The organism is Streptomyces sp. NRRL S-87 (genome assembly GCF_000719335.1).
GTDB lineage: Bacteria > Actinomycetota > Actinomycetes > Streptomycetales > Streptomycetaceae > Streptomyces.
Map to the genome: position 1 here is coordinate 1 of NZ_JOGB01000043.1, position 57671 is coordinate 57671.

Here is a 57671-nt window from a genome sequence, read left to right on the forward strand (position 1 = left end):
GGCCTGCCGCTGGGGGCACCTCCCAGCGGTAGCTGGGGGAGGCCTGCAGGCCATGACGGGTCAAGAGGCGAGGGGACCCACACACCACGGGACGGCCCCACGAAGCGAGGGGACCCATAAACCACCGGACGGCCCCACGAAGCGAGGGGACCCACAAACCACCGGACGGCCCAACGAAGCGAGAGCCACCCCCACCCGGCCCCGGACGGGACCACTCGGCCCGCGACGGAACCACCCCGCCCCGGAAGGCGTCATCCAGGAGGGCGTCATCCACCAGGGAAGGGCCCGGCAGACCGTACAAGATCCAGCCATCGTGCTGTGCTTGTCGGCCACTGCGGCCATACTTCCCCCGGAGGGGGAGGTCAGGTGACACACGCAACGAGCACGCTCGCGCCCCGCGGCGGGAGCGCGGCCGCGCCGCCGCCCGGCCGCGGCAGTGCGTTCGCCGAGGGCGCGGCCCGGCTGCGCGCCGCCGCCGTGACCGAGCCGGGACGGCTGCGGATCATCGGGGCGCTGCTGGCCGTGCTGATCGTGTTCTTCGGAGCGGTCACGGCCTGGCAGGTGGCCGACCGGGCGGCGGCCGCCGAGGACGTGGTAGGCCGCAGCCAGCCGCTGAGCGCCGACGCCGCCAGCATCTACCGCTCCCTCGCGGACGCCGACACGGCCTCCTCCAGCGGCTTCCTGGCCGGCAGCAAGGAGAGCCGCGAGGTCCGCGCCCGGTACGAGAAGGACATCGCCAACGCCTCCCGGCTGCTGGTGAAGGCCGCCGCGAACGCCGGCCGCTCCGCCGAGTCCGCCCGCCAGATCGGCGTGCTCGGCGAGGAGCTGCCCCGCTACACCGGCCTGATCGAGCAGGCCCGCGCCAACAACCGGCAGGGCCTCCCCCTGGGCGGCGCCTACCTCCGCTACGCCAACGAGCGCATGAGCACACGCCTGCTGCCCGCCGCCCAGCGGCTGTACGAGGTCGAGACCGGCCACCTGTACGAGGACTACGGCGCCGCGGGCTCGCACCCGCTGACCGCCCTGGCGGCCGGCCTGGCCGCGCTCGGCGCGCTCGGGTGGGCGCAGCGGCGCACGTACCGGCGCACCCACCGCGTCTTCAACCACGGCCTGCTCGCCGCCACGGCCGCCTCGACGGTGGTCCTGCTGTGGCTGACCGTGGGCCACCTCGTGGCGCACAGCGACCTCGCGGACTCGCGCGTGCACGGCCAGGAGTCGCTGAAGGTGCTCAACGACGCCCGGATCAGCTCGCTGCAGGCGCGGGCGAACGAGAACCTGACGCTGGTCGCGCGGGGGGCCGTCCTGGCCACGGACAAGAAGTCGGACAAGTACGACACGGACTTCAAGGCGAACATGGCGGCCCTCGACCAGGGCCTCGCCGAGGCCGCCCGGCGGGCCGACGACGCGGCGGGCGGGGACCCGGTCGCCCGCGCGCAGGCGGGCGTACGGGCGTGGCAGGCGCGGCACTCGGCCGCCCGGGCCACCGACGAGAAGGGCGACTACGAAGGGGCGCTGGTCCAGGTCATCGACGGGCGCGACAGCACGGGCGCGGCGTTCGACCAGGTGGACGCGTCGCTGGAGCAGGCCCTGGCGCACGAGCAGCGGCAGTTCGCCCGGTCCGCCCGGGACGCCCTCGGCGCGCTCACGGGGCTCGCCGCGGGCGCGTCGGTGCTCGCGGGGCTGGGCGCCGCGGCCGCCCTCATCGGCGTGGGACGCCGACTCTCGGAGTACAGGTGAGGACACGCGTGAACCGGATACGAAGCGGAGTGCGGGCGGTGGCAGGCACCGAGGCACGGCCCCGGGCGCACACCGAGGCGGGCACCGAGGCGGGCGCCCGGGCGCACACCGTGGCGGGCACCACGGCACGCACCGGGGCGCACGCCGAGGCGCAGACCCCGGCGCGGACCGACGGGCGGGCCCGCGGCTGGGGCGGGGTGGCCGCGATGGCCGCCGCGTGCGCGCTGACGGCCGCCCTGGTCCTCGTACCGCTCTCCCGGCACTCCGGCCACCCGGACGCGACGGCGGGCGCCGCGCGCGCGGCAGCCGCCGGGCCCGCCGTTCCCGCGGCCGTCGGCGCGGTCGACGCGGCGGGCGCGGAGACCTGCGAGGACCCCGAGGCGAGCCTGCGGCCCGCCACCGCCGACGGACCGGCGATCGCCCGCATCAAGGCGGCCGGGAAGCTCGTCGCCGGCATCGACCAGAACAGCTACCGCTGGGGTTACCGCAACCCCGTCACGGGGCGCCTGGAGGGCTTCGACATCGACCTGGTCCGGGCGATCGCGAAGGACATCCTGGGCGACCCGGACGCCGTCATCTACCGCGCCATCCCCACCAACCAGCGCATCCCCGCGCTGCAGGAGGGCCGGGTGGACGTGGTCGTGCGCACCATGACGATCAACTGCAGGCGGCTGGCGGACGTGGCGTTCTCGACGGCGTACTTCGAGACCGGGCCGCAGGTGCTGGTGCCCCGCACCGCCACCGACATCACGGGCTACGACTCCTCCCTCAAGGGGCACCGGATCTGCTCGGCGAGCGGCTCCACGGCCGAGGCGGCGCTGAAGGCGCAGTCGTTCGGGGCGGACATCTCCCTGACCGTGCCCAACCAGCTCGACTGCCTGGTGCGGCTCCAGCTGGGCGAGGTGGACGGCATGGTCACCGACAACGCGCTGGCCGCGGGCCTGGCCGCGCAGGACCCGTCGGTACGGCTGGTGGGCCGGCCGCTGGCGAAGGAGTTCTACGGCGTGGCCATGAACAAGGGTGCGAGCGATTTGGTGCGCCGGGTCAACAAGGTTCTGGAGGACTATCGCCGGGGCGGGGACGGCAGCCCGTGGATGACGGCCTACCGTAACTGGCTGGAAGCGGACCTGCCCGGCATCGACGCGCCCCCGGCGCCGAAGTACCGGGACTGAGCGGCGCATGCGCGCGGGGCCCGCGGGGCACGGCTGAGAACACGCGACGACGGACGACGGACGACGAGCAACGAGCAACGAGCAACGAGCAACGAGCAACGAACGGCGGAGAGCACCGGCAGACGGCAACAAGCGGACGAACACCGGCAATCGGCACTGGAACGGCAGAAAGGGCGGCAATGGGCGGCACGGGAACCTGGCCCGGCTCCGGCTCCGGCTCCGGCAGTGGGCCCGGCTCCGGCCACCCCGGCGGCGGCCTCCCGCCCCGCCCCATGGACCGGGACGAGGTCGACCGCGCGCTGGCCCGGCTGGCCGCGGAGCACGAGGCGGTGGAGACGTCGCTGCTGGCCCTCCAGGACCACGCCGGCCGCCGCCTGCTGGAGGGCGCCGAGCTGGCCGGCCTCACCAAGGAGCGGTGGGTCACCGCGGACGCCGCGATCACCCTCCTGTGGACGTACTTCGACGCCTACACCGCCGCGCTGCGCCAGGCCCGGGAGGTGCGGTCCCGGCGCCGCTGGCCCTCGCCCCAGGAGCTGGTCGAGCTGACCGAGCGGCTGCGCGGCCGCAGCGTGACCGTCCCCGGCGCGGGTACCGCCGGGGCCGGGTTGGCCGAACGCTTCAGCCTGGCCGAACTGGTGGCGCGGATGAACGAGCTCTATGCCGCCTCCCTCGACACCGTCGTCGCGGCGGACGCCGTGTGGTCGGCGCTGCCCGCCCGCATCGACCTGCTGGCCGCCGAGCTCCGCCGGACCCGCTCCCTCGCCCATTCGGTCGGGGTGCGCCCCGGCGAGCACCCCTCCGGCGACGACCTGGAGGGCATCACCGCCGAGCTGACCGCCCTGCGCGCCGAGGTGATCGCCGACCCGCTGGGCTTCTGGCGGCCGGCCGCCGGCAGTTCGGCGCCGGGCGGCGGCCGCCCCGACACCGAGCGGTACGACCGTGCCGCCCGCGCGCTGGAGGACGTACGCCGGGAGATCGAGGCCGTGCTGCTCGTGCGCCAGGACGCCGAGCGGCGCCTGGTCAGCCTGCGCGACCTGCTCTCGCGGGCCGACCGCACGCTCGCGGAGGCGCGGACGGCGCGCGGTGAGGTGCTCGCGAAGATCGCGGCGTCCGAGGTGCCGGCGGTGAGCGGGCCGCCGACCGCGCTGCAGGAGCAGCTGGCGGCCGCCGCGGAGTACCGGCGGCACGCGCAGTGGCACCGGCTGTCGCCGCTGCTGGAGTCGCTGGAGCAGCGGGCGGAGGACGAACTGGAACGGGCCCGCGACTCGTTGACGGCGGTCACGGCCCCCCTGGCGGTGCGTGCGGAGCTGCGCGGGCGGCTGGACGCGTACAAGGCGAAGGTGGCCCGGCACGGGCTGGCGGAGGACCCGGTGCTGGTGGAGCGGTACGACCAGGCCCGGCGGATGCTGTGGAGCGCGCCCTGCGACCTGCGGGCGGCCGAGGAGGCCGTGCTGCGCTACCAGCGGGCGGCGGCCGAGGTGCTGGTGCCGCGGCAGTACGAGCCGAGGGACGGCGAATGAGCGAGTACGGGGCGGCCTGGGCCGCGGGTCCCGACGGCTACGGCGCCGGCACCGACGGCCACGGAGCCGCCGCGGGCGCCCGCGGCTACGGGACCGCTGGCGGGTCGGGCGGGTACGCAGCCGGCGCCGACGGCTACGGGACCTCCGGCGGGCCGAGCGGGTACGCAGCCGCCGCGGGTCCCGACGGATACGGCGCCGCCGCGGAGCCCTGGCGTGCCGGGACGGCCGCGGTGGCGGGCGGCGCGTGCCGGCGGCCGGGCTGCCCGGGCGCGTACGAGGACATGGGCGGCGGCAGCCTGTACTGCGACACGTGCGGCCTCGCGCCGACGCCGGCGGCGGCACCGGCCGCTCCCCTGCCGGGGGTCGGACAGGGCCGCGCGTCGGCCTCCGGGCCCTTCGCGACGGGCACGCCGGGGGTTCCCGGGGCCGGGGCGTCAGGGGCGTCGGTCGAGGCGGCCGCGGCGGGTGCCGAGGAGGTCTCGTCCCTGCCCACCGGCGTGACCCGGGCGGGTCGGGGCGGCGGCCGCGGCTCCCGCGGATCCCAGGGCTCTCAGGGCTCTCAGGGCTCCCACGGGTCTCATGGCTCCCACGGCTCCGGCCGTTCGGCCTCCTCCCCCTCGGCCCGGTCCTCCTCGCGGTCCGCGAGCTCGCGGCGCTCGGTCTCGGGCCGGCTCTCGCGTTCGCTGGCGGCTTCCGGTACGGGTTCCACCCGGTCGGTGTCGGTGCGCAGTTCGGGCTCGGCCTCCGGGCCGTCGGCGCGCGGCCGGCTCGGGGCGGGGCTGGTGACCGTGCCGGAGGTGCCGCGTCCGGACCCCGCCACGGCGGTGCTGGAGAACCCGGAGGTTCCCGAGCGGAAGCGTTTCTGCTCGCGCTGGGACTGCGGGGCGCCGGTGGGCCGGGCCCGTGGCGGCCGTCCCGGCCGCACCGAGGGCTTCTGCACCAAGTGCGGGCACCCGTACTCGTTCGTGCCGAAGCTGGGCCCCGGCGACGTGGTGCACGGCCAGTACGAGGTGGCCGGCTGCCTCGCGCACGGCGGCCTGGGCTGGGTGTACCTCGCGGTGGACCGCGCGGTCTCCGACCGGTGGGTGGTCCTCAAGGGCCTGCTGGACACCGGGGACCAGGACGCGATGGCCGCCGCGATCTCCGAACGGCGGTTCCTCGCGGAGATCGAGCACTCCAACATCGTGCGGATCTACAACTTCGTCGAGCACCTCGACCAGCGGACCGGCTCGCTGGACGGGTACATCGTCATGGAGTACGTCGGCGGCAAGTCGCTGAAGGAGATCGCCAACGCCCGCCGGCGGCCGGACGGCCGGCGCGACCCGCTGCCGGTCGAGCAGGCCTGCGCGTACGGGATCGAGGCCCTGGAGGCGCTCGGCCACCTGCACAGCCGCAACCTGCTGTACTGCGACTTCAAGGTCGACAACGCCATCCAGCAGGAGGACCAGCTCAAGCTCATCGACATGGGCGCGGTCCGGCGGATGGACGACGACGAGTCCGCGATCTACGGGACGGTCGGCTACCAGGCGCCGGAGGTGGCGGAGGCGGGCCCGTCGGTTGCCTCGGACCTGTACACGGTGGCCCGCACGCTCGCCGTCCTGACCTTCGACTTCCAGGGGTACACGAACGTCTTCGTCGACTCGCTGCCGGACCCCGAGCACATCGAGGTCTTCCGGACCTACGAGTCCTTCTACCGGCTGCTGGTGCGGGCCACGGACCCCGACCCCGCCCGCCGGTTCGCCTCCGCGCAGGAGATGGCCGACCAGCTGACGGGCGTGCTGCGCGAGGTGGTGGCGCTGCAGACCGGCAGTCCGCGACCGCAGCTGTCGACGCTGTTCGGACCGGAGCTGCGGGTGCCGGACACGGAGCTGTTCGCGGAACGGGCCGCCGAGGTGTCGCTGTTGGGCGCCCGCGAGCCGGTCGCGCCCGGCGGCGTCCTGGAGCGGCTGCGCGCCCGGTTCGGCCGCGTGACGGCTTCCGCGGGCCGCGGGACGGGCCCGGCCGCCGCCTCGGCGGCGGGCTCCCGCCCGCCCTCCGGGCCGGGTTCCGGTCCGGCCTCCGGACCGGCTTCCGCCACGGCCTCCGCACCGGCCTCCGCACCGTCGGCGGCCCGGGCCTGGGGGGCCCACCGGGCCGCGCCGGCGGGGGCGGTCTCGACGCTGGGGTCGGTCGCCACGCACGCCGCCGGGGCGCCCGGCGCACGGGGGTCCGCCGGGGCCCCGGGCGCCTCCGGACCGTGGTCCGGCGAGGGCCGGGTACCGCGCCAGGGTGGCGACCCCCGGCCGGCACCGCCCGCGGCCGGGGGCCACGCAGAGCCACCCACCGCACCCGCACCCACGCACGCGCACGCGCACGCCGCGACTCCGCCGGTGGCCGCGCCCGTGCACCCGGGACCGGCGCTCGGCCTGACCCCCGCCGACGCGGCCCGGCACGCCCTCGCGCTGCCGGTCCCGCTCGTGGACCCGGCCGACCCCAACGCGGGCTTCCTGGCGGGCCTGATGGCCTCCGCGCCCGCCGAACTCGTCGGCGCCCTGGGCGCGGCGCCCGCCGACTCCGTCGAACTGCGGCTGCGCGAGGTGCGGGCCCGCCTGGAGCTGGGCGAACCAGGCCCGGCCGAGCGGCTGCTGGACCGGCTGGAGGACGAGCACCCGGACGACTGGCGGGTGGTCTGGGCGCGCGGGGTGAACGCGCTGGCCACCGGCGACGACGCGGCGGCCGCGCTGTCGTTCGACGCGGTCTACGACGCCTTCCCGGGCGAGCCGGCACCGAAGCTGGCGCTCGGTCTGTGCGCCGAGGTGCTCGGGCAGTTGGACAACGCCGCCGAGTACTACGGGCTGGTGTGGTGCACCGACCCGGGGTTCGTGAGCGCCGCGTTCGGGCTGGCCCGGGTGCAGTTGGCGAGCGGGGACCGGGCGGGCGCGGTGCGCACGCTGGAGTCCGTACCGGAGTCGTCCATCCACTGCACCGCGGCGCGGGTGGCGGCGGTCCGCGCGCGGCTGCGCGGGCGGTCGGCCCACGAGCCGCTGCTGGACGACCTGGACGCCGCGGCCGGGCAGGTGGCGGGGCTGGAGGGGTTCGGCCTCGACGCGGTCCGCCGTGAGCACCTGACGACCGAGGTACTGGGGTCCGCGCTGGACTGGGTACTGTCGGGTAGCCCGGGGGCGAACCCCGGGCGCACCTCGCTGTTGGGCAGTCAACTTGACGAGCGGGGGCTGCGGTTCGGCCTCGAGCGGTCGTTCCGGGTCCTGGCGCGGCTGGCGCAGCGCGGTGAGGAGAGGATCGAACTGGTGGAGCGGGCCAACCGCTTCCGTCCCCGGACGTGGGTGTGAGTATGTCGCGGATGCCATGGCTGTCGGGGTGCCCCAGCTGCGCCGAACCCCTGGAGGAGGGCGACCGCTTCTGCGGCCGCTGCGGGTACTCGCTGGTGGGCGGCCCCGACCGACCGACGATTCCCCTGCGCTCCGCGGGGGCCCACCCGGCCGGGCCGGCCCGGGCCGGCGCCGCCCCGGGCCCGTCGGGCGGCGGGTTCCCGGCGGGCGCGGCCGGTTACGCGCCTCCGGCGCCCCCGGCGGCCCCGGCGGGTCCGTCCCGCCCGGACGCCGGCGCGGCGGGCCACCCCGCCGCCCCCGTCGCCCCGCCGGACTCCTTCGGCGTGCCCCGGCCCGCCGCGCCCCCCGTCCCGCCCGTCCCGCCGGCCCCGCCGGCAGCGGGCCCGTACGACGCGGCGGCCCCCGCGCCCCACGTCCCGCCGCCGCCCGCCGCGGCTCCGCCCGGCGTGCGCTTCGACGGCCCCGACCACGCGCCGCCCGCCCCGGCCGCCGGCTCGCCGGCCGCGCCGTACCCGGCCCCCGGGAACTCCCCCGCGGACCCCGGCGGCCGCGCGCCGGACGGCCCGCCCGGCGCCCCCGGGTACGCCCGCCCCGCGGACGGCCCGTACGCGCCCCGCGCCGAGCACGGCGGCATGGCGGAGCCGGAGGGCCCGTACCCGACCGCCGGCGACGGGCACCCCGTCGGCCCCCACCCCTTCGCCGGGGCCGAGCCGGGCCCGGGCCACCCCGCCGACGGCACCAGCGCCGGCACCGGGACCGGCATGAGCCCCAGCTCCGCGACCACGACCACGACCGGCACCGGCACCGGCACCGGCACCGGCACCGGCAAGGCCAACGGCACCGTGTGCGTCGCCTGCCGCGGCGGCCACGTCGACACCGACGGCTACTGCGAGAACTGCGGCCACGCCCAGCCCCGCGAGCGGGACCACATGGAGGAGGCCCTGGAGACCGTGGCCGCCGTCAGCGACCGCGGCCTGCGCCACCACCGCAACGAGGACTCCTTCGCCGTGGCCGCCACCGCCCTCCCCGACGGCTCCACCGCGACGGTGGCCGTCGTGTGCGACGGCGTGTCCTCCGCCAGCCGTCCCGACGACGCCTCCGCGGCCGCCGCGCACACCGCGAACGAGTCGCTGCTCGCCGCCCTGCCCCGCGGCGCGCACCCCCAGCAGGCCATGCACGAGGCCATCCTCACGGCGGCGAACGCCGTCGCGTCCCTGTCCGCCACCCCCGGCCACCAGAACGCCCCGGCCTGCACCCTCGTCGGCGCCGTCGTCATCCGCGGCGTCCTGGTGATCGGCTGGGTGGGCGACTCGCGCGCGTACTGGGTGCCGGACGACCGCTCGACCCCGCCGGCCCGACTCACCGAGGACGACTCCTGGGCCGCCCAGATGGTCGCCGCGGGCCTGATGGACGAGGCCGAGGCGTACGCCGACGTGCGCGCGCACGCCATCACCGGCTGGCTCGGCGCGGACGCGTACGAGGTCGAACCGCACACCGCCGCCTTCCGGCCCGACCGGCCCGGCGTGGTCGTGGTGTGCACGGACGGCCTGTGGAACTACGCCGAGTCCGCCGAGGAGATGGCCCGGGTGCTGCCGGCCGACGCCGCCGCACGACCGCTGCACAGCGCGCAGGTGCTGGTCGGACACGCCCTGGACGGCGGCGGGCACGACAACGTGACCGTGGCCGTGGTACCCGTTCCGGTGGCGGGCCCGCCCGGACCCGACGTCCCGCTCCCCGCCCCCGCCCACCCCTGAGCGGCGGCCACCGCGGCCCTGCCCGCGGCCGCCGCCGCAGTCCGAGGAGCCCGCACGTATGGCCAACTTCGCCAAGCCCCGCGCTCCGCGCTTCGCCGTCGAGGTGTACCAGAACGAGTTCCTGCCCGACGGCGGCCGGGACGTCCACGCCATCGTCACCGTGACCGCCTCGGGCGGCGCGAGTCTGGCCCGGGCGGCCGGGCCCGACGCCGCCGTGGTCGTGATGGTGGACTGCTCGGGGTCGATGGAGTACCCGCCCACCAAGATGCGCGGGGCCCGGGAGGCCACCGCGGCCGCCGTCGACACCCTGCGCGACGGCACGTCGTTCGCGGTGGTGGCCGGGACGCACAAGGCCCGGGACGTCTACCCCGGCGGCGGCCGGCTGGCCGTGGCGGACCCCGCCACCCGCGCGGCGGCGAAGGAGGCCCTGCGCCGGCTGAGCGCGGGCGGCGGCACCGCCATCGGCACGTGGCTGCGGCTGGCCGAGCGGCTGTTCGCCGCCGACGGGCCGGGCACCGGGGCCGCCATCCGGCACGCGATCCTGCTCACCGACGGCCGCAACGAGCACGAGAGCCCCGAGGAGCTGGCCGCGGCCCTGGCCGCCTGCGCGGGCCGGTTCACCTGCGACGCGCGCGGGGTGGGCACGGACTGGGAGGTCAAGGAGGTCACCGCGATCGCGGAGGCGCTGCTCGGCCGCGCCGACATCGTGGCCGATCCGGCGGGCCTGGCCGCGGACTTCACCGGGATGATGGCGGCGGCCATGGGCAAGGGGGTCGGAGACGTCGCGCTCCGCCTGTGGACGCCGCTGAACGCCGAGGTCCGCTTCGTGAAGCAGGTCTCCCCCACGGTGGTGGACCTCACCGACCGGCGCACCGGGGCCGGCCCGCGCGCCGGGGACTACCCGACCGGTTCGTGGGGCGACGAGTCCCGGGACTACCACGTGTGCGTACGGGTCCCGGCCGCCGGACTCGGCCAGGAGATGCTGGCCGCGCGGGTCTCCCTCGTGGTCCCCGGCGGCCCGGCGACGGTTCCCGGCCAGGGTGCAACCGAGGGGGGCGTCCCCGCCGTCCTGTCCCAGGGGTTGGTACGGGCGGTGTGGACGGACGATCTGGTCGCTTCGACCGCGATCAGCCCCCAAGTGGCGCATTACACAGGTCAGGCGGAGCTGGCCCAGGCCATCCGGCAGGGGCTGGAAGCCCGTAAATCGGGAGATTTCGACTCCGCCACGGCCAAGTTGGGACGGGCCGTGCAACTGGCGAGTGCGTCGGGGAACGAGGACACTGCGAAACTGCTTGCGAAGGTGGTCGACGTCGTCGATGCCGCGACCGGTACTGTGCGGCTGAAAGCGAAGGTGGCGGATGCGGACGAGATGACTCTCGAGACGCGTTCGACGCAGACCGTGCGAGTGAAGAAGTCCTGAATTGCGGCCCCTGGGGGCCTGACGGGGAGAGGGGGAAGGGCCGACATGCCGACCTGTCCGAACGGACACCATTCGGTCTCCGAAGACTGGTGCGAGGTCTGCGGTCACCGCATGGCCGGAGCGGGCGCGCCCGCCGGGGCGGTGCCTCCCCCGCCCGGGCCCTCGTACGGCGGCTACGGCTACCCGGGCCCCGACGGCGGTGCCACGATGCAGGCCGAGCTCTGCCCGCAGTGCCGTACCCCGCGCGAGGCCATGGCGCCGTTCTGCGAGGAGTGCCGCTACAACTTCCAGACCCGGACCCCGAGCCCGTTCCCGCCCGGCCGGCCCGGCCCCGGAGCGCCCGTACCGCCGCACGGCACCGGGCCCGGCGCTCCGGTGCCCCCGCACGGCACCGGCCCCGGCGGGCCGCGCCCCGGCGCGGGCATGAACGCGGGCATGAACATGCAGCCCGGCTACCCGCAGACCCAGGGCCCTCGCCCGCAGGACCCGTTCGACTACCAGGGCTCCCGGCCCTCGCAGATGAACCGGCCGGCGGAGCCCCTGCACGGCGACCCCGCCGGCGGCTACCCGCCGCCCGGGCAGCCCGGCGGACCGCAGGGCGGCTACGGGGGCGGCCACCCCGGCGCCCCGGCACCCGGCCCGCAGCAGCCCGGCGCGGACGACTGGATGCTGCCGCCGCCCGGCGGCCGCGCGCCGCACCCGCAGCAGGCCTACCAGCCCGCCGCGCCGCCGCAGCCGCATGCCCCGCAGCACCAGCAGCCGCACCCGGGCCAGGGCATGCCGGGCCAGGGCATGCCCGGCCAGCCCGTACCGGGCCAGCCGATGCCGGGCCGGCCGATGCCCGGTCAGCCCATGCAGGGCGGGCACCCCGGCAACCCCGGTCACCCGGGCGCCGGCCACCCCGGGCAGCCGCAGCAGGGCCAGGGCATGTACCCCGGTCAGCAGCAGCCCTACCCCGGCCAGGGCGGCTCCTGGAGCGCCACCATCGGTCCGGACCGCGCGTACTTCATGGCGATGATGCAGCGCAGCGGCCCGGAGGCCGCGGGCCTCAACCTGCCCGCGTACTCGCCCGAGCAGCACCTGCCGCTCACCGGCGGCCAGATCACCATCGGCCGGCGCCGCCAGTCCACCGGGGAGTCCCCCGACATCGACCTGTCGGTGCCGCCGGAGGACCCGGGCGTGTCGCACCAGCACGCCGTGCTGGTCCAGCAGCCGGACGGCAGCTGGGCGGTCGTGGACCAGAACTCCACCAACGGAACCACGGTCAACGGCGGCGACGAGCCCATCCAGCCGTTCGTGCCGATTCCGCTCGGCGACGGCGACCAGGTGCACGTCGGCGCCTGGACCACCATCACCATCCGCCGCGGCTGATCCGACCCCCCGCCCGGCCTCTCCCCGGCCCGACCTCCCGGTCGGGCCGCCGGTGCGGTCGGGCCCCGGTGCGGTCGGGCCGGTGCGGTCGGGCCACCGACGCCGTCAGGCCGCCGGCACGGTCGGGCCGCCGGTGCGGTCGGGCCCGGCGCGGTCAGTCCGCCGGTCTCCCCAGGGGCCACACGTAGGGTCCTCGGGGATCGTCCAACCAGGCCCACTCCCCCTCCGCGTTCACGGTCACCCCGAAGCGCTCCCGCCCGGGCCGCCCCTCACCGCGCCACAGGTCCAGGGCCTCGCGCGGGTGCAGCGCCTCGCCGGCCAGCGCCAGCAGGAAGTGGAAGCGGTCGTTCTCCAGCACCTCGTACGGCAGGTGGGCCGGCGGCCCCCCGGCCACACCCTGCCCGTCACCCGCCCCCGCCGCACCCACGCCCACGCCCACGCCCGCGGCCGCGGCCGGCGCGCGCTCCCCGCCCCGGAGCGGCACGAAGTACGCCGGCGTGTGCAGGAAGCGCCCCTCGGCGAAGGCCGCGTCCCGCACCGTCAGGGCGAGCAGGCCGGTGGCCATCGGGGCCAGGATCCGCGCCCCCGGCACGCACTGACCGAGCCACGCGTAGGGGATCCGGGGCAGCTCGCAGGTGGCCAGGATCCGGTCGTACGGCGCCCGGGCCGGGCAGCCGCGCGCCCCGTCACCGGTGACCACGGCCGGGTGGTGGCCGAGCCTCGCCAGGTGGGAGCGGGCCGACTCGGTGATCTCCTCGTCCAGGTCCACCGTGGTGACGTGCTCGTCCCCGAGCCGGTGGCAGAGCAGCGCCGCGTTGTAGCCCGTGCCGGCGCCGATCTCCAGGACGTCGTCCCCGTCGCGCACGTCGAGGGCGTGCAGCATCCGCGCCATCAGGGACGGCTGGGTGCTGGACGAGAGCAGCTCGGTGCCGCGCACCCGCGTGGCCAGCGGGGTGTCCGTGTAGACCCCGCGCAGCCAGCGGGCCCGGTGGCCGGGGTCGGGGTCCTCGCCCCAGAGCCGCTCGTACCCGGCCCCGCGGGCGACGTAGAAGTACGGGACGAACACGTGCCGCGGCACGGCCGCGAAGGCCGCCCGCCAGGCGGGGTCCGGCAGGTCGCCGGCCGCGGTCAGTTCCCGCACCTGCGCGGCGTGCGCCACCGCGCGCTCCACCTCGTGCGCGGCGCTGTCCGGTCCGTGCGCGCTCCGTGCGCCCATGGGTCCACTGTCCTGCCCCGGGCCGCGCACGGCGAACCGGCCGCGCCCGCGCCCCGTCGCGCGCCTGCGGGCGCCCCGGAGGCCCGCAGGCCGGGGAGAAGTCCTAGGTCCGGGGTCCTCCGTCCGGGTGTCTGAGACGATGGTCCGGTGACTGACATTCCCAAGGGCACGCTGCAGGAGCAGACCTTCTTCGAACAGGTGGGCGGCGAGGAGACCTTCCGGCGCCTGGTCCACCGTTTCTACGAGGGCGTGGCCGAGGACCCGCTGCTGCGGCCGATGTACCCGGAGGAGGACCTGGGGCCGGCCGAGGAGCGGTTCGCCCTGTTCCTCATGCAGTACTGGGGCGGTCCCACCACCTACAGCGAGCACCGCGGGCACCCCCGGCTGCGGATGCGGCACGCACCGTTCGTGGTGGACCGGGCCGCGCACGACGCGTGGCTGCGGCACATGCGGGTCGCGCTGGACGAGCTGGGCCTGGCACCCGAGCACGAGGAGCAGCTGTGGCGCTACCTGACGTACGCCGCGGCCTCGATGATCAACACGGCTGACTAGGAGGCCGCCGGCGGGCCGCCGGGCCGCCGCCGGGGCGCCGTACCAGGCCCTCACCCGGCTCACCCGGCCTCAACGGCCGCCCGGGCCGTACCCGCCGGGGTACGGGGCCTCAGACCGGCCGGACCTGGAGCGCGCCCAGCCCGCCGCCGGGCCGGCGCAGCGCCACGGACCCGTACGGGGTGCGCAGCCGCAGCCAGCCGCCGGCGGCCAGCAGCGCCACCGGCTCGGGGGCTCCCGCGGGGCCGGAACCGGGGGCTGCGGCGGGCCCGGCGCCGCCCGCGAGGGCGCGTACCGGGCGCAGGAAGCCCAGGGACTGCGCGGCGTGCACGGCACGCAGCGGGAGTTCGGTGCCGGCGACCGTACGGGACCAGATCTCGCGGCCGATGCGGTCGCGTTCGGCGCGCGTGCGCCGATCGGCGGGCAGGGCCTCGTCGCGGGCCCGGAACTCGGCGACGGCCGCGCCGACGGCGGCCCGCATGGCCTCCGCGCCCGGCAGCCCGGCGACCTGCTGCCAGCCGCCGCGCGGCGGCAGCACCCCGGCCCACGGCGGGCCCGTCACGGCCGCGGGGACGGCCGCCGTGCCGGCTGCCTCGTCCACGGACTCCAGCAGCTCGCCCGCGGAGACGGTGACGTCGAGGGGCGCGCCCGGTCCCGGCTCGGCGAGCCGGGCGGTGCGGATCGCCAGGACCTCGAACGACGGCGGCCGCCCGAAGACGGCCAGCGCCGCCCCGCCTGCCTGCGCCTGCAGACGGACGGCGGCGGCCCGGTCGTAGTGCACCAGGCGGCCCAGGAAGGCGGCGAGGTCCGCCGCCTCCCCGGAGTCGGCCAGGTGCAGCGGGAGCGTCATGCGGCGGCGCGCCCGTCGGAGCTCGCGCTGTCGTCGACGTACTCCTGGAGGAACGTGCGCTCCTCCTCGGTGATGCGGCGCGGCCGCTGCGCTTCGAGGTCGAAGGGCACGACCACCGTCTCGGCGCGTACGTAGACCTGCTCGGGGTCCTTGATCTCGTAGGCGATGACCAGCGAGGCCGCGCCTATCTTCTTCACCCAGGACTCGACGGTCACCGGCTCGTGCCGGTGGACCAGCGGACGGACGTAGTCGATCTCGTGGCGGGCCACCACGGAGCCGCCCTGGAACGACGTGGAGCCGTTCCCCGGTGCCAGCCGGAACATGAAGTCGATCCGGGCCTCCTCCAGGTAGCGGAGGAACACCACGTTGTTGACGTGCCCGAAGGCGTCCATGTCCGACCAGCGCAGGGGGCAGCTGTAGATGTGACGTGCCACGAGTCGATCTGCCTCGGTTTCCTTCTCGGCGAAGGCGGTGGCGACGGCGGCGGCTGCGGTCCGGGCCGGGGCCCGGGCCGCGCCGCCGCCGACGGCCTCAGCCTCGGGTGAGCTTCTTGTAGGTGGCGCGGTGCGGACGGGTGGCGTCCGGGCCGAGCCGCTCGACCTTGTTCTTCTCGTACGACTCGAAGTTGCCCTCGAACCAGAACCACTTCGACTCGCCCTCGTACGCCAGGATGTGCGTGGCGACCCGGTCGAGGAACCAGCGGTCGTGGGAGACGACCACGGCGCAGCCGGGGAAGTCCAGCAGCGCGTTCTCGAGGGAGGACAGGGTCTCGACGTCGAGGTCGTTCGTCGGCTCGTCGAGGAGCAGCAGGTTGCCGCCCTGCTTGAGGGTGAGCGCCAGGTTCAGGCGGTTGCGCTCACCGCCGGAGAGCACGCCGGCCGGCTTCTGCTGGTCCGGGCCCTTGAAGCCGAAGGCGGAGACGTAGGCGCGGGACGGCATCTCGACCTGGCCGACGTTGATGTAGTCCAGCTCGTCCGAGACGACGGCCCAGAGGGTCTTCTTCGGGTCGATGTTGGCGCGGGTCTGGTCGACGTACGAGATCTTGACGGTCTCGCCGACCTTGATCTCGCCGGAGTCCGGGGTCTCCAGGCCCTGGATCATCTTGAAGAGCGTGGTCTTGCCGGCGCCGTTCGGGCCGATCACGCCGACGATGCCGTTGCGCGGGAGGGTGAAGGACAGGTCGTCGATGAGGACCTTGTCACCGAAGGCCTTGTTGAGGTTGTTGACCTCGACGACGATCGAGCCCAGACGCGGGCCCGGCGGGATCTGGATCTCCTCGAAGTCCAGCTTCCGCATCTTCTCGGCCTCGGCGGCCATCTCCTCGTAGCGGGCCAGACGCGCCTTGGACTTGGCCTGGCGGCCCTTGGCGTTGGAGCGGACCCACTCCAGCTCCTCCTTGAGGCGCTTCTGGCGCTTCTCGTCCTTCTTGCCCTCGACCTTGAGGCGCTCGGACTTCTTCTGGAGGTAGGTGGAGTAGTTGCCCTCGTACGGGATCGCGCGGCCGCGGTCGAGCTCGAGGATCCACTCGGCGACGTTGTCGAGGAAGTACCGGTCGTGGGTGATCGCCACGACGGTGCCCTTGTACTGGGCCAGGTGCTGCTCCAGCCAGTTCACCGACTCGGCGTCGAGGTGGTTGGTGGGCTCGTCGAGGAGCAGCAGGTCGGGGGCCTCGAGCAGCAGGCGGCACAGGGCCACGCGGCGCTTCTCACCACCGGAGAGGGTCGTGACCGGCCAGTCGGCGGGCGGGCAGCCGAGGGCGTCCATGGCCTGCTCGAGCTGGGCGTCGAGGTCCCAGGCGTTGGCGTGGTCCAGGTCCTCCTGGAGCTTGCCCATCTCCTCCATGAGCTCGTCCGTGTAGTTCGTGGCCATCTCCTCGGCGATGGCGTTGAACCGGTCGAGCTTGCCCTTGATCTCCGCGACGCCGTCCTGGACGTTCTCCAGGACCGTCTTGGACTCGTCCAGCTTCGGCTCCTGCATGAGGATGCCGACGGAGTAGCCGGGCGACAGGAAGGCGTCACCGTTGGAGGGCTGCTCGATGCCCGCCATGATCTTCAGGACGGTGGACTTACCGGCACCGTTCGGGCCGACCACGCCGATCTTGGCTCCGGGCAGGAAGTTCAGGGTGACGTCATCGAGGATCACCTTGTCGCCGTGCGCCTTGCGCGTCTTGCGCATGGTGTAGATGAACTCAGCCAAGAGAAACCGTCCGGCAGATCGATGGATGGGCAGATACACCCCATCTTGCCAGGGGTCCACCCTGGGGGTGAAACCCATATGGTCAGCGCCCCTGAGCAGCGGCGGAAGCCGGGGCTACCGTGGCGATCACGTCGCTGTCGGTCGCTGCCGGTCACCTCTCCGCCCCGCTCGAGAGCGTCACGGCGGGTCCCCGACCGGCCCAGCCGGCCGAGCCGGGCTCAGCAGACCCCCTTGACCCTCCGTCAGACGGACGATCAGACTGGACGGTCCGTGTAGCGCCCGAGTGCGGAGCCGCCCGTGCTGGTCAACGTGGTGTCCCTGATCGTCTCCATCGTGGCCCTGACGGTGTCCGGCCTCCTGGCCCTGCGCCAGTTGCGGTCGGCGCAGAGCGCCAACGTCCTTGCGATGATCCTCAACGGCTTCAGCGAAACGCGGGACCCCGGGTACACGCAGGCCATCGAGTACGTGCTGTACCGGCTTCGGGACGACTACCCCCAGCCGATCTCCTACCTCGCCTTCGCCGAACCCCACAAGGCACACGTGCGCCGGGTCGGCCTCTTCTTCGATGATCTCGGCAAGCTCGTCGCGCACGGCGTGGTCGACGAGAAGCTCATCATCGGCGCCTACGGTCGTAGCGTCCTGCGGGCCTGGACCGTCCTCGCACCGTTCATCTACCAGGAGCGCAGCGAGCACCAGCGCACACCGTTCCGCTATTTCGAGGACCTGGCCCACCGCGTTCACCGCACCTCTCCGGACCAGGTCTACGCGCGCCTCCAGCTCGGACAGCTGCCTCCTCCGCCCGCAGGTCACGCCTCCGGGGCTCGGCACTAGGTGTATTGATCACGAGCGTTGTTGACGCTGGTCAGGGACCCCTCACCGGATCCGTTCTCACGCCCGGCGAACGCGGCGCTTGCGAGGCTGCTCCGATGAACGCACTGAGTCCCCTACCGCCGGTGGTGCCGGCCGGCACGATGAGCAGGGCCGACCAACCCGTCTTCCGCCTCCCGAACGGCTTCCGGCTGCGTCCGTGGCGGGAGCCGGACGCCGACGTGCTCGTCAGGTCCTGCCTGGACCCGGAGATACAGCGGTGGAACCGCCCCGCCCCGCTGTCACGGGACGGGGCCCGCGCCAAGATCGAGCACTGGCGCGGGCGCTGGCGGGACGAGCAGGCCGCCATCTGGGCCGTCGTGCCGCCCGGGGGCACCGCACCCGTGGGGCTCGTCGGACTCGCGGACGTCGACCTCGGTGGCGGCACCGCCGAGTTCCTGTACTGGCTACTGCCCGAGGGACGCGGGCGCGGCGCGGTGGCGGGGGCGACGAGGCGCATCAGCCGGTGGGCGCTCGACGGCCTCGGCCTGCACCGGCTGCGGATCACCCACTCCGTGGCGAACCCGGCGTCCTGCCACGTGGCCGCGAGGGCGGGCTTCGCCCTCGAAGGCACCATGCGCAGCGCACTCCTCCACGCGGACGGCTGGCACGACGAACACCTCCACGCCCGCGTCCAGGGCGACCCCGGCGCCCCCTGACCCCGGGGTCCCTTCCGCGCGTTCAGTCGTGCGGGTCGCTGTCCGTGGGGCGCTGGCGCAGGAGGAAGACGACGCCGGCGCCGAGGACCACCAGGCCGACGGCCAGGGCGGCGATGACGGGGGTGGCGTTCGAGCTGCCGCTGGCTGCGAGCCGGGTCTCAGCGCTTTCGGGGCCCTCCCCCTCCCCTCCCGCCGCCTTCGGGGCCGCGGCTCCCGCCGTGGTTTCGGGCAGCATCAGCGCATCGGCGTACGTGCGTGCCGCCAGGCGCGTGGGCGCCCACACGCCGGTGGCCGTGGCGGTGGCCGCGGACTCGCTGGAGCCGGCCACGATCTGGGGCTGGCCCGCGCCCTCGCTGGTCAGCACCCGGCCCACGGGCACGCGGGTGGCACCCTGCACCGTCACCGCGCCCACCCCGTCGGGCGTGCCCTCGGGCACGTCGAAGTACAGGCGCGTGCCGTTGGCGGCCTGGGTCACCGGGGTGCCGTCGGCCCCCGTGATCCGCACACCGGCGGCCTGCGCCGCCTGGTCCGGGGCCACCGACACGCTCTGGGCACCGGTGTGCACGGTGACCGGACCGATGCGCCCGCCCGCCGGACCCGTGACCGTGCCGGGCGTCAGGGTCAGCGAGGCCGGCGGCTCGGGCAGCCGCTTGGCCGCCTTCTGCAGGTAGTCGGCGAGCTTCTCGGCCGCCGGGTCCGCCGCCGTCACGGCGACGTGGTCCGAGAACCGCCAGATCGCCACCTGTGTGCCGGCCGCCGCCGTGTCGGCCGTCAGCGCCCCCGCCCCGGCCCGGCGGGCGAGGCCGGCCAGGTCGTTCAGCTGCGGATAGGAGTGCTGCAGGACCCACCGGATGCGGCCGGCGTCCTTGTTGCCCGCCAGCGCGCTCCCGCTCCACGCCGTTTCCGTGAACCGCGCCTCGCGGGAGGACAGGCCCGCGATGCCCACCCCGTACGTCTGCAGCGTCCCACCGCCGTCCACCTGCAGCTCGTACAGGCCGGCGGGGATCCGCCGCACCCCGGTGGGGGTGTGCAGCACGGCCTCGCCGCCGGTACTCAGCCCGGCCAGGACCGCCGTCGTGCCGCCCGTGGGTCTGAGTACCGGCGCACCGGCCGATCCCGTGTCCGCCCAGGCCACGCCCGCGGAAGCGGAACCCGTGAGCGCGGCGGCGAGGAGGCTCGCGGCCATGGCCGACGGGCGCAGCGCCACGCCCGCCGGTGTGCGGACCGTACGGACCGTACGGACCGTGAGAGATGAGAAACGTGCGAGAGGTGAAGCGGAAACGACGCCAGACACAGTCTTCCCCTTCGGGCCAGTGGCCCTCGTGCCCACGAGTACCGGGGAATCCTAGCGGTCTCGAACACTCAGACCACCGCCGCCTTCTGAGGTCCCATCAGTCCCAGCTCCCCCCTGGGTAGCCTTCGGAAGGCCGAGGTGCCGCGGCTCAGGTCGTGTCCGACGGCCCACGCGTCCACGTCTGCGGAGAACCAGCGCTTCCCTTCCTCGTCCCCCTCCTTCTCGCGCACCCGCAACCGCCCGTACACCACGAGCGGTTCGCCGACCGACACGGATCCGGCCAGGTTCGCGGCGAGCGCCCGGCGCGCCCAGACCGTGTAGAAGCTGGTCGGCCCGTCGGTCCAGGCCTGTTTCTGGCGGTCCCAGTAACGTGCCTGGACCGCCAAGCGGAATCTCGCGACGGCCCCTGCGGCGGCCTCCCGGTAGTCGATCGCGGTCGCCGCGTTGCCCATCAGTGTCACCAGCGTGTCGTGCATCCCCGCCCCCCTCCGCGGTCCGGCCTGACGGGCCGGCGCCCCCCGGTGCGGCCGCCCGCGGGGGCGGCTGCCGGACCGGGCTGTCCGGTCCGGTCTTCATGCTGCGGCCGGGGCCGGGTGGGGGTGTTCGCCCTGTGGACGACCACGCGACTGTGGACGAGTTTTGGCCAATGATTGACGGAGCGGGATGTCGGAGTCGTTATCCCGTCGCCGTCGGGAGCTTCGCGACCGTCGCGTACTGCTCCCGCACCTCCCGGTAGCGCAGCAGTTCCGCCGCCACCGGCTCCAGGACACGGGCCCGGCCGCAGCCGGCCGCGGCCTGGCGCAGCCGGTCCTCGGCCTCCTGCCCGTAGCGGCGGGCCGGGCCGCGGGCGGCGACCGTGCACATCCACTCGACCAGGGGACCTCCGACGATCCCGGCGATCATCAGCAGGACGGGGGGCAGCAACCTCGGTTCGAGGACGCCGACGATCTGGCCGACCAGCCACAGCCCGCCGTAGATCTGCAGCAGCGTCATCGAGGCCTGGGCCAGGACGGCCACCGGCCACCACGCCGGCCGCGGCGGCTTCCCGCCGGGCGCCCCCACCCCGGCACCGGCCTTCGGCGCACCGCCACCCGCGGTCGCCACGACCGCCCCCGACCCGGCTCCGGCGCCGTGCCCCGGTGCGGACCCGGACCCGGAACCCGACCCCGACCCCGACCCCGGCCCGGACGCCGACCCCGGCCCGGACGCCGACCCCGACCCCGAGGCGGACGCCGACCCCGACCCCGCCCCAGCGCCGACGACGGCGCCGAACCGGATGCCGACCGCGAGCTCGTCCAGTTCCTCCGGCAGCCGCTCCGCCCCGCGCACCGCCGCCTCGCGCACCGCCTGCGCCCACGGCTCGGGCAGCCCGGCCGCCGCGTCGTCCGCGATGATGCGGACCGCCTGCTCGACCCGCTGCCGCGCGGTGACCTCCTCCTCGGCGGGCTGTTCGGGTGCCACCGGGCCCCGCCGCAGCAGCTGCGGCGTGCGCTTGTCGTCGTACCAGCGCCACAGCCGCAGCCAGGGCGTGCCGCAGGCCTTGCCGGCGTTGCGCCGCCAGGCGCGTTCGGCGGCGAGTCCGGCCGCGTGGGCGCCCACGGCCTCGGCGATGCGGTCCTCGAACTCCGCCCGGGCCCGCTCGCCGATCTCGGGCCGGCCGTCGGCCACGTACAGCGGGCGCAGGCGCAGCGCGGCCCGGTCGACGTCGGCGGAGATCCGGCGGGTGGCGGCGCCGCGCTCCTGGGTGAACTGGCCGAGGAGTTCGCGCAGCTCGGACACGCCCTCCCCGGTGAGCGCGGAGAGGCCGAGGACGGTGGCTCCGGGGTCGCCGTGCTCGCCGAGGGCCATGCCGTCCTCGTCGAGCAGCCGGCGCAGGTCGTCGAGGACGAGGTCGGCGGCCTCCCCGGGGAGGCGGTCGATCTGGTTGAGGACGACGAAGGTGATCTCGGCGTGGCCGGCGAGGGGGCGCAGGTAGCGCTCGTGGAGGACGGCGTCGGCGTACTTCTCGGGGTCGACGACCCAGATGACGGCGTCGACGAGGCCGAGGACGCGGTCGACGTGGGCCCGGTGGCTGGTGACGGCCGAGTCGTGGTCGGGCAGGTCGATGAGGACCAGGCCGGCGAGGCTCTCGTCGCGGTCGCCGTCGCGCGGGCGGCGGCGGAGCCGGCCGGGGATCTCCAGGCGGTCGAGGAGTCCGGCGGCGCCGTCGGTCCAGCTGCAGGCGATGGGGGCGGAGGTGGTGGGGCGGCGCAGTCCGGTCTCGGAGATCTGCACGCCGGCGAGGGCGTTGAAGAGGGTGGACTTGCCGCTGCCGGTGGCGCCGGCGATGGCGACGACGGTGTGGCGGGGGGACAGTCCGCGGCGGGCGGCGGCCTCGTCGAGGACGCGGCCGGCCTCGGCGAGGGTGAGGCCGTCGAGGCGCGTGCGGGAGAGGCCGACGAGCTGGCGCAGGGCGTCGAGGCGGACGCGCAGGGCGTGCGCTTCCGTGGCGCCTGCCAGGCCGGTGCCGTCGGCGACGGCCCGTACGAGGGCGCCGGTCTCGTCGACGGCGCGGGAGCCGGTGCCGTGGGGGTCGTCGCCGTCGAAGTCCTCGTCGGCGGCGGGCTCGGCGAGGAGGCCGCGGATGCGGGTGCCGGTGGGGCGCTCGCCCTTGGCGGCGCGGCGGGCGATCAGCCCGTCGTCCCAGCCGGTGCGGCCGGTGGCTCCCTGGTTCTCACGGCCCTCGCGGTCCTCGCGGCCGGGGTCTCCGTACGGGCCCGCGTCGCCGGGGTGGCCGGGGGCGCCGTCGCGAGCCGAGGCGCTTTCCCGGTCCCTGTCCCGGTCCCTGTCCCGGCCCTGGTTACGGTTCCGGCGCCGGTCGCCGTCGCGGCCCCGGTCGTCGGCGCGGTCGGTCATGGTGGTCACCGCGCTCACCTCTCCTTCTGCAGCACGGACAGCGCGGCGATCAGTTCGGCCTGTGGTTCCGGGGTGACTTCGAGGGCGTCGAGGGGGGCCAGGCGGCGGTCGCGCTCGGTCCGCAGCACCTTGTCGAGGTGGCTGGTGACCAGCTCGTTCCCGCGGTCGCGCAGGCGTACGGCCGCGTGCACCCCGATGCGCTGCGCGAGCCGGTCCCCCGCCTGGCGGGCCCGTTTGCCGCCGAGCAGCGCCGCGACGAGCAGCGCGGCCACGGCGTCGGCGGCGGGGGCGGACTGCTTCTCCATGTGGCCGACCTCCTCCTCGGCCAGCTCTTCGACGACGCGCCGCCAGCGGCGTACGGCGATGCCGATGCGCTCCCCCGCCTCGGGGTCGGGGGTCGGCAGCGGCACGGCCCCGGCGGCCGGCTCGCGGCGCCAGGCCTCGGCGATGCGTTCGTCGGCGGCGGCGACGGCGCACTGCAGCAGCGCGGTCAGGCTCTCGGCGAGGGAGTCGAGGAGTTCGTCGGCGGTGGTGTCGAGGGGGTAGCCGCGCCAGCGGGTCAGGGCGTCCCCGGCGAGGACGGCGCCGGCCTGGAGGCGGGCGCGCACCCGCTTGCCCTCGCGCAGGTACGCCTCCTCGACCGCGGTGGTGAGCCGGACGGCGGCGGCGTGCTGGGCGGCGACGGCGGAGGCGAGCTCCGGCATGCGGCGGCTGAGGGACTCCAGGACGCCGACGGCGGTGCGGCCGACGGCCTGCTGGCGGGCGGCGGGGTCCTGGGCGCGGTGGGCGAGCCAGGCGTACAGGGGGGCGACGGCGCTGGCCGGCAGCAGTCCCCCGCCGCCGGCGGACTCGGGGAGCTCGGGGACGGTGAAGCGCGGTACGTCGCCGAGTCCGGCGCGGGTGAGGAGGGCCGCGTACTGGCGGGAGACCTCGGCGAGGAGCTGGTGGGGCACCCGGTCGAGGACGGTGACGAGGGTGGCGTCGTACTCCTTCGCGGTACGCAGCAGGTGCCAGGGGATGGCGTCGGCGTAGCGCGAGGCGGTGGTGACCATGACCCAGATGTCGGCGGCGCAGATCAGTTCGGCGGCGAGGGTGCGGTTCTCCACGACGAGGGAGTCGATGTCGGGGGCGTCCAGGAGGGCGAGGCCGCGGGGCAGGGTACTGACGGTCTCGATGCGCAGCTCGCGGGTGGGGTCCGGGGCGCCCGTGGCGCCGTGGCCGCGGTCGCGGTCGCGGGCGGTTCCGGAGAGGAGTTCCTCCTCTCCGTGGGGGAGCCAGACGCGCATCAGGTCGGGCAGGACGCGCATGCCGGCGTACCAGTGGTGGTCGTCCGGGTGGCAGACGAGGACCGGGGTACGGGTGGTGGGGCGCAGGACGCCGGCCTCGCTGACCTGACGGCCCACCAGGGAGTTGACCAGGGTGGACTTTCCGGCGCCGGTGGAACCGCCGATCACGGCGAGGACGGGTGCTTCGGGGGCGCGCAGGCGCGGTACGAGGTAGTCGTCGAGCTGGGCGAGCAGCTCGGACCGGGTCTGGCGGGCCCGTGGCGCGCCGGGCAGGGGCAGCGGCAGACGCACGGCGGCGACCCGGTCGCGCAGGGCGGAGAGGGCATCGAGCAGCTGAGGCCGAACATCCAAGGTCACCACATGCGAAGAATGCCCTTTTTTGTGTCCGTTTTGAAGCTTATACGCCCTGCGCGCGCCGACCGCGACCCGACGAGGACACGGCGGACAGATGGGATGACTGGGGCGCAGGCATAACGAGTGCACAACACGTGAGGCGTGGCTGAGCAAAAGCGGTGCGAGAATCGCACCTGCCTGCGATTATCGGGACCGCTTCACCGAACCTCCACAACGTGGCACGCGAGTGAAGCAACCGGGACAAGGCAAACGGAGCCCTATCCTTGACCCGGCACGGACGCATTCACATCCCCACCCCGGGGCTCCAGGCCGGAAACGGCCGCCTTCCGGCCCCCGTAGCTCAGTGGATAGAGCAGGCGCCTTCTAAGCGCTTGGCCGCAGGTTCGAGTCCTGCCGGGGGCGCTTCGTTCGTCCGATTGTCAGCCCTCCCTCGCGGAGGGCTTTTTCGCAGGTCAGCGCACCTTAGCGCGTGTGCTGTAGCAGCCACGTAAGGGCTGATCGGCCGCCGGGCCGGGCGCGGGCGGTCCGCGCGCCCACACCGATCCGATCTCTGCGAATCCCCACGCGGTCCGGGGTCGATGGATTAGTCATGTCTCATGGCCCGGGCGCCCGACCGATACGACCCGGTGGATCAGGGAGGCAGCGATTGTCCGGTTCCAGCGGCACCGGCATCAGCCCGGGCGGCAGCGGCGGCCCTCCGACGCCGTCCGACACGGCGGACTCCGGCACGACGACCACCTCGCAGCCACCTGCACAACCGCCGCCGGCACCGGCACCCGTCTCACCCTGGACCGTGGTCGGACCCAAGCTCCAGCACTGGTTCTTCTTCGGCGTGCTGTTCGGCGTGCTGCCCATCGCGCTCTGCTTCGCGATGAACTCCCTGTCCCGCAACGGCATGACGTTGACGCAGCTCCTGGGTCGGGGAGAACTGCTGATCGTCACCACCAGCCTGGCTGCGGCAGCCGCAGGCCAGATCATCACCAGGAAGGGCTCACCCGCCGGGATCACCAACGTGCTCGGCTTCCTGGTCTGTCTCAACATCCTGCTCGCGGTGGCCACGGCCGGACTCTTCGCCTTCGTCTCCTATGCGTCCCAGACGCCGCAGAGCATCGACGCGACCTCGGTCGCCCAGTACTCGGTCGTACTCTTCGCGAGCAGCGTCGTGACGGCGGGGTCCAGCGCCCTGATCGTGGAATGGGAGCAGGCGCAGTGAGCAACGTCTTCGGGAGCATCAGCATCGCCGTCGCGATGACTTCGGCCCTGCCGGCCGTATGGCTGGCGATCCGCCAGTTCCTGCACACAGCAGCCCACGACGCACCGGCTGTCATCAAGATCGAGAAGAACGGCGTGGAGATCCGCATCACCGGCCCGAAGGACAGCGAGGACGTCCAACGGATCGTCGACCTGCTGATGGACACCCGCGCGCCGTCCTCGACGAGCGCTCCTCCTCCGCCGGCCTCCTGACCGCCGGACGGCCGCTGCGGGGTGCGGGGGGGCCGGCCGGCGTCCGGTTCGGGTTCGCGCCGCTGCTTCCGGTCGGGGTGACCCGTTCGGGTTGGCCCGGGTGCGGCGGCGGTCGGTCAGTGGTTGACGTCGATCACCAGGCGGTTCGGGGACGTGAGGGTGTAGACGCGGTAGCTGCTGTACGTGCCGAGGGCCAGGCCGAAGCCTTCGTAGCCCTCGTAACCGCCGGTCAGGGCGTAACCCTTCACGGACGGGAGGGTCAGGGTCTGGAGGGTCGGGCCGGTGAAGGAGGACTGGCCGGTCGTGGTGGTGTTCGTGACGCCGTGCGTGTCGATGCGCAGGAACGACGTGCCGCTGAGCGGGACCGGTCGGCTCTCGCCGCTGGCGCTGTCGTAGGTCAGCGAGGTGAGTCCGGCCGTGGCCTGCCAGGTGGGCAGGGTCGGGCCGCCGAGGTCGATCACGACGCGGTCGAAGTCCGGGTGCGCGCCGGTGCGGACGTCCAGGAAGCAGGCCGAGGCGCAGGTCGGGGTCACGGCGGCCACGGGCGAGGCCGAGGTGGCTCTGAGGGTGGCCGTCGTGGTCGTGGACGCAGTGGTCGTGGTCGCGGTGGCCGCCGAGACCGTCGGGGCGGTGGCGCCGAGGAGGGCGGCGGCGGACAGGAGCGCTCCGGCGGCGGCTGTTGCGGCGCGGGCGGGGATCTTCATGGGCATGGACTGGACCCTTCGTCGGGTGGGGTGCTGGGTGGGTGGGTGGGTGCGTGGGTGGGTGGGTGCGTGGGTGGCGCATGGGTGTGCGTGGGGGTGGGTCGGCGCCGGCACGCTGGAGAGGGGCCCGATCGCGCTCGTGGTACCGAGTGGCCACGGGTCGCGGGCGGTGCGTGGTGGCGTCGCGGTGCCTGTAACTCCGTACGGACCGGGCCGAATGTAGGGGGCAGGAGCGCCCGTCCCGGTGCCGAGCGCGTCCCGTACCCAGTCCGGCCCCGGTCCCGAGACGTCCCGCAGCCTCCCCGGCGTCGTCCCAGGGCTGTCCCCGAGGGCGTCTCGGGTCGGCCCGGGACACCTCCCCGCGCCGATGCCCGGCCGGGGAGGGCGACCTGACGGTGTCCCCGGCAGATGAGGAGCCGGCAGAGGCCGCGAGCGGGCTGGGCGGGCCAACGCCCCCGTGCTGCTGGCCACTTCCCTCGACGGGACACCGCTGGATGCGGCGGGCAGCCAGCTGGCTGGATCACCGCGGTCCGGCTGGAGGCCCGTACGCTCGTCGGGTGATCGACGAGTACGGACCGCGCATCGACGCGTACGAGCTGGGCGGGGACGCCGTCCCCGCAGTCCGGTGGCCCGCGGCCGCCGAGGTGGCGCTGTGGCGGCTGGACACCACCCGCACGCGGGTCGGCGGCCGGCCGGTGGGGGACGCGCTGCTCGACGCCGCGGAGCGGGACCGGGCCGCCCGCTTCGTCCGGCCGGCGGACCGGGAACGCTACCGGGCGGCGCACGTGGGGCTGCGGGTGCTGCTGGGCGCGTACCTGGGGCTGGCGCCGGAGGCCGTACCACTCGTACGGGAGGCGTGCCCGGTCTGCGGCGGCCCGCACGGGCGCCCGGCGATCGGCTCGGTCGTCGGGGGTGACGCGTCTGCCGGAGGCGGCGGGGTCGCCGGAGCCGGGTCGGCCGGCGACGTGGCCGGCGGGTCGGCCGGGGACGCGGGCCTGCACTTCTCCCTCTCGCACAGCGGGGACACCGCGCTGGTGGCCGTCGCCCGGGTGCCGGTCGGCGTGGACGTGGAGGAACTGCCCGACGCGGCAGTGCTGGCCGACCTGCTGCTGGCGCTGCACCCGCTGGAGGCGGCGGAGCTCGGCGCGCTGCCCGAGGCGGACCGGCCCGCGGCGGTGGCGCGGCTGTGGTGCCGCAAGGAGGCGTACCTGAAGGGCACCGGAACGGGCCTGTCGGAAGGACTCGCCGATCCGTACATCGGCACGGGGCCGGGCCCGGTCCGGCTCCCGGGCTGGACGGTCCGCACCACGACCGCCCCGCCCGGGTACGCCGCCGCGGTCGCACTGGCCGACCCCACCGGACCCTGACGGGCACACGGAGCAGGCCTGACCAGGGCCCTGTTCCGGGCCCCGTTCAGAAGCAGGTCACGCGCGCGGTCGCGGACTCCGGCAGGGAGCCCCGCGCCGGCCCTGCCCCCACCCCGCCGCGGCCGCCTCTGATCGGGTGGCGCGGGCCGGGCCGCGGCGGCGCCTCGGGCGCGGCCGGGCCCGGTTCGCCGAGCATTCAGCCCATGATCGGACACCGTCTCAGGGCCATCGCCCTGCTCGGCGCCGCCCTCCTGGGCGCCGCCGCGCTCCCCGCCACCGCACAGGCCCTGCCGCCCGCCGCACCCGAGGAGACCGGCAGCTGGATCGTCGTCCTCAAGGACGGCGCCACGCCGGCCGCCACCCGCTCGCTTGCCGCCGGCTCCGGCACCGAGGTCGCGCACGTCTACGAGAGCGCGGTCCGCGGCTTCGCCGCCCGGATGACCAGCGCGCGGGCCGCCGAACTGGCCGGCGACCCCGACGTGGCCTTCGTCGAGCCGGACCCGCAACTGCACGTCCTCGGCGCCCCCGCCGGCTCGGTGCGCGACACCGACCCCGTCCTCGACGCCCAGGCCGGCGCGACCTGGGGGCTGGACCGGGTCGACCAGCGCGACCTGCCCCTGGACGGCACGTACGGCTACGAGACCGGGGCCGCGAACGTGACGGCGTACGTCATCGACACCGGCATCGCCGCCGAGCACGAGGAGTTCGGCGGCCGCGCGCGCACCGGCTACGTGGCCTCCGACCGCCTCACCCCCGGGGACTGCAACGGCCACGGCACGCACGTCGCCGGCACCATCGGCGGGGCCACGTACGGCGTCGCCAAGGAGATCGAGCTGGTCGCCGTGCAGGTGGCCGACTGCCAGGGATCGGCCTCGGGTTCGGACGTGCTCGCCGGCATCGACTGGGTCAGCCGCAACGCCACCGCTCCCGCCGTGGTCAACATCAGCATGGGCGGCGGCCTGAGCCCGTCCCTGAACACCGCGGTGCGCAACTCGGTCGCCAAGGGCATCACGTACGCCGTCGCGGCCGGCAACGAGGGCACGAGCGCGTGCATGACCTCCCCCGCCTCGGCGCCGGAGGCGCTCACCGTCGGCGCGAGCGACCGGGACGACCGGGTGGCGGACTTCTCCAACTACGGCTCCTGTCTGGATCTGTACGCTCCGGGCGTGTCGATCACGTCCGCATGGCGGACCGGCGGCACCGCGACGGCCACCGGCACCTCGATGGCCACCCCGCACGTGACGGGCGCGGCAGCCCTGTACCTGGCCGGGCACCCGGCCGCCGCGCCGGCCGACGTGGCGGCGGCGCTGACCGGCCGCGCCACCCCGGACCGGCTCACCGACGTGTCCTCCACCTCGCCGAACCTGCTGCTGTACACGGGGCCCTGAGCCGGTCCGGCCGACGGCCCGTACGGGCGCCCGCGCCTCCCGTACGGGCCGCCGCCGCGCCGGAACCGCCACCGGAGCGCCACCGGACGGCCCCAGGGTCCTGCCTGACCCTGATGGGACATCAATTTCTGTGTGCTTCCGGCGAATCCGGGCCATTGACTTCTCATCACCGTGACGCGTCAATGTCGGCCACCGCACCGGCTCGGCCTCCTCCTCACAGCGGGTGGGTGGAGGGACTCGTCATGACGAAGGAGTCGCGACCGAAGTGAGTACGAGCTACCGACGAAGAATCCTTGCCGGGGCGGGTGCCCTGACCCTGGCTCTGGCGGGTGGCGTGGTGGGGCTGGCGGGTCCGGCCCAGGCGGCCACCAAGACGACCACGATCTTCATGAACTGCGACGCGCCCGCTCCGCAGGCCGACGGCTCCGGGAACCAGAACTTCACCGTCACCCTCCCGGACACCGCGAAGGCCGGGGACACCGTGCCGGTCACGATCGACCCCGGCCCCAGCCCGCTCCTGCCGGCGTTCAGCGTCACCACCGACAACACCACCAAGGTCCACCTGCTCGTCGGGACCAAGGCCGTCACGGTGACCAGCCCCGTCGAGACCGTCACCGTCGTCGCGGGCGTCCCCCTGGACGCGAAGCCCTTCACCGCCAACCTGACGATCCCGGACGGGACCGAGGGCACCACGCTCGACGTCAAGATCGACCAGGCGGTCACGGACGCCGTCCTGGGCGGCATGACGTACACCACCACCTGCACCCCGCAGCCGCGCCCGAGCGCGTCGGTGGGGTCCGTCGCGGTCGAGGCCCTCCCGAAGGACCCGGTCACGACCAAGCTGACGCCCAACAGCGGCGGCCCGGGGACGGCCGTCGTGGCCACCGGCGCCAACTTCCCCGCGGGCGCGGTGACCTGTGCCGCGTCGCTGTCGGGCACGGACACCGGTGACACCGGCTCCGGCACGGCGGACGCGAGCGGCGTCGCCACCTGCAACATCACCATCACGAAGAAGGCCGACTCGGTCCGCATCGGCACGGCCCCCGGGAAGGCGTTCAGCTACGTCGCACCGGTCGAGGGCGTCCCGCACCCGGTCGACATCGAGGTGCTGCCCGGCCCGCTGGCCCTCGGGCCCACGGCCGGACTGCCGGCGCTGGACTTCGGCTCGATCACCATCAACGGCAAGAAGCAGTCCGTGGTGGGCGCGTTCAACGCGGCGACCGTCCAGGACTTCCGCGGCGGCAGCCTCGGCTGGGACCTCACGGTCACCCGCACGCCCTTCCTGAACACGGCCACCGGCCACGCGTTGGCCACGGCCGGCCTCGGCATCCAGCCGGCCTGCACCGTGACCAACCCGGACAGCCCGAGCGCGTGCTCCGCGGGCGCGCCCGGCGCGATCACCGACGTGCCCCTGAAGGTGGCCTCCCAGGCGCCGGGCGGGGACGAGCTCACCGGTGGTGAGTTCGCCGTCGGCGGCGGCGCGATGATCCAGCTGCCCGCCTTCATGTTCGCGGACACCTACCAGTCGGTCGTGACCTTCTCGATCGCCTGATCCGTCCGGCCTCCCTCGGGGGTGGTGCGGGGCCCCGGCCCCGCACCACCCCCACGCCCGTCCGCACGGCGCGCCGTCCCGTTCTCGCCCCGCCCCGCCCCGCGCACCACCCGCGCACCGTCCCGCTCCTGCCGCGCCCCGCCCCGCGCACCACCCCGCCCCTGCCCCCCGCCCCCGCACCGCCACCGGAGAGCCCATGCGCCCGCACCGCCCGCTGGTCCACCTCCTCGGCGTCCTGCCGGCCGTCGCCGGAGCCCTGCTCGCCGTCCTGCTCGGCGCCCCCGCCGCGCAGGCCGCCGACAACGGCACCTGGGCCGTCTTCCCGACCCCCGCGCCGGGCCAGAAGACCACCAGCCGCGCGTACTTCTTCCACCAGGGCGCGGCCGGCACCACCCTCGCCGACAGCGTGACGATCACCAACGCCACCGACGCGCCGATCACCTTCCGGGTGTACGCCACCGACGCGATGAACACCCCCTCGGGCGGGGCCTTCGCGCTGCTGCCCGTGGAGACCCGGCCCACGGGGACCGGGACCTGGATACGGCTGCCGGAGCGGACCGCGGACCGTCCGGTCACCGTGCCCGCCAAGGGCCGCCTGGACATCCCGTTCACCGTCCGGATCCCCGAGGACGCGAACCCCGGGGACCACGTCGGCGGGATCGTGGCCCTCAACACCAAGGTCGAGGGCATCAAGAAGGACGGCAAGGTGCAGGTCGGGGTCCGCCGCTCGGTGGGGGCCCGGTTCTACCTGCGCGTGCCCGGTCCGCTGACTCCCGCGCTGAGCATCGAGCACCTGCGCGTCGACCGGCGCGCCCCGCTGCTGCCGTGGACGAAGGACGCGCGGGCGGTGGTCTCGTACTCCCTGGTCAACCGGGGCAACGTCGTCCTCGACCCGCGGATCGCGCTGCACGCCGAAGGGCTGTTCGGCCGCACGGTGCTCGACCGGCGCCCCAAGGACCTCGGCCTGGTCCTGCTGCCGGGCCAGCGGGTCGACCTGACCGAGACCTGGGCCGACGCCCCGCAGCTCGACCGGGTCACCCTCACCGCGAAGGCCACCGCCGCGGGGCGGCCCGACCTCGCCGAGAGCGCGGGGACCCAGTTCCTGGCGGTGCCGTGGCCGGCTGTGGGCGTGGTGCTGGTGCTGACCGGGGCGGGCCTCGCCGCCTGGGTCGTACGCCGCCGCCGGAACCGGGGCGACGAGCCGGCCGAGGAGGCCCCGGACCTGGAGCCGGTGGCCTGACGCACAGGGCGTACGGAGCGTACGGGGCGTACGACACAGCAGGAACCCCCGGCCGGTGAGGGTGGGCCGGGGGTTCTGCTGTGGGGGGGGCGGAGGGCGTGAGGGCGTCAGTGGTTGCGCGGGAAGCCCAGGTCGACGCCGGCGTGCGGCTCCGACGGGTCGGGCCAGCGAGTGGTGACGACCTTGCCTCGGGTGTAGAAGTGGATGCCGTCGTTGCCGTAGACGTGGTGGTCTCCGAAGAGCGAGTCCTTCCAGCCGCCGAAGGAGTGGTAGCCCACCGGCACCGGGATCGGCACGTTCACGCCGACCATGCCCGCCTCGACCTCCATCTGGAAGCGGCGGGCCGCGCCGCCGTCCCGCGTGAAGATCGCGGTGCCGTTGCCGAACGGCGAGGCGTTGATGAGCGCCACGCCCTCCTCGTAGGTGTCGGCGCGCAGCACGCACAGCACCGGGCCGAAGATCTCGTCGCGGTAGGCGTCGGAGTCGGTCTTGACGTTGTCGAGGAGGGACAGGCCGATCCAGTGGCCGTTCTCGAAGCCCTCGACCGTGTAGCCGGTGCCGTCGAGGACGACGTCCGCGCCCTGGTCGGCGGCACCGTGGACGTACGAGGCGACCTTGTCGCGGTGCGCCTTGGTGATCAGCGGGCCCATCTCGGAGTCCGGGTCGTTGCCCGGACCGATCTTGATCTTCTCGGCACGCTCGCGGATCTTCTCGACCAGCGCGTCGCCGACGGCGCCGACGGCGACGACGGCGGAGATGGCCATGCAGCGCTCGCCGGCGGAGCCGTAGGCGGCGGAGACGGCCGCGTCGGCGGCGGCGTCGAGGTCGGCGTCCGGCAGCACCAGCATGTGGTTCTTCGCGCCGCCCAGGGCCTGCACGCGCTTGCCGTTGGCGGCGGCGGTGGTGTGGATGTAGCGGGCGATCGGGGTGGAGCCGACGAAGGAGACGGCGGCCACGTCCGGGTGGTGCAGCAGCGCGTCGACGGCGACCTTGTCGCCGTGCACGACGTTCAGCACGCCGTCGGGCAGGCCGGCCTCCTTGGCCAGCTCGGCCAGCTTGTTGGCGGCCGACGGGTCCTTCTCGGACGGCTTGAGGATGAAGGTGTTGCCGCAGGCGACGGCCAACGGGAACATCCACATCGGCACCATGGCCGGGAAGTTGAAGGGCGTGATGCCCGCGACGACGCCCAGCGGCTGGCGGATGGCGGCCACGTCCACGCGGGTCGACACGGACGTGGACAGCTCGCCCTTGAGCTGGGTGGTGATGCCGCAGGCCAGCTCGACGATCTCCAGACCGCGGGCGACCTCGCCCAGCGCGTCCGAGTGGACCTTGCCGTGCTCGGCGGTGATCAGCTCCGCGATCGCGTCGCGGTTGGCGTCCAGCAGCGCGCGGTAGGCGAAGAGGACCTTGGTGCGGGCGGCGAGGGAGGCCTGGCCCCAGGTCTCGAACGCGGTCTTGGCGGTCTGCACCGCCGCGTCGACCTCGGCGACGGAGGCGAGCGCGACCTGGGTGGTGACCTCGCCGGTGGCGGGGTCGGTGACCGGGCCGAAGTTGCCCGACGCGCCCTCGACGGTCCTGCCACCGATCCAGTGGTGCACGGTCTTCATTGCTGACAACTCCTTCACAGATGGCATCACAGATGGCGACGTCGCGCTGCGGCCTGCCGGTCGTACTCTTCGCGTGCTCTGACGGCCGACGTGCGGGTCGCGGTCTCGGCCACGGGAACATCCCACCACGCCTGTGCGGGGGGCGGGCCCGACACAGTGTCGGGCGTTTCGGTCTCCGCGTAGACACATGTGGGACGGTCCGCGCGGCGCGCCTCGGCAAGGGCTTCCCGCAGGTCACGGACGGTGCGGGCGCGGATGACGGCCATCCCGAGGGAGGCTGCGTTGGCCGCCAGGTCCACGGGGAGCACCGCGCCGGTGTACGAAGTGTCCAGTGCCCGCCGGCGGTAGTCGGTGCCGTACCGCTCGCCGCCCACGGCCTCGGAGAGGCCCCCGATGGAGGCGTACCCGTGGTTGTCCAGTATGACCACTTTGACCGGGAGCCCCTCCTGGACGGCGGTGACCAGCTCCGTCGGGTTCATCAGGTACGAGCCGTCGCCGACCAGCGCCCACACCGGCCGCCCCGGCTCGGCCAGGGCGACGCCGATGGCGGCCGGGATCTCGTAGCCCATGCAGGAGTAGCCGTACTCGACGTGGTACTGGCCCGGCGACCGGGTGCGCCACAGCTTGTGCAGGTCGCCGGGGAGCGAACCGGCCGCGTTGACGATCACGTCGGTGTCGTCGACGAGGGCGTCGAGGAGGCCGAGGACCTGCGCCTGGGTGGGGCGGGCGGACTCGTCGGGGGTGTGGAAGGCCCGGTCGACGAGCCCCTCCCAGTACGCCTTTGCCTTGCGGTACGTCTGCTCGTACACGGCGTCGACCCGGTGGCCGGCCAGCTCCGCGCGCAGCGCGTCGAGGGTCTCGCGGGCGTCGCCGACGAGCGGGAGGGCGGCCTGCTTGTGGGCGTCGTACGGGTCCGGGTTGAGGCCGAGGAAGCGGACCCCGGGGTCCTGGAAGAGGGTGGCGGACGCGGTGGTGAAGTCGGTCAGCCGGGTGCCGGCGGCGATGACGAGGTCGGCGGACCGGGCCAGGTCGTCGGCGGTGGCGGTGCCGGTGTGGCCGACGGCCCCCACGTCGGCGGGGTGGTCGTGGCGCAGGGAGCCCTTGCCGGCCTGGGTGCTCGCGACGGGGATGCCGGTGGCCTCGGCGAAGGCCGCCAGCGCGGCCTCGGCGCCGCTGTGGTGGACGCCGCCGCCGGCGATGAGCAGGGGGCGCTGGGCGGCCCGGATCGCCGCGGCGGCCGCGGTGATCCCGTCCCGGTCGGCCCGTGGCCGGCGTACCGTCCACACCCGCTCGGCGAAGAAGTCCTCGGGCCAGTCGTAGGCCTCGGCCTGCACGTCCTGCGGCAGGGCGAGGGTGACGGCGCCGGTGGCCACCGGGTCGGTGAGCACCCGCATCGCCTGGAGGGCGGCCGGGACCAGGGCTTCGGGACGGGTGATCCGGTCGAAGTAGCGGGAGACGGGGCGCAGGGTGTCGTTCACGGACACGTCCCCCGCGTACGGGACCTCCAGCTGCTGGAGCACCGGGTCGGCGGGCCGGGTGGCGAAGACGTCGCCGGGGAGCAGCAGGACCGGGATCCGGTTGATCGTGGCGAGCGCGGCGCCGGTGACGAGGTTGGTGGCGCCGGGCCCGATCGAGGTGGTCACGGCGTGGGTGGAGAGCCGGCCGCGGGCGCGCGCGTACCCGACGGCGGCGTGCACCATGGCCTGCTCGTTGCGGCCCTGGAGGAACGGCATGGCCGCGGGGCCGGTCTCCAGGAGGGCCTGCCCGATCCCGGCGACGTTGCCGTGCCCGAAGATCCCCCAGGTGGCGGCGACCAGCCGCTGCCGGTGGCCGTCGCGCTCGGTGTACTGGTGCGCGAGGAAGCGGACGAGGGCCTGCGCGGTGGTGAGCCGGACGGTGCGCGGCGTGCTCAACGGTCCTCCTCGGGAGCGGGGGCGGGAGCGGGGGCGGGGGCGGGGGCGGGTGCCGGGCGCCGGGGCTGCGGCCCGGGCCGGCCCCGGTGCCGGAACGGCAGCCTGGGATCGACTTCCTGCCCCGCCCACGCCTCCCGAACCCACGCGTGCTCGGGATGATCCCGAATGAGCCACTCCCGCTCGGGGTCCGGTCCGGCCATGACGTTGAGGTAGTACATGTCGTGCCCGGGCGCGGCGATGGAGGGCCCGTGCCAGCCGTCCGGGATGAGCACCGCGTCGCCGGTGCGCACCTCCGCGAGCACGTCGGTCCTCCCGGCCGGGGAGGGGCTGACGCGCTGGTAGCCGAGGCCGGGGCTGCCGTCGTGCGGGGCGATCTCGTAGTAGTAGATCTCCTCCAGCCGGGACTCGTGGCCGGGGTGGCGCTCGTCGTGCTTGTGGGGCGGGTACGAGGACCAGTTCCCGCCGGGGGTGAGGACCTCGACGGCGATGAGCCGGTCGCAGTCGAACACCCCGGCGGCGGCGAAGTTGTTGACCTGCCGCGAGCACACCCCGGCCCCCCGCAGCTCGACCGGCACCCCGCCGACCGGCCCGTACCGGGCGGGCAGCACCCGCTCGCACACGGCCCCGGCCAACGCGAACCGCCCCCCGCGCGCGCTCACGATCTCCGCCCGACCGCCCCGCGGCAGGTAGGCGAAGTCACTGGGCCCGTCGAACACGGAGTCCCGCCCACGCAACGCGAACACGACCTCGCCACCACGGGCCTGGCCGCCCCGGGCCCGGCCACCCCGGGCCCCGCCACCCCCGGCCCCGCCGGCGTTCGAGGCGCGGGGGTCCGGGCGCGGAGCCCCCGAGGAGGGCGGCGGGGGGGCCGCCCCGGTTTCGGGAAGGGGCGGGGAGGGGACCGGTTCCGCGCAGCGGACCTCGCAGCCCCCGGCCAGTGGCACCACCACCCACTCGCACTCCCCGGCCTCGTGCACGTACACCTCGCCGGCCCCCAGCGTCAGCACCCGCAACCGCGCATGCGGCAGCGCATGGTCGACCACGCTCACCCCAGCACCTCCTCGATCTCGGAGAGCACCGGCATCGCCGACGAACACGCCAGCCGGCCCGCCACGATCGCCCCCGCCGCGTTCCCGTACCGCAGCACCCGCTCCACCGGCCACCCGGCCAGCAACCCGTGGCACAGCGCGCCCCCGAAGGCGTCCCCGGCCCCGAGCCCGTTCACCACGTCGACCGCGACCGGCGGCACCTCCGTGACCGTGCCGTCGCGGTGGAGCGCGAGGACGCCCTCGGGCCCCCGCTTGACCACTGCCAGCTCGACGCCCGCCGCCAGCAGGGCGCGGCCCGCGGCCCACGGATCACGTTCGCCCGTGGCCACCGCGCACTCCTCCACGTTGCCGACGGCCACCGTCGCCAGTCCGAGCGCCCGGGCGTAGAGCTCCGGTACCCGGCTCCGCTCGCCGTCGGCCCAGAGCATCGGCCGCCAGTCCAGGTCGAACACCGTGACCCCGCCCCGGTCACGGGCCTCCAGCGCCGTGAACGTCGCCCCTCGGCTCGGCTCGGCGCTCAGCCCCGTCCCCGTCATCCAGAACACCCGCGCCGCCCCGATCGCCTCGAGGTCCAGCTCCTCGGCGCGGATCTCCAGGTCGGGCGCCTTCGGCTCGCGGTAGAAGTAGAGCGGGAACCGGTCCGGCGGGAAGATCTCGCAGAAGGTGACCGGCGTCGGGTACGCCGCGACCTCCGCCGCCCACCGGTCGTCCACCCCGAACCCCCGCAGCTCGGACCGCAGGTACGCCCCGAAGGGGTCCGCCCCGGTCCGGGTGACGACCGCGGTCCGGCGGCCCAGTCGGGCGGCGGCCACGGCCACGTTCGCGGGCGAGCCGCCCAGGAACTTCCCGAACGTCTCCGCCTCGGCGAGCGGCACCCCCGTCACCAGCGGGTACAGGTCGACCCCGATCCGCCCCATGGTGATGACGTCGTACGGCTCGTCGCTCAAGCCCGTCACCGCCGTTCCTCCGTCGTCCCTCATGCAATCCCCCTAAGCTGGCCGCATGACCTCCTCCCCGCCCGCGCCCGCCCGCATTCGGATCGGTTCGGCCCCGGACTCGTGGGGGGTGTGGTTTCCCGACGACCCCCGGCAGACCGGCTGGGAGCGGTTCCTGGACGAGGTCGCCGAGGCGGGCTACGAGTGGATCGAACTCGGCCCGTACGGCTACCTGCCGACCGATCCCGAACGGCTGGCGGACGAGACGGGCAAGCGAGGCCTGCGGGTCTCGGCCGGCACCGTCTTCACCGGACTCCATCACGGACCCGCCGTATGGGACGGCACCTGGGAGCACGTGTCGCGGATCGCGGCCCTCACCCGGGCCACGGGTGCCCGGCACCTCGTGGTCATCCCGTCGTTCTGGCGGGACGACAAGAGCGGCGCGGTCCTGGAGGACTCCGTCCTGACCGCGGACCAGTGGCGCGAACTGGCCCGGCAGACCGAGCGGTTGGGGCGCGAGGTGGGTGACCGGTACGGGCTGCGCATCGTGGTCCACCCGCATGCCGACACGCACATCGACACGCCCGAGAACGTGGCCCGTTTCCTCGACGCCACCGACCCGGACCTGGTGTCGCTGTGCCTGGACACCGGGCACTACGCGTACTGCGGCGGGGACAGCGTCGAGCTGATCGAGACGTACGGGGAACGGATCGGCTACCTGCACCTCAAGCAGGTCGACCCGGCCGTACTGGCCGAAGTGCGCGAGCAGCGGGTGCCGTTCGGGCCGGCCGTGGCGCGCGGGGTGATGTGCGAGCCGCCGCGCGGGGTGCCGGCGCTGGAGCCCGTCCTGGAGGCGGCGGGGCGGCTCGGCACGGAGCTGTTCGCGATCGTCGAGCAGGACATGTACCCGTGCCCGCCCGAGCAGCCGCTGCCGATCGCCCGCCGCACCCGCGCCTACCTGCGCTCGTGCGGACTGCGCTGACCGCAGCGCGGCGGCCCGCCGGGACGGGACGACCGCACGCCGCCGGGGCGGTCCCCGGCACCACGACCGCGCGTCACGAGGAGGGGGACCGATGACCCGACCGCTCGGCATCGCCGTGCTCGGCACCGGCCGGATGGGCGCCGACCACGTACGCCGCATCGACCGGGTGGTCAGCGGCGCCCGCGTGGCGGCCGTGGCCGACCCGGACGGCGAACGGGTCAAGGAGGTCGCCGCCGGTATCGACGGCTGCGCCGCCTTCACCGACCCCGGGGCCGCCCTCGCGGCGCCGGGGGTCGAGGCCGTGCTGATCGCCTCGCCCGGACCGGCGCACGAGGAGGCGCTGCTGGCGGCCTTCGCGCGGGGATTGCCGGTGCTGTGCGAGAAGCCCCTCACCCCGGACGCGGCGGGCGCCCTGCGGGTCATGGAGGCGGAGCAGCGGGTGGGCCGGCGGCTGGCCCAGGTGGGCTTCATGCGCCGTTACGACGCCGAGTACGAGCAGCTCAAGGCGCTGCTCGACGCCGGTGGGCTGGGACGGCCGCTGTTCCTGCACTGCCGGCACCGCAACGCCGCGTCACCGTCGTTCTTCACCACCGAGATGCTGATCAACGACTCGGTGGTGCACGAGGTCGACGCGGCCCGCTGGCTGCTGGGACAGGAGGTCACCGCCGTCACGGTGCTCTCGCCCGCCTCGTCCTCGCGGGCGCCCGCGGGGTTGCGCGATCCGCAGCTGGTGCTGCTGGAGACCGCCGGCGGGGTGGTCGTCGACGTGGAGATCTTCGTCAACTGCGGCTTCGGCTACCAGGTGGTGTGCGAGGCCGTGGGCGAGTCGGGCAGCGCCCGGATCGGGGACGGGCAGTCGATGCTGGTCCAGTCGGGCGGCCGGTGGGGCGGGGAGATCGTGCAGGACTACACGGTCCGGTTCGCCGATGCGTACGACCGCCAGGTCCGGCGCTGGGTCGAGGCGACCCGCCGGGGCGAGGTGACCGGCCCCAGCGCCTGGGACGGGTACGCGGCGGCCGCGGTGAGCGAGGCCGGGGTCAGCGCCCAGCGCACCGGCTCCCGTACGCCCGTCGAGCTGGCGCCCCGCCCGGCCTTCTACGCCTGACGCCCCGCCCCCGCGTCCCCGCCGGCCGCCCGGCCGGGCGGGGGACGGCCACCTCCCCGCCGGTCGGGGCACCCCTCGCGCCGCCCTGCGTGCCGCTTGCGTCACGGCCGTCCCCCGCCCGTGACGGATGTCCGCATTACGCGGCTCTTCCGTCACAGGGGGCCCACAACGCCTCCCCCGCTTCGATCGGGCTCGTTTCTCCGGGCACAGGCTGAGTGATCGTCAGCGCCCACGCCCGGCTTCCCCGACGGCCTCCCGGCCGACCCGCGGCGTGGCCAAGGAGGTGCCCTGCATGACCGACCGGAAGCTGTGGTCGTACAAGGAGATCGCCGCGCACATCCGGGTCCAGCCCGACACCGTGCGCTCGTACCGCAAGCACGGGCTCCTCCCCGCCCCCGACCACGTCGAGTCGGGCAAGCCGTACTGGTACGCGGACACGATCCGTGCCTGGGTCGCCCGCCGGCCCGGGAACCGGGGGCGGCGCGAGGAGTGACCTCCTCGGCCGCCGACCCCGGCCGCCGGACCCGGGCACCCCGGGCACGGGCCCCCGGACCGGGGCACCCCGGCCACGGGCCGGGTCCTAGCCCACCCGCTCCGGCACCGGGTCGGGTTCGCCCGCGGAGGCACCGGGGCCCCCGCCCCCTCGGGCTTCCGCCGAGGCTCCGCCACCGGCCGCACCGGCGGCCACGTCCCCGTCGCCGCCGTCACCGCCGTCAGCCCTGTCGGCCCCGTCGGCCCCCTCGGCCCCACCGGCGTCCGCCGGGGCGGCGGCGGGGGCGGCGGATCCGCCCTCGCTGAGGCCGAACCGGTCGTGCAGGGCGCGCAGCGGGCGGGGGGCCCACCAGGTGGCCCGGCCGGTCAGCTTCATCACGGCCGGGACCAGCAGGCTCCGCACCACCATGGCGTCCATGAGCACCGCCAGCGCGATCCCCAGGCCCAGCATCTTGGTGTTGGTCACGCGCGAGGTGCCGATGGCCACCATCACCACGGCCAGGATCACGGCTGCGGCGGTGATGAGGCCGCCCGTCTTGGCCAGCCCCGTGCGGACGGCCCGCTCGTGGTCGCCGGTGTGCTCGTACTCCTCCTTGATGCGGGATATGAGGAACACCCCGTAGTCCATCGAGAGTCCGAAGGCGATGCAGAACATCAGCACCGGCAGGGTGGTCTCGATGTCACCGGTGGAGGTGAACCCGAGCGCCCCGGACAGGTGGCCCTCCTGGAAGACCCAGACCAGCGCCCCGAACATCGCCGTCAGGCTGAGGGCGTTGAGGAGCACCGCCTGGAGCGGGATGAGCACGCTGCCGGTGAGCAGGAACACCAGCAGCAGGGTGGCCACCACGATGAGGGCCGCCGCCTTCGGCAGCTCCCGGGCTATCGCGTGCTTGCCGTCCTCCAGCCGGGCCGCCTGGCCGGCGACGGAGGTCTTGAAGGGCGCGTCGACCTTGCGGACCTCGCCGACCAGGTGCTGCGCCTCGGGGCCGACGCCCTCGCCCTCGGGCAGCACGCTGAAGTAGGCGTACTGGCCGGCCCGCACCGGTCCGTCGGTGCGCACCACGCCCGGCAGGCCGGCGAGGCGGCCGCGGTAGGCCTCGTACTGGGCGGGGGTCGCGGGTCCCTCGGCGAGGACCACGAGTCCGCCGCCTGGGCTGCCGGGGAAGTCCTCGCGGATGTGCTGCTGCACCACGTGCGACTCGGCGGTGGCGGGGAGCTGCCGGTCGTCGACCGTGCCGAACTTGACGCCGAGGAACGGCGCTCCGAGGAGCAGCAGGCCGGCGGTGGTGAGCACTGCGAACACGGGTGCCCGGCGCATCACCAGGGCGGCGGCCCGCAGCCAGCCCCGGCTGCCGTCCCGGGTGTCGGCCGCGGTGTCGGCCGTCCGGCCACGGCGCCACAGCCGGCGCAGGTCCCAGGAGTTGACCCGGTGGCCCAGCAGGACCAGCGCCGCCGGGAGCAGGGTGAGCGCGGCGGCCGCGGCGAGCAGGACCACCGCGACACCCGCGTAGGCGAAGGAGCGCAGGAAGTACATGGGGAAGAACGCCATGGCCGACAGGGAGACCGCGACGGTCAGCGCCGAGAAGAGCACCGTGCGCCCGGCGGTGCGCAGGGTGGTGCCGACGGCCGCGAGCGGCTCGTGTCCGGCGGCCAGCTCCTCGCGGAAGCGGCGCACGATGAACAGGGCGTAGTCGATGGCGAGTCCGAGGCCGAGCGCGGTGGTCAGGTTCTGGGCGAAGACCGACACGTCGGTGATCTCGGTGAGTCCGCGGAGCACCGCGTTGGTGCCGAGGATGGCGACCAGGCCGATGCCGAGCGGCAGGACGGCGGCGACGGCGCTGCCGAAGACCAGGACGAGCAGCACGAGGGTGATCGGGAGGGCGATCAGCTCGGCGGTGAACAGGTCTTCCTGGATGGTGGTGGTCACCTCGCGCTGGACCGCCACGGGTCCGCCGAGCGAGACCGTGACCGGCCCGTGCGCCCCCCGGTAGTGGGGGGCTATCCGGTCGAGGGTCTTGATGTGCTCCTTCTCCTCGCCCTGGACGCGGGCGGCGATGAGCGCCTGGTGCCCGTCCGTCGCGCGCAGCGCGGGCGACTTGGTGCGCCAGTACGAGCCGACGCCGGTGATCCCTGGTTCGGCGGCCAGGCGCGCGGTCAGCCGCTCGGCCTCGGCCGCCACGGCCGGGTCGTCCACCCCGGCCGCGCCCGCGTCGACGAGCAGGAGGAGGTTGGGCTGGCTGGCCGGGAACTCCCGCTCCAGGGCCTTGGTGGCGTACGTGGAGCTCGCGTCGGGGTCCTCCCAGCCGCCGCTGCCCATGCGCTCGGCGACCCCGCCCCCCGCGAAGACGGCGAGGACGGTGACCACGAGCGCGGCCAGCAGCGTGAACCGCGGCCGGGCGGTGACGAACCGCGTCCAGCGGCCCGGACCGGTCCCCCCGGCACCGGTGCCGCCGTGCCGACCGGCCGTACCGCCCGGCCGCGCGGCCTTGCCCCCGGGTACCCCGGGGCCGCCGGGCCCGCGGGCTCCGTCCACCCCCGACAGCGGATTCTTGACTTCGGACATGCCTCGGTGTCCCCTTCACCTGACCCGCTGCCACGGGTCGACCGTTGCCGTCGTCCACCACCGTCGAGAACCACGAGAGCCGTAGACTGGCAAACACGAGAGATCGCTCGCGTTCCCCAAGAATGCGAGCGACCACTCGCGTTTGTCAATCGCCCCCGGGAAGGAGAGGGACCGAGTGCCGAAGTCGCCGGAAGCCGCGAGCGCCGGACCGACCGAAGCGTCGGCCGCACCGCGCCGCCGCCAGGCCCGCGGAGAGCGCCGCGTCGCGCAGCTGCTGGAGGCCGCCGCGGGCGTGTTCTGCCGCAACGGCTACGCCGCCGCGAGCACGAACGCCATCGCCCGCGAGGCGGGCGTGTCACCGGGCACGCTCTACCAGTTCTTCCCGAACAAGGAAGCCATCGCCGTCCAGCTGGGCGACACGCTGCTCCACAAGGCGTACGAGACGCACGGCCAGGCGTTCCAGCCCGAGAACCTCCAGCTCCCCCTCCCCCGGATGCTGGACGCCGTCATCGACCCCGTGATCGCCTTCCAGTGCGAGAACCCGGCCCTGTGGGCCCTCATGCACGGCTCCGGCATCCCCGGCCACATCGACGCGGAGCACAAGGCCTTCCACGAGACGCTCCAGCTGCGCGTCGAGGGCGCCCTGAGCACCTTCGCCCCCGACCTGACCCCGGCCGAGCGGGCACGGACGGCCAACATGGTCCTGTCGATCTTCAAGTCGGCCCTGGACCTGATCCTCACGACCGAGGGTGACGAGCGGGCCGCCTACATCGCCGAGCTGAAGACCGTCCTGCTGCGCTACCTGGAGCCCCTGGTCACCGTCCACCCCGCGACCTCCTGACCACCCCGGCCGGCCCCGGCGGCCCCGACGGGCAGCCGGGGCCGACGCACGCCCCCGCACGAACCACCCGGGCGGAGACGGGTCGCCTTCATACCCCCTAGGGGTATAGTGTGCGTACGTGGCGGGGGACCGTGGAGGAATCCACGGGCTTCCGGCGCCCGATCGCGCACGCCCGGCAGGCGCGCCTTCAGAACCCTCGAAGAGGAGAACGACATGACCGCCGAGACGGAAACCCAGCCCACCGCCGGCTCCTGCTGCTCCAGCACCGGCTCCTGCCACGGCGGCGCGGCCGACGCCGTCGAGGTCGGCGTGACCACCGTCTACAAGGTGTCCGGCATGACCTGCGGCCACTGCGAGGGCGCCGTGACCGCCGAGGTCTCCGCCCTCCCCGGCGTCACCTCCGTCAAGGCCGTCGCCGCCACCGGCGAGGTCACCGTGGTCTCCACCACCGCCCTCGACGCCGAGGCCGTCCGCGCCGCCGTGGACGAGGCCGGCTACGAGCTCGTCGGCCGCGCCTGACACCGGGCGGTACGCAGGACCCGCGGGCCCCGGCCCGTACGCAGGACCACTGCCGGGCCGTGCCGGCCAGCTGATACTGGACCCGCACGGGCCGGCCCTCCCCTTGGAGCCGGACATGAGCAGCACCCTGCACGACGACCCGATAGCGCCCGCCGCGCCGACCCGCGAGGTCGAACTCGCCATCGGCGGGATGACCTGCGCCTCCTGCGCGGCCCGCATCGAGAAGAAGCTCAACCGCATGGACGGGGTCACGGCCTCGGTGAACTACGCCACCGAGAAGGCGAAGGTCGCCTACGCCGACGGGGTCGAGGTCGCCGACCTGATCGCGACCGTCGTGAAGACCGGCTACACCGCCGAGGAGCCGCCCCCGCCTGCCCAGCCGGAGCCCGCGGCCGGCCCCGAGGGCACGGCCGGAACCGGGGCCGGGGCCGGGGCCGGCGCGGAAGCCGGGGACGGAGCCGAGGGGGCGCGGACCGACCCCGAGCTCTCCGCGCTCCGCCACCGCCTGATCGTCTCGGCGCTGCTCGCCGCCCCCGTCGTCCTGCTGGCCATGGTCCCCGCCCTCCAGTTCGACAACTGGCAGTGGCTGTCGCTGACCCTGGCGGCCCCGGTGGTGGTCTGGGGCGGCCACCCCTTCCACAAGGCCGCCTGGACCAACGCCCGGCACGGCGCCGCCACGATGGACACCCTGGTCTCCCTCGGCACGCTGGCCGCCTTCGGCTGGTCCCTCTGGGCCCTGTTCTTCGGCCACGCCGGCATGACCGGCATGCGCCACGGCTTCGACCTCACCGTCTCCCCCGGGGAGGGCGGTTCCACGCTCTACCTGGAGGTCGCCGCCGGGGTCATCGCCTTCATCCTGCTCGGCCGCTACCTGGAGGCCCGCTCCAAGCGGAAGGCCGGCGCCGCCCTGCGCGCCCTGCTGGAGCTCGGCGCCAAGGACGTCGCCGTGCTGCGCGGCGGCACCGAGGTGCGCATCCCCGTCGCACAGCTGGCCGTCGGCGACCGGTTCGTCGTCCGGCCCGGCGAGAAGATCGCCACGGACGGGCTGGTCGTCGAGGGCGCCTCGGCCGTGGACGCCGCCCTGCTCACCGGCGAGTCCGTCCCCGTCGACGTCACCGTCGGCGACTCCGTCACCGGCGCCACCGTGAACACCTCGGGGCGGCTGGTCGTCGAGGCGACCCGCGTCGGCGCGGACACCCAGCTCGCCCGGATGGCCAAGCTGGTCGAGGACGCCCAGAGCGGCAAGGCCGAGGTGCAGCGGCTGGCCGACCGGATCGCCGCCGTCTTCGTCCCGATCGTCCTGCTGATCGCCCTGGGAACCCTGCTGACCTGGCTGTTCGTCGGCGGCGACACCACCGCCGCGTTCACCGCCGCCGTAGCCGTACTGATCATCGCGTGCCCCTGCGCCCTGGGCCTGGCCACGCCGACCGCACTGCTGGTGGGCACGGGGCGGGGCGCCCAGCTGGGCATCCTGATCAAGGGGCCCGAGGTGCTGGAGTCCACCCGCCGCGTGGACACCGTCGTCCTCGACAAGACGGGCACGGTCACCACCGGGCGCATGGCCCTGTACGACGCGGTCGCCGCCGACGGCACCGATCCCGCCGACCTGCTGCGGCTGGCCGGCTCGCTCGAGCACGCCTCCGAGCACCCGGTCGCCCGGGCGGTCGCGGCCGGCGCCGCCGAGCGCGTCGGGGCCCTGCCGGTCCCGGAGGGCTTCCGGAACGTCGCCGGACTCGGAGTCGAGGGCGTGGTCGACGGCCACGCGGTCCTGGTCGGCCGCGAGAAGCTGCTCGCCGACCGGTCCGTCACGCTCCCGGTCGAGCTGGCGCGGGCGAAGGCCGGGGCCGAGGCGGCGGGGCGCACTGCGGTCCTGGTGGCCTGGGACGGGGCGGCCCGCGGCGTCCTGACCGTCGCCGACGCCGTCAAGGACACCAGTGCCGAGGCGGTCGCCCGGCTGCGCGGCCTGGGGCTCACCCCGGTCCTGCTGACCGGTGACAACCGGGCCGTGGCGGAGTCGGTGGCCCGCGAGGTGGGCATCGACGAGGTGATCGCCGAGGTGCTGCCGCAGGACAAGGTCGACGTCGTCAAGCGCCTCCAGGCGGAGGGCCGTACGGTCGCCATGGTCGGGGACGGGGTCAACGACGCGGCCGCCCTCGCCCAAGCCGACCTGGGCCTGGCGATGGGGACGGGCACGGACGCGGCCATCGAGGCCGGGGACCTCACGCTGGTCCGGGGGGACCTGCGCGTGGCGGCGGACGCGATCCGGCTCTCGCGGCGGACGCTGGCCACGATCAAGGGCAACCTGTTCTGGGCCTTCGGCTACAACGTGGCGGCGCTGCCGCTGGCCGCGGCGGGCCTGCTCAACCCGATGATCGCAGGGGCCGCGATGGCCTTCTCCTCGGTCTTCGTGGTGTCGAACAGCCTGCGCCTGAGGTCTTTCCGCTGATCCTCCGATGATCCTCCACTACCGCCCCGTAACCCTTCCCGTGGGGGGTCGCGGGGCGGTAGCGTTCGCAGCTCCCGCACAGATCCTTCACACGAGACACAGATCACAGGGACACGAACGTAACCATCCGGGGGTGACGCGAGTCTAATGAGCTGATGCCATGAACGTCTTGGGGGACGTTCGGGGACGTCTTGGGGGACGTCCGGGCGTCGGCCGGCCGGGGCACCGTGCCGTCGGGGAGCTTGAGCGGCCCTCCCGACGCCGTGCGGGTCCCGGCAGACAGCGCAACCCATTAGGGGTCGCGGCCCGTGAGGGCACGCGGCCCCTTCGCCGACACCCGGCCCGGGTCCCGTGGGGGGAATCCGCTCCGGGGATGGGAAAGCGCCCCGTCTTCGACCCGTGGGGGGATCGACGGCGGGGCGCTTTTCGCGTGCCTCGGGGCCTTGCCGCGGTCAGCGGGCCTCGACCGGGACGAAGTCGCGCTCGACGACGCCCGTGTAGATCTGGCGCGGGCGGCCGATGCGGGAACCCGGCTCCTTGATCATCTCGTGCCACTGGGCGATCCAGCCGGGGAGCCGGCCGAGCGCGAAGAGCACGGTGAACATCTCGGTCGGGAAGCCCATGGCGCGGTAGATCAGACCCGTGTAGAAGTCCACGTTCGGGTACAGGTTGCGCTCGACGAAGTAGGAGTCCGCCAGGGCGTGCTCCTCCAGCTTGAGGGCGATGTCCAGCAGCTCGTCGCTCTTGCCGAGCGCCGAGAGGACGTCGTGCGCCGCCGCCTTGATGATCTTCGCGCGGGGGTCGAAGCTCTTGTAGACGCGGTGGCCGAAGCCCATCAGGCGGACGCCGTCCTCCTTGTTCTTCACCTTGCGGATGAAGGAGTCCACGTCGCCGCCGGCGGCCTGGATGCCCTCGAGCATCTCCAGCACCGACTGGTTGGCGCCACCGTGCAGCGGGCCCCACAGGGCGCTGATGCCGGCGGAGATCGAGGCGAACATGTTCGCCTGCGAGGAGCCGACCAGGCGGACGGTGGAGGTGGAGCAGTTCTGCTCGTGGTCCGCGTGCAGGATGAGGAGCTTGTCGAGCGCGGAGACCACGACCGGGTCGAGCTCGTACTCCTGAGCCGGCACGGAGAAGGTCATGCGCAGGAAGTTCTCGACGTAGCCGAGGTCGTTGCGCGGGTAGACCACCGGGTGGCCGACCGACTTCTTGTACGCGTACGCGGCGATCGTGGGCAGCTTGGCCAGCAGCCGGATCGTCGAGATGTGGCGCTGCTTGTCGTCGAACGGGTTGTGGCTGTCCTGGTAGAACGTCGACAGCGCGCTGACCACGGAGGACAGCATGGCCATCGGGTGCGCGTCGCGCGGGAAGCCGTCGTAGAAGCGCTTGACGTCCTCGTGCAGCAGCGTGTGCTGGGTGATCTCGTTGCGGAACGACGCGAGCTGGTCGACGGTCGGCAGCTCGCCGTTGATCAGCAGGTAGGCGACCTCGAGGAACGTCGAGCGCTCGGCGAGCTGCTCGATCGGGTAGCCGCGGTAGCGCAGGATGCCCTGCTCACCGTCCAGGTAGGTGATCGCGGATTTGTAGGCAGCGGTGTTGCCGTAGCCGCTGTCCAGGGTGACCAGACCGGTCTGGGCGCGGAGCTTCGAGATGTCGAAGCCCTTGTCGCCGACGGTGCTGTCGACCACCGGGTAGGTGTACTCACCGTCCGCGTACCGCAGTACTACAGAGTTGTCGCTCACGTCATCCCTCACCGACGTAGTGCCTCTTCTTCGAGGTGCCCTGACTGCCTCTACCTTCCCCCATTTGGCGCAGGAGAGTGCACTCGGGGTCGGCCTTTGGGCCCTATGGCGGCACTGAGTGCCGTCAACCTGCTCATACTGCCCCCTCCGTGCCAGAGGTGGAAACCCCAATGATCGATCATTTCTTGGTGATGTTTCCCACCGGTATCCGGCCGGACAGCCTCGGGGCCACCGCCGTGTACCTCCTGCCTGCGGAAACGGTACGCACCGCCTGGCCGAGGGCCTTGCGGGAACCGACCAGCACGACCAGTTTCTTCGCCCGGGTGACCGCCGTATAGAGAAGGTTCCGCTGGAGCATCATCCAGGCGCCGGTGGTGACGGGGATCACCACAGCGGGATATTCACTCCCCTGGGAACGGTGGATGGTGACGGCGTACGCGTGCGCCAGCTCGTCGAGCTCGTCGAAGTCGTACCCGACCTCCTCGTCCTCGTCGGTACGGACCGTCAACCGCTGATCATCGAGGTTGAGGGCGGTCACCACGCCCACTGTGCCATTGAATACCCCGTTCGCGCCTTTCTCATAGTTGTTGCGGATCTGGGTGACTTTGTCCCCCACGCGGAAGACCCGGCCGCCGAACCGCTTCTCGGGCAGTTCCGGCCGCGCCGGGGTGATGGCCTGCTGGAGGAGGCCGTTGAGGTGACCCGCGCCCGCCGGGCCGCGGTGCATGGGCGCCAGCACCTGTACGTCGCGCCGCGGATCGAGCCCGAACCTGGCCGGAATCCGACGGGCCGCCACGTCCACCGCCAGTCGCCCGGCCTCCTCGGTGTCCTCCTCGGCGAAGAGGAAGAAGTCCGGCAACCCCTGGGTGAGCGGCGGCTGGCCGGTGTTGATCCGGTGCGCGTTGGTCACCACCCCGGACTGCTGGGCCTGCCGGAAGATCCTGGTCAGCCGGACCGCCGGGACCGGCCCGCCCTCGGCCAGCAGGTCCCGCAGCACCTCGCCGGCGCCGACCGAGGGGAGCTGGTCGACGTCCCCGACCAGCAGCAGGTGGGCCCCCGGGGCCACCGCCTTGACGAGCTTGTTCGCCAGCAGCAGGTCGAGCATCGAGGCCTCGTCGACCACCACCAGGTCGGCGTCCAGCGGCCGGTCCCGGTCGTACGCCGCGTCGCCGCCGGGCTTCAGCTCCAGCAGCCGGTGCACCGTGGAGGCCTCGGCCCCGGTCAGCTCGGCCAGCCGCTTGGCGGCCCGGCCCGTGGGTGCGGCCAGCACCACCTTGGCCCGCTTGGCCCGGGCCAGTTCGACGATCGATCGGACGGTGAAGGACTTCCCGCAACCGGGCCCGCCGGTGAGAACGGCCACCTTGCGCGTGAGCGCCAGCTTCACCGCGTCGCGCTGCTCGGGGGCGAGCTCGGCCCCGGTGCGGGCGGCCAGCCAGGACAGGGCCTTGTCCCAGTCGACGTCCCGGAAGCCCGGCATCCGGTCCTCCTCCGCCGACAGCAGCCGCCGCACCTGCCCCGTCAGCGACAGCTCGGCCCGGTGGAACGGCACCAGGTAGATGGCCCTGAGGGGGTCCCCGCCCAGGGGATCCGGCACGGACTCCCGTACGACGCCGCCCTCGCCGGCCGCCCCTTCCGCGGCCAGCTCGGCAAGGCACTCGATCACCAGGCCGGTGTCGACCTGCAGGAGCTTGACCGCGTCGGCGATCAGGATTTCCTCGGGCAGGAAGCAGTGGCCCTGGTCGGCCGACTGGGACAGCGCGTACTGCAGGCCCGCCTTGACCCGCTCGGGACTGTCGTGCGGAATGCCCACGGCCTGGGCGATCCGGTCGGCGGTCAGGAAGCCGATGCCCCACACGTCGGCGGCCAGCCGGTAGGGCTGGTTCCGCACCACCGAGATGGAGGCGTCCCCGTACTTCTTGTAGATGCGCACCGCGATGGAGGTGGAGACCCCCACGCCCTGGAGGAAGACCATCACCTCCTTGATGGCCTTCTGCTCCTCCCACGCCGCGCCGATGAGCTTCGTCCGCTTCGGGCCGAGTCCGGGCACCTCGATCAGGCGCTTCGGCTCGGCCTCGATGACGTCGAGCGTGTCGGTGCCGAAGTGCTCGACGATCCGGTCGGCGATGCGCGGGCCGATGCCCTTGATCAGGCCCGAGCCGAGGTAGCGGCGGATGCCCTGCACGGTCGCGGGCAGCACGGTGGTGTAGTTCTCCACGCTGAACTGCCGCCCGTACTGCGGGTGCGAGCCCCAGCGGCCCTCCATCCGCAGGGACTCACCGGGCTGCGCGCCGAGCAGCGATCCGACGACCGTGAGGAGGTCGGCACCGCCGCGGCCGGTGTCCACCCGGGCCACCGTGTAGCCGTTCTCCTCGTTGGCGTACGTGATCCGCTCGAGCACCCCTTCCACCACCGCCAGATTCGACATGCCCCGACGCTACCGCCGCCCGCCGACAGCGCGTTGGGCCTGTGGACGACCGCTCTGCCGGAAACGGCGGAAAGGGGGCCCGGCCACGGAAGCGGCGAGGAGGGGCGGGCCGCGGAAAACAGCGAAGGGGGTCCGGCCGCAAGCGACCGGAACCCCCTCGCGTGGGTCCCCACCCTGTCGGAGACTTCCCGATCCCCCCAGATCCCCTCCCGGAAGTTCCGACGCCATGTACGACCCACGACCCCCGCGGACGGTTGCACGCACGGACGAGATTTATTTTTCCGTTACCTGAACGGCCCCAAGGCGCTCACGATCTGCCGCCAAATGGCCACACACATAACGTTTCCGACATGGCAGGGGTGCTCGCGCAGCCCGGCAAGCCGGTGGCCGCCCCTCACCCGTGCGGACCCGGCCCGGCTATTTTGGGCCCATGGACACGGCCCGGCCCCGCCCCTCCCGCGACGACGTACGGCTGCGCGACCCCGAACCCGGCGACCTCGGCTGGATCGTGCAGCGGCACGGCGCGCTCTACGCCGCCGAGTACGGCTGGAACGCCGACTTCGAGGGCCTCGTCGCCCGGATCGTCGCGGACTTCGCCGAGGACCACGACCCGCACCTGGAGCGGGTGTGGATCGCGGAGCTCGACGGCCGCCCGGTGGGCTCCGTGATGTGCGTGCGCGACGAGGCCCCGGGCACCGCCCGGCTCCGACTGCTGCTGGTCGACCCCGAAGGGCGGGGCCTGGGCATCGGCACGCGCCTGGTCGACGCCGTCATCGCGTTCGCGCGCGAGGCGGGCTACCGCGAACTGGTGCTGTGGACCAACGACGTGCTGGACGCCGCCCGCGGGGTCTACCAGCGGGCCGGGTTCACGCTGACGGCGGAGCGCCCGCACCGCTCGTTCGGAGCGGACCTGAAGGGGCAGGACTGGCGGCTTCCCCTGCAGGAGGGCCACCCGCGCTGACCGGGCCGCCGGCACGGACCCCGACCGGCCCGAACGACGTCACCGCCACGCCCCCCACCAGCAGCACCGCCGCCACCCACCGCAGCGGGCTCACCGGCTCGCCCAGCACCACCGCCGCCGAACTCATCCCGAACACCGGCACGAGCAGCGAGAAGGGCGCCACGGACGACGCCGGGTAGCGCCGCAGCAGGTACCCCCAGGCGCCGAAGCCGCACACCGTCGACACCCAGGCCACGTACGCCAGGACGCCGACCCCCGACCAGTCCAGCGACCGCAGTGCGGCCGCGTCGCGCCCGGGCCCCTCCAGCAGGAGCGAGAGCCCGAACAGCGGCAGCACCGGGACCGTGCAGACCCAGACCATGAAGTTGAGGGCGTCCGGCGGGGCCGCCCTGCGGGTCAGCACGTTGGACACCCCCCAGCAGGCCGCGGCCGCCACCACCAGCGCGAACCCCAGCACCGGACCCGAGGTGCCCTCGTCCACCGCGGCCACTGCGATCCCCGCGAAGGCCACCGCCATGCCGGCCAGCCGCACCCGCCCGGGCCGCTCCCCCAGCGCGGCGGTGGCGAACAGGGCGGTGAAGACGGCCTGGATCTGCAGCACCAGCGAGGACAGACCGGCCGGCATCCCCTCCGCCATGCCCGTGAACAGCAGCCCGAACTTGGCCACCCCGAGGGCCAGGCCCACGCCCACGATCCACTTCCACGCGACGGTCGGCCGCCCCACCAGGAACACCGCGGGCAGGGCGGCCACCAGAAACCGCAACGCGGACAGCAGGAGCGGCGGGAAGTGGCCGAGCCCGATCTCGATGACGACGAAGTTGACGCCCCAGACGGCCGCGACGAGCACGGCGAGGGCGGTGTGTACGGGACGCATGCACCGAGCATCGATCCCCTGACCGTGAAGCACCAGCGCGCATTTCTACCGGGTCGGATTCACCTTTGCTGAATCGAGGACCGGGGACCACACTGGACCCCATGCTCGACCTGGCCCGCCTCCGCGCCCTGCACGCCGTCTCCGTCCACGGCTCGGTCGCCGCCGCGGCCGCCGCCCTGGGCTACACGCCCTCCGCGGTCTCCCAGCAGATCACCAAGCTGGAACGGGAGACCCGCACCACCCTCCTGGAACGCCGCGGCCGGGGCGTGGCCCTGACCGAGGAGGCCCGGCACCTCGCGGCCACGGCCCAGGAGCTGCTGGCCATCGTCGAACGCGCCGAGACCACGCTCGAGGAGCGCCGGGGACGGCCCAGCGGCCGCCTCACGGTCGCCGCCTTCGCCTCCGCCGCACGTGGCCTGCTGCCGGCCGTCCTGGCGGACCTGGCGCGCCGTCACCCGGCCCTGGACGTCCGCCTGTCCGAGGTGGACCCGCACCTGTCCGTCGACCTGGTCGCCCGCGGCGTCACGGACCTGGCCGTGGCCCACGACTGGGACATCGCCCCGCTGCCCGCCCCCGAGGGCGTCGAGCAGGCCCTGATCGGCGAGGACCGCTGCGACCTGCTGGTGCCCGAGGACCACCCGTTCGCGCGGTGGGACCTGGTGCGGCGCGAGGACCTGGGCGGCCAGCGCTGGATCTGCCAGCCGCCGGGCCGGGTCTGCCACGACTGGCTGATGCGCACCCTGCGCACGGCCGGGTACGAGCCCGAGGTCGTGCACACCGCCGAGGAGAACCACACCATCGTGGCCCTCGTCGCGGCCGGCCTCGGCGTCTCCGTGATCCCCCGCCTGGGCACGGGGGGCCTGCCGCCGGGCGTGGTCGCCGTGCCCGTCGAACCGGCCCCCGTCCGCCGCCTCTACGCCCTCTGGCGCACCGGCGCCGCCCGCCGCCCCGCCATCACCGAGACCGTCTGCACCCTCCGGTCCCACTGGCCCCCGGCGCCGGACGGAACGCCGGGGTGACGGGCCGCGTGTGCCGCGCGCGCCGCGCGCGCCGCGTGTGCCGCGTGTCCGACGGGGGGCGGCCGGCGGCAGGGGTAGTTTGCGGGGGATGGTGTGGACTTCGCGACGGGGCTTGTTGGGGGCGGCCGCCGTGGCCGTGGTGACGGCGACGGGGGCGTCCGCGGCGGAACCGCGGGGCGGCGTGCCGCGGGGTGGCGTGCCGCAGGAGAGCGTGCCGCAGGAGAGCGTGCCGAGGCCCTGGGTGCGGCGGGTCGTCGGGCGGATGAGCCTGGCCGAGAAGGTCGGGCAGCTCTTCGTCAGCCGGGTGTACGGGCATGCGGCGACCGAGCCGGACGAGGCGGACGCGGCGGAGAACCTCAGGGCGTTCGGGGTGCGCACGGCCGCGGAGGTGGTGCGGCGCTACCACCTCGGGGGGGTCGTCTACTTCGGGTGGGCGCACAACACGCGGGAACCGCAGCAGACCGCGGAGCTCTCCAACGGGCTCCAGCGGGCCGCGCTCGACGGCGGGACCGGGGTGCCGCTGCTGCTGTCCGTGGACCAGGAGCACGGGATCGTGGCCCGGATCGGGCGGCCCGCGACCCTGTTCCCGGGGGCGATGGCGCTCGGGGCCGGCGGATCGGCCGAACGGGCCCGGCAGGCCGCGGCGGTGGCGGGGACCGAGCTGGCCGCCCTCGGACTGCGGCAGGACTACGCCCCGGTGGCCGACGTGAACGTCAACCCGGCCAACCCGGTCATCGGCGTGCGCTCCTTCGGCGCGGACCCGGAGGCGGTCGCGCGGCTCGTGGCGGCGCAGGTGCGCGGCTACCGGGAGGCCGGGATCGCCGCCACGGCCAAGCACTTCCCCGGGCACGGGGACACCGACACCGACAGCCATGTGGGGCTGCCCGCGATGCGGCACTCGCGGGAGGAGTGGGAGCGCGTCGACGAGCCGCCCTTCCGGGCCGCCGTGGCGGCCGGGGTGGACGTCGTGATGACCGCGCACATCGTGTTCCCGGCGCTGGACCCGAGCGGGGACCCGGCCACGCTGTCCCGCCCGATCGTGACCGGCGTGCTGCGCGAGCGGCTGGGGTTCCGGGGCGTGGTGGTGACGGACGCCCTCGACATGGCGGGGGTACGGCAGAAGTACGGGAACGACAGGGTCCCGGTGCTCGCCCTGAAGGCCGGCTGCGACCAGCTGCTCAACCCGCCCGACCTGGCGCTGGCCCAGCGCAGCGTGCTCGCGGCGGTGCGGGACGGCGAGATCGACGAGGGCCGGATCGACGAGTCCGTGCTCCGGATCCTCGAACTCAAGGCGCGGCTGGGACTGTTCGGCGGGGCGTTCACGAGTCCGGAGGAGGTGCGGGCCGCGGTGGGCACGCCGGCGCATCTGAGGGCTGCGGACGCCGTGGCCGCCGGGACGACGACGCTGCTGGCCAACCCCCGCGGCGTGCTGCCGCTGTCGGCCGCGAGGACGCCGCGGGTGGTGGTGACCGGCGCCGATCCGGCCTCTCCGAGCGGGACCACCGGCCCGCCGACCGCCGTGCTGGCACGGGAACTGGCCGCCCTGGGTTTCGCGGCCCGGGCCGTGCCCACCGGGCTCGCGCCCGACGCCCCCGCGGTGGCCGGGGCCGTGCGCGCGGTCCGGGACGGCGCCGACGCGGTCGTGGTGTGCACGTACAACGTGGCCGCGGGCGAGGACCTCGAGGACCCGCAGCGGACGCTGGTGCGGGCTCTGCTCGACACGGGGGTGCCCGTGGTCGGGGTGGCGGTGCGCAACCCGTACGACGTGGCCCGGCTCCCGGAGTGCGCGGCGAGCGTGGCGACGTACGCGTGGACGGACGTGGAGATGCGGGCCGCGGCCCGGGTGCTGGCGGGGGCGACCCGGCCGGCCGGGCGGCTGCCGGTGGCGGTGTCGGGGACGTACCCGCTGGGCTTCGGGCTGTCGTACTGACCGCACGGTCGTACTGGCTGTGCTGGGCGTACCGGCTGGCTGTACCGGGCGTCTTGGCTGTGCTGGGCGTACCGGCTGGCTGTACCGGGCGTCTTGGCTGTGCTGGTCGTTGACGGGGCCCGTTCGTGACTGCACGAACGGGCCCCGTCTCGGTACTTCGGGTACTTCGGGTACTTCGGGTACTACGGCCTGCGGGTCCTACGGGCGCAGGGCCGGCTCGCGCTCGACGTCGCGGCGGTCCAGCTTGGCGTCCGGCTTGGCCAGCGGGCGGGCCTTGGCCGCGTCCGCCTTCACGGCGGCCGGGGCGACGCCGCCCCACTCGAGGATGCGGGCGGTCGCGAGGGCCTTCTCCGCGTCCTTCAGCTTGGCGACGTTGGCACCGTGGTTGGCGCCGGGGGCCACCATGACGTAGCTGTCACGGGAGCCGTAGCCGAGGTGGAACGGCTCCGCGCCCCACGGGTCGTTCTGCCCGTACACGAACAGCATGTGACGGGCGTTGTGGCGCACCCACTGGTCCACGTCGTGCATCGCCCGCGGCTGGAACGTCATGGGGATGGAGCGCGGCACGAAGTTGCGCGGCGGCTGGTAGCCGTAGCGGCTCAGGCCCTTCAGCCACGGCTGCTTGATGTCGGGGGAACCCAGCTGGGTGCCCGCCTGGTAGTAGTACGGGGTGTACGTCTCCAGGCCCTGGTCGGTGTAGGCCGAGAAGCCGGAGATGGCGTCGACCGAGTCCCAGATCTGCTGGTCCGTCGCCGTCGCGGCGGCCGGGATGGAGCCGCAGTCGGCGAGCAGGCTGTACTGCCAGAACGCCCACGTGTAGTCCAGGACGACGGCCTCGTACGCCTTGTCCAGGCTGCCGACGGTGGTGAAGGTGTAGCCGTTCTCGGCGGCGTACGCCGCGTACTTGGTCTCCAGCGCGTCGCGGCGGAGGAGCGCCTCGCGCTGCACGCCGTTCAGCTTGTCGCGGCACTCCTTGGTGCCGACCCGCTGGAAGAAGCGGTCGTAGGCCGAGTCCTCCTTGTTGATGACGTCGTTGGGGGCGACGTACGCGACGACGCCGTCCATGTCACGCGGGTAGAAGCGCTCGTAGTACGTGGCGGTCATGCCGCCCTTGCTGCCGCCGGTGGCGATCCACTTCTTGCCGTAGACCGCCTTCAGCGCCTTGAAGAGGCGGTGCTGGTCGCTCGCGGCCTGCCAGATGTCCAGCTTCGACCAGTCGGCGGGCGCGGGCCGCGACGGGGTGAAGAACCGGTACTCCAGCGACACCTGGTTGCCGTCGACGATGGTCGTCGGCTCGGAGCGGCGCGGGTTGGTGTTGACGTTGTAGCCCGACGTGTAGAAGACGGTCGGGCGGGAGACGTCCTTGTGGAGCAGGGTGAACCGCTGCTCGAAGGTGCCCTTCCACGGCTTCCGGTGGTCGACCGGCTGCTTGTAGTTCAGTACGAAGAAGCGGTACCCGTCGTACGGCTTCTCCTCGATGAGGCTCACTCCCGGGATCGCGAGGATCCGGTCCTTGATGTCCGGGCCGTTCCCCGGCCCGGCGGCGGTGGCCGCCCCGGCCGTGGCGCCGGCCGCGCCCATGGTGCCGATCAGCACCACGAGCGACAGCAGCCATCTGAGCGCCTTGCGCATGCACCCTCCCCTTGAGTTCACTGCGGTCGCGGCGAACCTAGCGGGGTCAACACGCCCATGACCAGACCCGGTTGGTGCCGATCCGGTCAGGGACGGTCCGTTTGTGGTGGTAATTCGACGCAAAGACTCCCTTGTCGAGCGCGAGGGACCACAGGTGAAACGTCTCAGGAGACCGTCAGGTGAAACGTCTCAGGGGACCGTCAGGTGAAACGTCTCAGCAGAGGATCCAGCCGGACGCGACCGATCCCGCGCCCACCGCACCCCTCACATAGACACACCGGGTCAGCGCGTACACGGTGACGGGCCCGGCCAGGCGGGTGAACCTCCCGCTGTCGGCCACCGGCACACCACCGCGCGGCTGGATGCTGACCGACATCTGCTGCCGGCTGCCCGGCCTCCGCGGGATCGTGACCGCGCAGGCGTGCGTGCGCGTCTTGTAGACGTACGTCGTC

General features: G+C 74.3%; 43 protein-coding genes, 1 tRNA gene and 1 pseudogene (1 of these 45 running past the window's edge). 26 read left to right on the forward strand and 19 right to left on the reverse strand.

From position 1 onward, the window contains the following. Positions 1-462: 462 nt before the first annotated feature. From IF43_RS0124975 to IF43_RS0125015, 7 genes are all read left to right on the forward strand, one after another. Complete coding sequence (locus IF43_RS0124975) at positions 463-1737, forward strand: hypothetical protein (protein WP_030204684.1); 1275 nt, start codon at positions 463-465, stop codon at positions 1735-1737. Between the two features lie 206 nt (positions 1738-1943). Beyond that, a complete protein-coding gene (locus IF43_RS0124980) occupies positions 1944-2909 on the forward strand; it encodes a glutamate ABC transporter substrate-binding protein (RefSeq protein WP_078910432.1) in 966 nt (321 codons plus the stop codon). A gap of 272 nt (positions 2910-3181) precedes the next feature. Continuing rightward, on the forward strand, positions 3182-4429 hold the full coding sequence (locus IF43_RS0124985; RefSeq protein ID WP_030204688.1) for a hypothetical protein: 1248 nt from the start codon (positions 3182-3184) through the stop codon (positions 4427-4429). Positions 4430-4710: 281 nt separating this feature from the next. After that, entirely contained in the window at positions 4711-7758 is a 3048-nt protein-coding gene (locus IF43_RS0125000) for a tetratricopeptide repeat protein (protein WP_078910433.1), read from the forward strand. 2 nt (positions 7759-7760) lie between these two features. Next, entirely contained in the window at positions 7761-9512 is a 1752-nt protein-coding gene (locus IF43_RS0125005) for a protein phosphatase 2C domain-containing protein (protein WP_051796069.1), read from the forward strand. A 58-nt stretch (positions 9513-9570) separates the two neighbouring features. Beyond that, positions 9571-10932 carry a VWA domain-containing protein gene (locus IF43_RS0125010; RefSeq protein WP_030204701.1) on the forward strand — a complete coding sequence of 454 codons (1362 nt, stop codon included), beginning with the start codon at positions 9571-9573 and terminating at the stop codon, positions 10930-10932. 45 nt (positions 10933-10977) lie between these two features. Then, the gene (locus IF43_RS0125015) at positions 10978-12303 is read left to right on the forward strand and encodes an FHA domain-containing protein (RefSeq protein WP_030204707.1); all 1326 of its coding nucleotides are present in this window, start codon (positions 10978-10980) and stop codon (positions 12301-12303) included. 154 nt (positions 12304-12457) lie between these two features. Here IF43_RS0125015 and IF43_RS0125020 read toward each other — a convergent pair whose 3' ends face one another. Next, on the reverse strand, positions 12458-13519 hold the full coding sequence (locus IF43_RS0125020; RefSeq protein ID WP_037889957.1) for a methyltransferase domain-containing protein: 1062 nt from the start codon (positions 13517-13519) through the stop codon (positions 12458-12460). Positions 13520-13666: 147 nt separating this feature from the next. Here IF43_RS0125020 and IF43_RS0125025 point away from each other — a divergent pair, with 147 nt between their 5' ends. Then, on the forward strand, positions 13667-14071 hold the full coding sequence (locus IF43_RS0125025; RefSeq protein ID WP_030204710.1) for a globin: 405 nt from the start codon (positions 13667-13669) through the stop codon (positions 14069-14071). A gap of 109 nt (positions 14072-14180) precedes the next feature. On the opposite strand, the gene IF43_RS0125030 is transcribed toward IF43_RS0125025, so the two are convergent. The 3 genes from IF43_RS0125030 to ettA form a co-directional block, all read right to left on the reverse strand. Continuing rightward, a complete protein-coding gene (locus tag IF43_RS0125030) occupies positions 14181-14918 on the reverse strand; it encodes a hypothetical protein (RefSeq protein ID WP_030204711.1) in 738 nt (245 codons plus the stop codon). Next, a complete protein-coding gene (locus IF43_RS0125035) occupies positions 14915-15352 on the reverse strand; it encodes a thioesterase family protein (RefSeq protein WP_030204712.1) in 438 nt (145 codons plus the stop codon). Before IF43_RS0125035 ends, IF43_RS0125030 begins: the two co-directional genes overlap by 4 nt. Before the next feature lie 97 nt (positions 15353-15449). Then, positions 15450-17114, reverse strand: a complete 1665-nt coding sequence (gene ettA, locus IF43_RS0125040) for an energy-dependent translational throttle protein EttA (protein WP_078910429.1) — start codon at positions 17112-17114, stop codon at positions 15450-15452. 297 nt (positions 17115-17411) lie between these two features. On the opposite strand from ettA, the gene IF43_RS0125045 reads away from it, so the two are divergent. Together IF43_RS0125045 and IF43_RS0125050 are read left to right on the forward strand one after the other, a co-directional pair. After that, a complete protein-coding gene (locus IF43_RS0125045) occupies positions 17412-17945 on the forward strand; it encodes a hypothetical protein (protein WP_030204714.1) in 534 nt (177 codons plus the stop codon). Between the two features lie 95 nt (positions 17946-18040). Then, on the forward strand, positions 18041-18640 hold the full coding sequence (locus IF43_RS0125050) for a GNAT family N-acetyltransferase (protein WP_030204715.1): 600 nt from the start codon (positions 18041-18043) through the stop codon (positions 18638-18640). Between the two features lie 22 nt (positions 18641-18662). Here the strand turns inward: IF43_RS0125050 and IF43_RS0125055 are convergent, their stop codons facing one another. From IF43_RS0125055 to IF43_RS0125070, 4 genes are all read right to left on the reverse strand, one after another. Further along, entirely contained in the window at positions 18663-19847 is a 1185-nt protein-coding gene (locus IF43_RS0125055; RefSeq protein ID WP_234332526.1) for a thioester domain-containing protein, read from the reverse strand. Between the two features lie 155 nt (positions 19848-20002). Next, complete coding sequence (locus tag IF43_RS0125060; RefSeq protein WP_030204717.1) at positions 20003-20410, reverse strand: single-stranded DNA-binding protein; 408 nt, start codon at positions 20408-20410, stop codon at positions 20003-20005. Between the two features lie 199 nt (positions 20411-20609). Continuing rightward, the gene (locus IF43_RS0125065) at positions 20610-22829 is read right to left on the reverse strand and encodes a GTPase (RefSeq protein ID WP_078910435.1); all 2220 of its coding nucleotides are present in this window, start codon (positions 22827-22829) and stop codon (positions 20610-20612) included. Positions 22830-22843: 14 nt separating this feature from the next. After that, a complete protein-coding gene (locus tag IF43_RS0125070) occupies positions 22844-24466 on the reverse strand; it encodes a dynamin family protein (RefSeq protein ID WP_030204720.1) in 1623 nt (540 codons plus the stop codon). A 332-nt stretch (positions 24467-24798) separates the two neighbouring features. On the opposite strand from IF43_RS0125070, the gene IF43_RS0125075 reads away from it, so the two are divergent. The 3 genes from IF43_RS0125075 (at position 24799) to IF43_RS0125085 (ending at position 25933) form a co-directional block, all read left to right on the forward strand. Continuing rightward, positions 24799-24871: transfer RNA gene (locus IF43_RS0125075), tRNA-Arg, on the forward strand. A gap of 244 nt (positions 24872-25115) precedes the next feature. Next, entirely contained in the window at positions 25116-25682 is a 567-nt protein-coding gene (locus IF43_RS0125080) for a hypothetical protein (RefSeq protein WP_030204722.1), read from the forward strand. After that, a complete protein-coding gene (locus IF43_RS0125085) occupies positions 25679-25933 on the forward strand; it encodes a hypothetical protein (protein ID WP_030204724.1) in 255 nt (84 codons plus the stop codon). The genes IF43_RS0125080 and IF43_RS0125085 overlap by 4 nt, the downstream gene beginning before the upstream one ends. A gap of 116 nt (positions 25934-26049) precedes the next feature. Here IF43_RS0125085 and IF43_RS38295 read toward each other — a convergent pair whose 3' ends face one another. Next, complete coding sequence (locus tag IF43_RS38295; RefSeq protein ID WP_051796071.1) at positions 26050-26643, reverse strand: hypothetical protein; 594 nt, start codon at positions 26641-26643, stop codon at positions 26050-26052. A gap of 551 nt (positions 26644-27194) precedes the next feature. Between IF43_RS38295 and IF43_RS0125095 the strand changes: the two genes are divergently transcribed. The 4 genes from IF43_RS0125095 (at position 27195) to IF43_RS0125115 (ending at position 32184) form a co-directional block, all read left to right on the forward strand. Beyond that, the gene (locus IF43_RS0125095; RefSeq protein ID WP_234332527.1) at positions 27195-28004 is read left to right on the forward strand and encodes a 4'-phosphopantetheinyl transferase superfamily protein; all 810 of its coding nucleotides are present in this window, start codon (positions 27195-27197) and stop codon (positions 28002-28004) included. Positions 28005-28207: 203 nt separating this feature from the next. Then, positions 28208-29392: a S8 family peptidase gene (locus tag IF43_RS0125100; protein WP_030204732.1), complete on the forward strand. Its 1185-nt coding sequence runs from the start codon at positions 28208-28210 to the stop codon at positions 29390-29392. 265 nt (positions 29393-29657) lie between these two features. Continuing rightward, positions 29658-30944, forward strand: coding sequence for a hypothetical protein (locus tag IF43_RS0125105; protein ID WP_030204735.1), 1287 nt, complete (start codon positions 29658-29660; stop codon positions 30942-30944). A gap of 196 nt (positions 30945-31140) precedes the next feature. Then, entirely contained in the window at positions 31141-32184 is a 1044-nt protein-coding gene (locus IF43_RS0125115) for a DUF916 domain-containing protein (RefSeq protein WP_051796075.1), read from the forward strand. Positions 32185-32291: 107 nt separating this feature from the next. On the opposite strand, the gene IF43_RS0125120 is transcribed toward IF43_RS0125115, so the two are convergent. From IF43_RS0125120 to iolC, 4 genes are read right to left on the reverse strand one after another with little or no spacing between them, the layout of a single operon-like run. Further along, a complete protein-coding gene (locus IF43_RS0125120; protein ID WP_030204736.1) occupies positions 32292-33791 on the reverse strand; it encodes a CoA-acylating methylmalonate-semialdehyde dehydrogenase in 1500 nt (499 codons plus the stop codon). 26 nt (positions 33792-33817) lie between these two features. After that, positions 33818-35704, reverse strand: a complete 1887-nt coding sequence (gene iolD, locus IF43_RS0125125) for a 3D-(3,5/4)-trihydroxycyclohexane-1,2-dione acylhydrolase (decyclizing) (RefSeq protein WP_030204738.1) — start codon at positions 35702-35704, stop codon at positions 33818-33820. After that, positions 35701-36753, reverse strand: coding sequence for a 5-deoxy-glucuronate isomerase (gene iolB, locus IF43_RS0125130; RefSeq protein WP_234332528.1), 1053 nt, complete (start codon positions 36751-36753; stop codon positions 35701-35703). The genes iolD and iolB overlap by 4 nt, the downstream gene beginning before the upstream one ends. Then, a complete protein-coding gene (gene iolC / locus IF43_RS0125135; protein ID WP_030204740.1) occupies positions 36750-37700 on the reverse strand; it encodes a 5-dehydro-2-deoxygluconokinase in 951 nt (316 codons plus the stop codon). Before iolC ends, iolB begins: the two co-directional genes overlap by 4 nt. A 55-nt stretch (positions 37701-37755) precedes the next feature. On the opposite strand from iolC, the gene IF43_RS0125140 reads away from it, so the two are divergent. The 3 genes from IF43_RS0125140 (at position 37756) to IF43_RS0125150 (ending at position 40268) form a co-directional block, all read left to right on the forward strand. Continuing rightward, positions 37756-38670, forward strand: a complete 915-nt coding sequence (locus IF43_RS0125140) for a sugar phosphate isomerase/epimerase (RefSeq protein WP_030204743.1) — start codon at positions 37756-37758, stop codon at positions 38668-38670. Between the two features lie 91 nt (positions 38671-38761). Next, the gene (locus IF43_RS0125145; protein WP_030204744.1) at positions 38762-39775 is read left to right on the forward strand and encodes a Gfo/Idh/MocA family protein; all 1014 of its coding nucleotides are present in this window, start codon (positions 38762-38764) and stop codon (positions 39773-39775) included. 292 nt (positions 39776-40067) lie between these two features. After that, on the forward strand, positions 40068-40268 hold the full coding sequence (locus IF43_RS0125150; RefSeq protein ID WP_030204746.1) for an AlpA family transcriptional regulator: 201 nt from the start codon (positions 40068-40070) through the stop codon (positions 40266-40268). 87 nt (positions 40269-40355) lie between these two features. Here the strand turns inward: IF43_RS0125150 and IF43_RS0125155 are convergent, their stop codons facing one another. Further along, the gene (locus IF43_RS0125155) at positions 40356-42830 is read right to left on the reverse strand and encodes an MMPL family transporter (protein ID WP_078910431.1); all 2475 of its coding nucleotides are present in this window, start codon (positions 42828-42830) and stop codon (positions 40356-40358) included. A 175-nt stretch (positions 42831-43005) separates the two neighbouring features. Here IF43_RS0125155 and IF43_RS0125160 point away from each other — a divergent pair, with 175 nt between their 5' ends. The 3 genes from IF43_RS0125160 to IF43_RS0125170 all read left to right on the forward strand — a co-directional run bounded on the left by IF43_RS0125160 (position 43006) and on the right by IF43_RS0125170 (position 46636). Then, positions 43006-43671, forward strand: a complete 666-nt coding sequence (locus tag IF43_RS0125160; RefSeq protein WP_234332529.1) for a TetR/AcrR family transcriptional regulator — start codon at positions 43006-43008, stop codon at positions 43669-43671. A gap of 213 nt (positions 43672-43884) precedes the next feature. Then, positions 43885-44190 (forward strand): heavy-metal-associated domain-containing protein, encoded by a 306-nt coding sequence (locus tag IF43_RS0125165; protein ID WP_030204753.1) that lies wholly within the window; start codon positions 43885-43887, stop codon positions 44188-44190. Positions 44191-44305: 115 nt separating this feature from the next. Further along, on the forward strand, positions 44306-46636 hold the full coding sequence (locus IF43_RS0125170) for a cation-translocating P-type ATPase (RefSeq protein WP_030204756.1): 2331 nt from the start codon (positions 44306-44308) through the stop codon (positions 46634-46636). Between the two features lie 452 nt (positions 46637-47088). Here IF43_RS0125170 and IF43_RS0125175 read toward each other — a convergent pair whose 3' ends face one another. Next, on the reverse strand, positions 47089-48378 hold the full coding sequence (locus IF43_RS0125175; protein ID WP_030204765.1) for a citrate synthase: 1290 nt from the start codon (positions 48376-48378) through the stop codon (positions 47089-47091). Between the two features lie 178 nt (positions 48379-48556). Next, positions 48557-50803: an ATP-dependent RecD-like DNA helicase gene (locus IF43_RS0125180; protein WP_030204766.1), complete on the reverse strand. Its 2247-nt coding sequence runs from the start codon at positions 50801-50803 to the stop codon at positions 48557-48559. Between the two features lie 457 nt (positions 50804-51260). Between IF43_RS0125180 and IF43_RS0125185 the strand changes: the two are divergent. Beyond that, positions 51261-51764, forward strand: a pseudogene (locus tag IF43_RS0125185) (GNAT family N-acetyltransferase); the annotation flags it as partial. On the opposite strand, the gene IF43_RS0125190 reads toward IF43_RS0125185, so the two are convergent. After that, positions 51670-52638: an EamA family transporter gene (locus IF43_RS0125190; protein ID WP_037889965.1), complete on the reverse strand. Its 969-nt coding sequence runs from the start codon at positions 52636-52638 to the stop codon at positions 51670-51672. The pseudogene IF43_RS0125185 and the gene IF43_RS0125190 sit on opposite strands and share 95 nt — an antisense overlap. Before the next feature lie 101 nt (positions 52639-52739). Here IF43_RS0125190 and IF43_RS0125195 point away from each other — a divergent pair, with 101 nt between their 5' ends. Both IF43_RS0125195 and IF43_RS0125200 read left to right on the forward strand, forming a co-directional pair. After that, entirely contained in the window at positions 52740-53657 is a 918-nt protein-coding gene (locus IF43_RS0125195; protein WP_030204777.1) for a LysR family transcriptional regulator, read from the forward strand. Positions 53658-53919: 262 nt separating this feature from the next. Next, the gene (locus tag IF43_RS0125200; RefSeq protein ID WP_234332532.1) at positions 53920-55587 is read left to right on the forward strand and encodes a glycoside hydrolase family 3 protein; all 1668 of its coding nucleotides are present in this window, start codon (positions 53920-53922) and stop codon (positions 55585-55587) included. Positions 55588-55785: 198 nt separating this feature from the next. Here IF43_RS0125200 and IF43_RS0125205 read toward each other — a convergent pair whose 3' ends face one another. Together IF43_RS0125205 and IF43_RS0125210 are read right to left on the reverse strand one after the other, a co-directional pair. Further along, positions 55786-57219, reverse strand: coding sequence for a S28 family serine protease (locus IF43_RS0125205; RefSeq protein WP_030204782.1), 1434 nt, complete (start codon positions 57217-57219; stop codon positions 55786-55788). A gap of 214 nt (positions 57220-57433) precedes the next feature. Further along, positions 57434-57671, reverse strand: the 3' portion of a protein-coding gene (locus IF43_RS0125210; RefSeq protein WP_234332530.1) for a hypothetical protein. It continues 26 nt past the right edge of the window; only the last 238 of its 264 coding nucleotides appear in the window; the start codon falls outside the window, past its right edge; it ends in the stop codon at positions 57434-57436.

Coding starts and splice junctions, on each gene's coding strand:
- IF43_RS0124980 (WP_078910432.1), top strand. CDS start 1,944: ATGGCCGCCGCGTGCGCGCTGACGGCCGCCCTGGTCCTCGTACCGCTC.
- IF43_RS0124985 (WP_030204688.1), top strand. CDS start 3,182: ATGGACCGGGACGAGGTCGACCGCGCGCTGGCCCGGCTGGCCGCGGAG.
- IF43_RS0125000 (WP_078910433.1), top strand. CDS start 4,711: ATGGGCGGCGGCAGCCTGTACTGCGACACGTGCGGCCTCGCGCCGACG.
- IF43_RS0125005 (WP_051796069.1), top strand. CDS start 7,761: ATGTCGCGGATGCCATGGCTGTCGGGGTGCCCCAGCTGCGCCGAACCC.
- IF43_RS0125010 (WP_030204701.1), top strand. CDS start 9,571: ATGGCCAACTTCGCCAAGCCCCGCGCTCCGCGCTTCGCCGTCGAGGTG.
- IF43_RS0125015 (WP_030204707.1), top strand. CDS start 10,978: ATGCCGACCTGTCCGAACGGACACCATTCGGTCTCCGAAGACTGGTGC.
- IF43_RS0125020 (WP_037889957.1), bottom strand. CDS start 13,519: ATGGGCGCACGGAGCGCGCACGGACCGGACAGCGCCGCGCACGAGGTG.
- IF43_RS0125030 (WP_030204711.1), bottom strand. CDS start 14,918: ATGACGCTCCCGCTGCACCTGGCCGACTCCGGGGAGGCGGCGGACCTC.
- IF43_RS0125050 (WP_030204715.1), top strand. CDS start 18,041: ATGAACGCACTGAGTCCCCTACCGCCGGTGGTGCCGGCCGGCACGATG.
- IF43_RS0125060 (WP_030204717.1), bottom strand. CDS start 20,410: ATGCACGACACGCTGGTGACACTGATGGGCAACGCGGCGACCGCGATC.
- IF43_RS0125065 (WP_078910435.1), bottom strand. CDS start 22,829: ATGACCGACCGCGCCGACGACCGGGGCCGCGACGGCGACCGGCGCCGG.
- IF43_RS38295 (WP_051796071.1), bottom strand. CDS start 26,643: ATGCCCATGAAGATCCCCGCCCGCGCCGCAACAGCCGCCGCCGGAGCG.
- IF43_RS0125100 (WP_030204732.1), top strand. CDS start 28,208: ATGATCGGACACCGTCTCAGGGCCATCGCCCTGCTCGGCGCCGCCCTC.
- IF43_RS0125115 (WP_051796075.1), top strand. CDS start 31,141: ATGCGCCCGCACCGCCCGCTGGTCCACCTCCTCGGCGTCCTGCCGGCC.
- IF43_RS0125120 (WP_030204736.1), bottom strand. CDS start 33,791: ATGAAGACCGTGCACCACTGGATCGGTGGCAGGACCGTCGAGGGCGCG.
- IF43_RS0125140 (WP_030204743.1), top strand. CDS start 37,756: ATGACCTCCTCCCCGCCCGCGCCCGCCCGCATTCGGATCGGTTCGGCC.
- IF43_RS0125145 (WP_030204744.1), top strand. CDS start 38,762: ATGACCCGACCGCTCGGCATCGCCGTGCTCGGCACCGGCCGGATGGGC.
- IF43_RS0125150 (WP_030204746.1), top strand. CDS start 40,068: ATGACCGACCGGAAGCTGTGGTCGTACAAGGAGATCGCCGCGCACATC.
- IF43_RS0125155 (WP_078910431.1), bottom strand. CDS start 42,830: ATGTCCGAAGTCAAGAATCCGCTGTCGGGGGTGGACGGAGCCCGCGGG.
- IF43_RS0125165 (WP_030204753.1), top strand. CDS start 43,885: ATGACCGCCGAGACGGAAACCCAGCCCACCGCCGGCTCCTGCTGCTCC.
- IF43_RS0125170 (WP_030204756.1), top strand. CDS start 44,306: ATGAGCAGCACCCTGCACGACGACCCGATAGCGCCCGCCGCGCCGACC.
- IF43_RS0125180 (WP_030204766.1), bottom strand. CDS start 50,803: ATGTCGAATCTGGCGGTGGTGGAAGGGGTGCTCGAGCGGATCACGTAC.
- IF43_RS0125190 (WP_037889965.1), bottom strand. CDS start 52,638: ATGCGTCCCGTACACACCGCCCTCGCCGTGCTCGTCGCGGCCGTCTGG.
- IF43_RS0125195 (WP_030204777.1), top strand. CDS start 52,740: ATGCTCGACCTGGCCCGCCTCCGCGCCCTGCACGCCGTCTCCGTCCAC.
- IF43_RS0125200 (WP_234332532.1), top strand. CDS start 53,920: ATGAGCCTGGCCGAGAAGGTCGGGCAGCTCTTCGTCAGCCGGGTGTAC.
- IF43_RS0125205 (WP_030204782.1), bottom strand. CDS start 57,219: ATGCGCAAGGCGCTCAGATGGCTGCTGTCGCTCGTGGTGCTGATCGGC.